The following is a 55,557-nucleotide window of genomic DNA, read 5'->3' on the forward strand; positions in this document are numbered from 1 at the left end:
GGGGGGGGGCCCCCGCGCCACGCGGGCCGCGGTGGCGCCCCGGGGCGGGGGGGGGCGGGGCCCCCCCCCCCCCGCCCCCCCGGGGGGGGGGGGGCCCCCCCCCCCCCCCCCGTCCGCGTCCTTCCCCTCCTGGCGGGGCCGCCCCCGCCGGGCCGGGACTACGCCCAGAGCTGCCCTTCCAGGCGCTCCTCGGCCTCCTCCAGGGAGCCCTCGTAGGCGCCGGTCGACAGGTACTTCCAGCCGCCGTCGGCCACCACGAACGCCACGTCGGCCCGCTCTCCCGCCTGGACCGCCTTGCGGGCCACGCCCAGGGCGGCGTGCAGGGCGGCGCCGGTGGACACCCCGGCGAAGATGCCCTCGGCCGCCAGCAACTCGCGGGTGCGGCGCAGGGCGTCGGCGGAGCCGACCGAGAAGCGCGTGGTCAGCACCGACTCGTCGTACAGCTCGGGGATGAAGCCCTCGTCCACGTTGCGCAGGCCGTACACCAGTTCGCCGTAACGCGGCTCGGCCGCCACGATCTGCACGCCCGGAACCTGCTCGCGCAGGAACCTGCCGACCCCCATCAGCGTGCCCGTCGTGCCGAGCCCGGCGACGAAGTGGGTGATGGTGGGCAGGTCCTCGAGGATCTCCGGCCCCGTCGACTCGTAGTGGGAACGCCAGTTGGCCGGATTGCCGTACTGGTAGAGCATCACCCACGACGGGTTGCGCTCGGCCAGCTCCTTGGCCCTGCGGACCGCCTCGTTGGAGCCGCCGGCCGCCGGGGAGGAGATGATCTCCGCGCCCCACATGCGCAGGAGCTGGCGGCGCTCCTCGGAGGTGTTCTCGGGCATCACGCAGATCAACTTGTAGCCCTTGAGCCTGGCCGACATGGCCAGCGAGATGCCGGTGTTGCCGCTGGTGGGCTCCAGGATCGTGCACCCCGGCGTGAGCAGGCCGTCCTTCTCCGCCTGCTGGATCATCCACAGCGCCGGCCGGTCCTTGATCGACCCGGTCGGGTTGCGGTCCTCCAGCTTGGCCCAGACCCGCACGTCGGGTGACGGCGACAGGCGGGGCAGGCCGACGAGCGGGGTGCGGCCGACCGAGTCGATCAGCGAGTCGAAACGCATGTCACCCGCCGGCGACAGCCGGGAGGACGGTCACCGTGTCGCCGTCGGACACGGGCGTCCCCAATCCGCCGAGGAAGCGCACGTCCTCGTCGTTGAGGTAGACGTTGACGAAGCGGCGCAGGGCGCCCTGGTCGACGAGGCGCTCTTTGATGCCGGGGTGGGCCGACTCAAGGTTGCTGATCAGCTCGTCGAGGGTGGCGCCCTCGGCGGTGACGGCCTTGGCGCCGCCGGTGTAGTTGCGCAGGATGGTCGGAATGCGAACCTCGATGGCCATCGCGGTGGGTCTCCTCAGATCTGGTCGTCGTCCCATCGGCGGCAACACCGATGGCTGGCTGCGGAATTCCAGCTCAGCGACAGTCGTAGACGACGACGGCCGGGGTGTGCGCGAAGAGGAAGCTCTGCACAGGCCGGACCATCATGGAACAAACCTTACCTCTTCCTCGGTGACGACTCCGTCGAGGATCCGGTAGGAGCGGAACTCCACCTCCACCTCGTCGCGCGTGGAGACGAGGACGTAGTGGGCGTTCGGCTCGGAGGCGTAGGAGATGTCGGTGCGCGACGGGTATGCCTCGGTGGCGGTGTGCGAGTGGTAGATCACCACGGGCTCCTCGTCACGGTCGTCCATCTCACGCCAGACGCGGAACTGCTCCATCGAGTCGAAGCGGTAGAAGGTGGGCGAGCGCTCGGCGTTGGCCATCGGGATGAACCGTTCGGGCACCCCGTCGCGTCCCGCGATCACGCCGCACGCCTCGTCGGGATGGTCGGCCCGGGCATGGGCGACGATCTTGTCCGCGAGTTCCTGGGAGATCTGGAGCATGGCCCGGAAGCTACCAGAGTGCCCGGACCAGGGTGTCCTGGAGGTAGGTCAGCCAGTCGTAGATGACGTAGGTCGGGTAGCGGGGGTCGTCCTCCGGCATGGCGGCGATCTCCTCGTGGATCTCCTCGGTCACCTCCAGCTTGGTGCCGAGCGCCAGCCGTATGTCGTTGAGCGCCCGCATCCAGGCCTGCGCCTGCTCCGTCGTCAGCTCGGTGCGCCCGGCGGCGGCCGTGTCGAGCATCGTGCGCGCGTCGGCCCGTTTGCCGTCGCGCAGCGTCGCCTCGGTGTAGCGGCGGAACTCGGACGCGTCCTGCGCGTCCTCGTAGGCCGAGGGGAACAACCGCGCCAGCACCGGGTCCGACGGAGCCCTGCCGTCGCCGATGCCCAGCGCGCGCTCCAGCGGGTCGTCGCCGGTCTCGCCCGGCTCCACCAGGCCGAGCAGCTCCGAGACGAGCGAGCGGAGGATCGCCACCTCCGCCGCCTCGAAGCGCGCGACGACGACGCCGTCACCCTTCGCCGAGAATCCCGAACTCACCCGCGCCGCCTCACTTGACCGAATCGGGCTGGAGCGTCGCCCACAGCCCGTAGGAGTGGAGGATCTGCACGTCGCGTTCCATCTCCTCGCGGGTGCCGCTGGACACGACGGCCTTGCCCTTGTGGTGGACGTCCATCATGAGCTTCTCCGCCTTCTCCCGCGTGTAGCCGAAGACGGTCTGGAACACGTACGTCACGTAGGACATGAGGTTGACCGGGTCGTTCCAGACGATCGTCACCCAAGGCAGATCGGGCCGGACGTCCGTAGACGGACGCTCGACGGCGATTGGAGCGGTGCTACCCACATCCCCCATCCTGCCCTACCTCCGCCGTAGTCTTCGAGTCGTGACAATGCCCATGAGCACTGCGTTGCTGACAGATCACTATGAGCTGACGATGTTGCAGGCGGCCCTGCGCAGCGGTGCCGCTCACAGACGCGCCGTTTTCGAGGTGTTCGCCCGTCACCTGCCGGGCGGCAGGCGTTACGGGGTCGTCGCCGGGACGGGGCGTGTCCTTGACGAGCTCGAACACTTCCGTTTTGGTGACGAGGAACTGACCTACCTGCGCGAGCACCGGGTCGTGGACGAGTCCACCCTCACCTTTCTCGCAGACTACCGATTTTCCGGAAATATCTGCGGATATGCGGAGGGCGAGGTCTACTTCCCCGCGTCCCCGATCATGGTGGTGGAGGGCACCTTCGCCGAGGCCGTGCTGCTGGAGACGCTCGTCCTGTCGATTCTCAACCACGACTGCGCCATCGCCTCGGCCGCCTCGCGCATGCGCAACGCGGCCGGCGGCCGTCCCCTCATCGAGATGGGCTCGCGCCGCACCCACGAGCGGGCCGCCGTGGCGGCCGCCCGCGCCGCCTACATCGCGGGTTTCGCCTCCACGTCCAACCTGATGGCCGGACGCGCGTACGGCGTCCCCACGGCGGGCACCGCCGCCCACGCCTTCACGCTGCTGCACGACTCCGAACGGACCGCGTTCGAGGCCCAGATCGCCTCGCTCGGCCCCGAGACGACACTGCTCGTAGACACCTACGACGTGCCCGAGGCGGTCCGCACGGCGGTCGAGCTGGCGGGCAACAAGCTCGGCGCGGTCCGCATCGACTCCGGCGACCTGGCGGCCGCCGCGCAGGACGTGCGTGAGCAGCTCGACGCCCTCGGCGCCTTCGACACCCGCATCGTGGTCACCTCCGACCTCGACGAGTACGCCATCGCCGCGCTCGCCGCCGCGCCGGTCGACGGCTACGGCGTCGGCACCTCCCTGGTGACCGGGTCCGGCGTGCCGACCGCCGCGCTGGTCTACAAGCTGGTGGCCCGCGAGACCGCTTCCGGAGACCTGGAGCCCGTCGCCAAGCGCTCCGTCGGCAAGCCGTCGCGCGGCGGCCGCAAGGACGCCTACCGCCTGCTCGACGAGCACGGCCGGGCCGAGACGGAGCTGATCACCACCTCCGGCGCGGCGCCGGAGGGCGGCGTCCCGCTGCTGCGCGAACTGGTGCGCGACGGAGAGATCACCGGCCGCGAGCCGCTCACCGACGCCCGCGACCGGCACGCCCGCGCCGTCGCGCTGCTCCCCCAGGAGGCGCTGCACCTGGGAAGGGGGTACGCGGCCATCCCGACGGAGTTCGCCTGACGTATCGTGATCCCATGGGCAGTGCGCTGATCATCGTCGACGTGCAGAACGACTTCTGCGAGGGCGGCAGCCTGGCCGTCGCGGGCGGCTCGGAAGTCGCGGCCGCGATCAGCCGCCACGTGGCCGCCCACGGCTACGACCACGTCGTGGCCACCCGCGACTACCACGTCGACCCGGGTGACCACTTCTCCGACCAGCCTGACTACGCGCGGAGCTGGCCGGCCCACTGCGTCGCCGGCACGCCGGGAGCCGACTTCCATCCGGCGCTCGACGTCGCCGCGGTCGAGGAGATCTTCAGCAAGGGCGCCCACGAGGCCGCCTACAGCGGGTTCGAGGGCACCTCGGGCGACGGCGTCTCCCTGGCCGCCTGGCTGCACGAGCGGCGGGTGCACGAGGTGGACGTGGTGGGCATCGCCACCGACTACTGCGTCCGGGCCACGGCGCTCGACGCCGTCAAGAACGGGCTGGCCGTCCGAGTGCTGCTCGACCTGACGGCGGGCGTGGCCCGCCACACGACCAACGCGGCGGTCGCCGAGCTCGACGCCGTCGGCGCCACCCTGCGCGGCGCCCCCACGGTCGGCTGACGCCCCGCCGCCCGTCAGCCCTCGTCGGCGGGCAGCACCGTGAAGGTGTCACCCCAGAGCGGCTTCATGGTCCGGAAGTGACGCTGGTCGAGCGTGAGCACCCGCGTCGTGCGATGCCGCGCCGCGACCAGCGCCACCGACGCATCGGTGAGCCCGATCTTCATGCCCGCGTACGTCTCGATGAGGTCCGCCGCCTCGCCCACGTCCTGGTGCGCGACAGGAATCAGGTTGTAGGCCCCGTCTCCCACCTGCTGCAGGAACGTCAGCTCGGCTCGCAGCCCGATCCGGGTGAGGAGCATGTAGTCCAGCTCCGCCAGGACGAACGGTGAGAGGAGTATCGGGCCGGTCTCCTTGGCCAACACCCGCTTGGCGGCGTCGTGCTCGGCGGCGGCCCTGTCGATCGCGGCGAGCGCGCCGCTGGTGTCGAGGACGAGTATCAGTCGCGCGCCTCGCGGCCGAAGCCCTCTTCGAGGATCTCGTCGGCACGACCGGCCAGGTGTGGATCGCCGCTGTCGAACAGCGGGAGCGTCGGGCGGGGGCGTTCGCCGATGAGCTCCTGGCTCACCACGCGCGTGATCGCCTCGCGCATGTAGTCGTCCTCGGTCATCCCGTGCCACCGCGCCGCCTCGGCGACCCGGTGCTTGATGTCCTCGGGCAGGTACAGGCTCACTTCAGGCACCTTTCCACGGTAACGCGGCGTCCCCGGGACGCCGCGTATCACTGTTGGTGAACGCCATGCAACACTCTGTCCATGTGATCGTCAACGGGCCTCCCGGCACTCCGAGGCAGAAGTAACACGGAGAGTCACAACTCTCCACCTGTATGCGAGGTCTTCTCATGCTTACCGTCTGCCTCGGCCTGGCCTGGCTGTCGCTCGGGCCGTTCGCGCTCTGGCTTCTCGTACGCGGCCGGGTCGCGGCGCGTACGGGCGCGGTCGTGGTGCTGGCCTTGCTGGAGGCGGCGACGGTGGTGTTGCCCGCGGAGCGGGAGCCGGGGGAGGTCGCGGCTCGGGAGAGCGCGCCCGGGCCGGAGGCGGCGTGTGTGGAGCGCGACCCGTCACCGGAGAGGGCGACGCTGAGCGAGCGCGGCGCGGCCCTGACACTGTCCTGGCAGGCCGTGCCCGGCGAGTGCCCGACGGCCGAGGTGGTGGTGCGTCACGACGGCAGGAGGCTGCGCGTCTGGCTGCATGAGAGCCCGGCGGACGCCGCGCGCGGGGGGACGCGGGTGCTGCCCGTGCGCGTGGACGGGGACGAGGCGTCGCTCCGGCTCCCTCTCGGCTCGCGGCCCGGTCGCGGCGGCTACGTCGCGGTGGACGGGCGCACCGGTCACCGCATCCCCGGCCCGCAGCCTGCGGGGCCGGGCCGGGACGCCGCCCCGCGGACCTGAAGGCGGTCAGGCGGTCAGGGCGTGGCGGACCGCGTCGTCGAAGTCGTCGTACACGTCGAACGCGTTGCGCAGCCCCGTGATGGACAGCACCCGGGACACCACCCCCTGCACACCGCCCAGCAGCAGCCGGGTGCCCCGCTTCTCGCACCGCTGGAGCACCGTGACCAGCTCGCTCATGCCCACGGAGTCGCAGAAGGCCACCTCGCGCAGATCCATGATCATGAACGGTGTGGCGGGCTCCTGCCAGACACGGCGCAGGTGCTCACGCAGGAGCGGCACCGCGTCGACGTCGAGCTCGCCCTCCAGCCGCATGATCAAGCAGTGCTGGAAGACTCCGGAGGTCACGACGAGCGCCGACTTGCCGGTGGCCCCGTAGGACATGGGTGCAGCCCCTCCGCGAAGCGAGATCCAGCCAAGGGCATTATCGCCGGTTCGGCCACCGGTTGACGAAAGGTCACAGGCTTGTGACCAGATGCGCGCCCGACCGCGACGTCAACGCCGCTGGGTGGCCCAGTGGCGGATCTTGTCGATGCGTTCCTGGATCTGCTCGGCGGTGGCCTGCGCGATCGGAGGTCCGCCGCAGGCCCGGCGCAGCTCCGAGTGGATGACACCGTGCGGCTGCCCGGTGCGGTGGTTCCAGGCGCCGACGAGGCCGTTGAGCTCGCGCCGCAGCTCGGCGATCCGCTCGTGCGGGGCCAGCCGCTCACCGGCGGGCTCCTCGACCTTCTTGCGCCGGGCCGCCTGCTGGTCGGACTGCCGCTTGCGCAGCAGGGTGGCGACCTGATCGGGTTCCAGCAGGCCGGGCAGGCCGAGGAAGTCCTCCTCTTCGGCCGACCCCACCTCGGCGCCGGTGCCGAACTCGCCGCCGTCGAACAGCACCCGGTCGAAGGTGGCCGTCGTCTCCATCGTCTCGAACGGCAGCTCGTCACCGACGACGTCGGGGTTGTCCTGCTTGCGGTTGGCCTGCTCCAGGAGGCTGTCGTCGAGCCCGTCCTCGGGCGGCCTGCGGTTGAGCACGTGGTCGCGCTCCACCTCCATCTCGTTGGCCAGGCCCATCAGGGTCGGCACCGAGGGGAGGAAGACCGAGGCCGTCTCGCCGCGCTTGCGCGCCCGCACGAACCGGCCCACGGCCTGGGCGAAGAACAGCGGCGTGGAGGTCGAGGTGGCGTAGACGCCCACGCACAGCCGCGGGATGTCGACGCCCTCCGACACCATGCGGACCGCGACCAGCCAGCGGTCCTGCGAGGCGGCGAACGCCTTGATCTTCTTCGACGCGCCCGGATCGTCGGACAGCACGACCGTGGCGCCCTCGCCGGTGATGTTGCGCAGGTGGCGGGCGTAGGCGCGGGCCGCCTCGTGGTCGGTCGCGATGACCAGGCCGCCGGCGTCGGGCACGCCGCGCCGCACCTCGGCCAGCCGGCGGTCGGCGGCCTGCATGACCTGGCGGATCCAGTCGCCCTTCGGGTCGAGCGCGGCGCGCCAGGCCTGGGAGAGCTGGTCCTTGGTGAGCGGGGTGCCGAGCGTGGCGGCGATCTCGTCGCCGGCGCGGGTGCGCCACTTCATCTCGCCGGAGTAGGCGAGGAAGATCACCGGACGGACCACGCCGTCGTCGAGCGCCGGCCCGTAGCCGTAGGAGTAGTCGGCGACGCTGCGCTTGAGGCCCTCGGCGTCCTCCTGGTAGCCGACGAACGGGATCGGGTTGTCGTCGGACCGGAACGGCGTGCCGGTGAGCTGAAGCCTGCGGGTGGCCGGCTCGAACGCCTCGCGGATGCCGTCGCCCCACGACTTGGCGTCGCCCGCGTGGTGGATCTCGTCGAAGATGACCAGGGTCTTGCGCGCCTCGGTGCGAGCCCGGTGCAGAGCCGGATGCATGGCGACCTGGGCGTAGGTGACCGCGACACCGGTGTAGTCGCGCGAGGTGGCGCCCTGGCTGTTGCGGAACTCGGGGTCGATGCCGATGCCGACCCGCGCGGCGGCGTCGGCCCACTGGCGCTTGAGGTGCTCCGTCGGGGTGACGATGGTGATCGCCCGGATCACCCCTCGGGCGAGCAGGTCGCTGGCGATGCGCAGGGCGTAGGTCGTCTTGCCCGCGCCCGGGGTCGCCACGGTGAGGAAGTCACGGGGCTCGCGCCTGGAATAGAGGTCGAACGCCTCCTGCTGCCACGCCCGCAGCTTGGGGGCGGTGCCCCAGGCGGCGCGGTCGGGATAGGAGGGCGACAGGTGGGATGCGGCGAACGTGCTCACCGCATCACCTCTGGGGTTCGTGTGCTTCGCTCTCTCACAGTGACCCTAGGGTAATCGGGGGCACCGACAAGACGTGCCGTGCAACGGCGATCCTGGCCAAGGTCATCCTTGCGTGCTATGGGCGGCTGGTGGCTTATCGCACGCTCGACAGCAGGGTGTCCAGCGCCTGTCTGCGTGCGGGTTCGTCCGGCTGGAGCAGGCCGACGACGAGCACGGCGCCGCCGTCGCGGGTGAGCAGGATCACTCGGAGGTAGGCGGGCCGGTTGACCACATCCTGGTATTCGGCGCGCAGGGCGCGGGAGTGGCCGCCGGGCACCTGCCGGTCGGCCACGACGGTGACGCGGTCGCCCTTGAGCAGCAGCCGCGAGTACAGCTCGGCCGCCTCCACCATGGACTCGCGCGTGGCGCCGCCGAACGGCCTGGCCATGACCAGCCCGCCCGCGCCGTCGGTGGCCGCCGTGGTGAACCCCGTGACCGGCGGCACCCGCTCGGCCCGCCATCCGGCGGGCAGCGGGATCGTCACCCTGGCCCGCGGGTCGTGCAGCCGCCCCGCCTGCGCGGGCGCCGCGGTGAGCCGCTGGACGGCCACGACGAGAGAGGCCACCGCGGCCACGGCCAGGACGACGGCCAGCAGGGCCCCGGCGACGCGCCGCGGGCCGCGCCCCCGAGCCTTCCTGGACAGGCCGGGGTCGGCGGGCGCGCCGTACAGGCGGGCGGAGGGCGGCAACGACTGCCAGGGCACCCTCGGCCCGCCGTCCTGGTCGAGCCCACGGCCGGAACCCCGGTCGAGGCCGCGGCCGAAGCCGCCGCGCAGGTCGTGGCCGGCGTCACGACTCCAGCGGTCACCGTCATGCCCGCGTTCGTGCCCGCTGTCCTGTCCGCGGTCGGAGGCGCGGTCGTGCAGGTCGAGGCCGTCGCCGGCGTCCCGGCCGAAGAGGCGGTCGTAGGCACGGCCGATGGTCCGGTCGAAGGCGCGGTCGAAGGTGCGGTCGGCGCCGCGCCGGGGCCGGGGGCTCCATGGTTCCTCCTCCGCCTCGTCGTCGTCCCACGCGCCTTCGGGGTCTCCCTGCCAGGAGCTGGGCCATCGGGCGTCGAGCTCGTCGTCCCCGCCCGATGCGGGCCAGGCCGTACCGGGGTGGCCGGGCGCGCCGGCGCCTGCGCTCGCGGCCGCCGCGTCGCCGCCTCCCGGCTGCTGGCCGGAACCGGTCCGCCCCGGCTGTGCGCCGCCGCCGTCGCCGGGCTCCTCGTCGCGGACGTTCCCGCCGGGGTCGGGCGGGGCGGCGGGGCGGGTGGGGCCGTAGGGCTGTCCCCGGCGGGGTCCCGGCTCGCGGCCCGTGCCGTAGGGAGGGGTACGGCGGTGCCTGGGGCCCGGGTGCGGCGGCCAGACGCGGTGATCGTCCTCCATGGCACCTCCTTGCCGCTGTCCTATCACTCCTCGCGGCGCTCATCCGGAGATCTGTGACGGCTGTGACGGCAGATGCGCAATCGCTCTCGCGACCCCGCCGGCGGCCTCGGAGGTGCTAGCGGACGCGCCGGGCGAGCAGTGCGGTGGCGAGCGCCACGGCGGCCATGAGGCAGCAGATGACGACGAAGCCGCGGGCGATCTGGCCGGGGCTGTGGCCGACGAGGTTGATCAGGGCGCCGCCGACGCCGACGGCCAGCCCGGAGCCGAGCATGTCCGTCACCGCGAGAGCGGCGCTGTTGGCGCCCTGCTCGTTGGCCGGTGACTGCCTGAGCGCGGTGACGCTGACCGTGGTCATGCCGAGACCCATGCCGAATCCGGCCACGATCCACGCCGGCACCGCGATCCAGCCGGTGATGCCGGGCAGCGCGGACAGCATCGCGACCAGGATGCCCGCCGTGACGCAGGCGGCGCCCAGCCGCATCCGCCGGTACGGCTCCGCGGCGCGCCGGCTCTGCAGGTAGGAGCCCGTGGACCAGCCGAGCGCGCCGGTGGTGAGCGCGATGCCGGCGGCCGTGGGGTCGAAGCCCTTGACGGACTGCAACGCCAGCGGGATGAACATGTTCACGCCGAAGAACCCGGCCGAGAACATGCCGCGCATCATGATGGTCGTGGGCAGTCCGCGGCGGAAGCGCAGGGCGCCGGGCGGGAGCAGCCGGATGAGCCCGTACAGCAGGAGGGCGCCGCCGGCGGCGACCGCGGCGGCGCTCGGGACGGGAGCGACGTGCAGCTTGTCCACCCCGTACAGCAGGGCTCCGCCGCCCACCGCCGCGGCGGCGGCGGCGGCCGTCATCGCGACCGGGCGGGAGCGCGGCCCGCTCGACGGCGTCGCCTCCTCGTCTTCGGGGCGGCGCTTGAGCGCGGGGACCAGCATGACGAGGGCCGGGATCACGAGTGGGATGATGCCGTAGAACACCCATCGCCAGCCCCACGCGTCGGCGACGAAGCCGGCCACGGCCGGGCCGACCATGGCGGGCACCACCCAGGCCGCCGACAGCGCCGCGAACGCCTTGGGGCGCACGTCCGCCGGGTAGACCCGGGCGATCATCACGTAGATGGCCACGATCGCGAAGCCGGCCCCGAGGCCCTGGACGGCCCGTGCCAGCAGGAACAGCTCCTTGCCCGTCGCCGCCCCGGCCAGCCCCATGCCGGCCGCGAAGAGCACCACGCCGACCAGGAAGGGGACCGGGTGGCCGCGCCGGTCGGCCCAGACCCCGGACACCACGTTGGCGAACAGGCTGGCGATGAGGAAGGCGGAGAAGCTCAGCCCGTACAGGTCCAGGGCCTGCAACTGCGCGGAGACCACCGGCATGACGACGCTGACGGACATGCCCTCGAAGGCGATCAACGTGACGACCAGCAGGATGCCGATGGTCGCCGCGCGGTAGGGGGCGCTGAGGATGCCGGGGGGCGCGTACGGAGTGTCGAGAGCCTTCGGTGCTGTCACTCCGACATCCTAGGGGCCCGCCGAAATCACTTCGCGGCGGCGGGGTCCGGGGCGCGGTCGCGGTAGACGACCCACATCTCGCGCATGCGCTCACCCTGGCCGCGGGTGAACTCCGACATGCAGCGGTCGTGGGCGTAGTCCATGAAGTTGTGCACGGGGTCGCGGCCCGCCTGCGGGCAGGTGTCCTTGCCGCCGCCGGGGCAGCCTCGGGAGGGACGGGCGGCCGGGGAGGTGTCGGCGATGCCGTCGCCCGGGCTCTGGCAGCCGTTCTCGAAGGTGTGGAACAGGCCGAGCCAGTGGCCGATCTCGTGGACGCCGGTGTAGCCGCGGTTGTAGTTGGCGAGCGCTCCTCCGGGCAGGGTGCGCCAGTCGATGACGACTCCGTCGAGCCGTGGGCTGTCGCGGTACCAGTAGGGGTAGGTGGAGAAGCCGAGCACCTGGCCGTCGAGTTGGGCGAGGTAGAGGTTGAGGGTCTCGGGGCCGCCCTTGCGCAGGGTGGTCTTCATGTCCTCCTCGTGCCCCATCGGGTCGGTGAACCAGCCGGCGTGGCGGACGACCTGGGCGCCGGCGAGGCGGAAGCCGACTCCGGTGGCGGCGCCGCCGAGGCTCCCGCCGTAGGCCGCCCGCAGGGTGCTGAGCTGGGCGGCCACGCTCGCCGTGGAGGCGCCGCCGGTGCCGTCGGTGAGGATGTGCACCCAGACGGGCACCGTGACGCCGGCGGGCGGTTCGCGGCCTTGCAGGCGTTTGTCCAGCTCGGCGAGGACCCGGCCGACGTCGTGCGGGTAGGGCGTTCGCGGCTCGGGGCCGAGCCGCAGGGCGTCGTGACGGGGGTGTCGTCCCGTCTCGGGACGGGGGTGGAGCGGCGTGGCGGGCCGGGATCGGCCGGGCGGTGCCGCGCAGCCGTCGCCCGCCGTCGCGGCGGCGTGGAGCTGGAGCGGCGGTGTGAGCCCGGCCGCGAGCAGGCATGCCAACGAGACGGCGGTGACGCGCCGGGCCATGCGGATCCCCCGTGACGGTCTGAGCGAGACTGACTACAGACCGTAACGCTCCTCGCGGGGATCACCCGGCAGCAACACTCACTGCTTGCCGTTGTCGCCCTCGCCGCCGCCCTTCGGCAGCCCGGCGTAGATCTCTTTGCACTCGGGGCAGACGGGATATTTCTTCGGGTCGCGGCTGGGCACCCAGACCTTGCCGCACAGGGCGCGGATCGGTGTGCCGGTCACCATGCTTTCGGTGATCTTGTGCCTGTCGGCGTAGTGCGAGAACCGCTCGTGGTCGCCGTCGCCGTGCGACGTCCGAGGCATGGTTTCCTGCTCGGGAAGGATCTTCGTGCTCACCCCACAGAGTCTATGCCCGCATCCGGGTGCACCCCGTAAGGCCCCGGACAGCCGTACGGCCCTCGTCCACGCGGGGCGAGGGCCGTACGGCCGGAACGGGGATCAGCCCACGTGGACGGGGGCGCCTTCGGTCTTGCGGCCGGCCTTGACGAACAGCGTGAGCACGGCGGTGAGCAGCGCGATGCCGGTGCTGACCAGGAAGGCCAGGTGCATGCCGTCCATGAAGGCGTTGTTCACGGCCGGGCCGACCATCGCCCTGAGCTGCTGCGGCGTGTCGGCCGGCAGTCCGCCGAACGCGGCGGCCTTCTCCAGCAGCGACAACTGCTCCGCCGGGATGGCCTGGGCCGCGGGGCCGAGGTAGCCGGGCAGCTTGCTGGAGATCTCGGCGGCCATGACGGCGCCGAGGATGGCGGTGCCGAGCGCGCCGCCGACCTGCATGGCCGACTGCTGCAGGCCGCCGGCGACGCCGCTGAGCTCGATGGGCGCGTTGCCGACGATGATCTCGGTGGCGCCGACGAAGACCGGCGACATGCCGAACGCGAGCAGCACGAACGGGATCGAGCTCTCGACGAACGAGGCGTCGATGGACAGTTGCGACATGAGGAACATCGAGCCGGCCGTGATCACCAAGCCGACCGCCATCGTGATCTTGGGGCCGATCTTGCCGATCAGCAGGCCGGCCAGCGGCGAGGCCACGATCATGCCCGCGCTCATCGGCAGCATGCGCAGGCCCGCGTCGAGCGGGCTCAGGCCGTGGACGCCCTGGAAGAAGAAGCCCAGGAAGAACATCGCGCCGAACATCGCGAAGGCGACCATCATCATGAGCACGGTGCCGATGGAGATGGACACGTTCCTGAACAGCGAGAGCGGCACCAGCGGCTGCCTGGCCTTGGACTGCCAGAAGACGAACGCGGCGATCAGCACGGCGAAGCCGGCCAGGAAGCCGATCGTCTGGCTGTCGCCCCAGCCCCACTCGGGGGCCTTGATGATCGACCAGACGAGGGCGAACATCGCGCCGGACAGCAGCACCACGCCGGGCCAGTCGATCCTGGAGAGCGTCTGCGCGCGGTTGTCCCTGATGATGAGCACGCCCATGAGCAGGGCGATGATGCCGACCGGGGCGTTGATGAAGAAGACGGACTCCCAGCTCACCTTCTCGACCAGCAGGCCGCCCACGATCGGCCCGGCGGCGCTGGACAGGCCGATGATGGCGCCCCACGCGCCCATCGCCTGGTTGAGCTTCTCACCAGGGAACGCGCTGCGCAGCAGCGCCAGGGCGGCCGGCTGGAGCAGCGCGCCGAACAGGCCCTGCAGCACGCGCAGCCCGATCAGGGCGCCCACCGGCGACAGGCCGGGGATCACGTCGGCCAGTTGCTGGCTGAGGCCGATGCCCACCGACGTCACCGCGAAGCCGCCGACGCCGATCAGGAACACCCGCTTGTGCCCGAACAGGTCGCCCAGCTTGCCGGCGGTGATGAGGAAGACCGCGAGCGCCAGCAGGTAGCCGCTGGTCACCCACTGCAGGTCGGACAGCGACGCGCCCAGATCCCGCTGGATGACCGGGTTGGCGATGCCGACCACGGTGCCGTCGAGCATCACCATGATGACGCCGAGGCTCACCGCCAGCAGCACCAGCCACGGATTGCCCCCGGACGGCGGTTGGGCCGGCTCCGGCGACGACGGCGCGTCGACCGTCTTCGGGTTGGCCATGGGTCCCCCTCAATGCATGCGCCCCACACCAGGGCATAGATCTCTGAAGTCGGGGGTAATCTATGGCAGTCAGTGACAGAATGACAAACGCTTTCAAAAGTCAGACTGTGACTTCTGACATACTGTGACAGGCAGCTTGCGAGGGAGTGACGTCTGTGGGTCTACGGGAAGCCAAGAAGGAAAAGACGCGGCTGGCGATCCTCGACGCCGCGCTCGACCTCTTCCTCGAACAAGGGTACGACTCGACCACCGTGGAGCAGATCGCGGGGTCGGTCGAGATCTCCCCGCGAACCTTCTTCCGCTACTTCGCCGGCAAGGACCACCTCGCGCTGTGGTTTCACGACCACGGCGAGGAGATCATGCTCGCCGCCCTGAAATCCCGCCCGGCGGACGAGCCCGCGTTCACCTCGCTGATGCACGGGTTGCGCGCGATGCTCAGCGACATGGAGTCCTCAACACCCGAGGACACCGCGAGATTCCTCAAACTGCGCCGCCTTTTCGACGAGCACCCGCACCTGGTGGGCCTCTCGGTCGCCAGAGGCGCCGCCACCGAGCGCCGGCTGGTCGCCGAGATCGCCGCGCGCAGGGGCGCCGACCCGGAGACCGACCGGTTCTGCCACCTCATCGTGGCGTTCGCGATGTCCACGATGCGGGTCGGCTTCGAGTGCCCGAAACCCGCCGTGGAGGACATCCGGGAGATCGCCGCACGCCTGGAGGAGACGATCGGCCTGGCCCACAGCCTGCTCCGCTCGGATCTGCACCGCTAGTGCAGCCGGTCCGCCTCGCGCAGCCGGTCCGCCTCGCGCAGCCGGGCCGGGCCGCGCGCGGTCAGTTCATGCTCGGGTCGTCGGGGCAGTTGGCCACGAACGCCAGCTCACCGCGCTGCCGCCGCAGCACGTGCCGCCAGAGCGAACCCGGGTCGGCGTGGAAGGTGTCGCCTGCCTCCGAGTCGACGACGTACCACGCGCCCTCGGCGATCTCGCTTTCCAGTTGTCCGGCCGTCCAGCCCGCGTAACCGGCGAAGATCCGCATCTGCGAGATCTCGTCCTGCAGGATCTCCGGCGGCGCGTCCAGGTCGACGGTGCCGAGCCGGGAAACCGCCGGCGTGCCCGCGTGTAGCCTGCGCCAGCCCAGCGGCTCCTCCCCGCTCGGCACGGCGGCGAGGGCAAGCGCGCTGTCGGTCTGCACGGGCCCGCCCTGGAACAGCACGGAGGGCCCGGTCACCAGGGGGTCCCACACCGGCAGCACCTGGGTGACCGAGATCTCGCTCGGGCGGTTGAGCACCACGCCCAGGGTGCCGCTCTCGCTGTCGTGTTCGAGGACCAGCACGACGCTACGCCGGAAGTTGGGGTCGTCGAGCAGCGGTGTGGCCACCAGCAAACCGCCGACGTAGATCGCTTCCGCCATACCTCCATGATGAGGGGTCAACCGCCCGTCTCGCTCCCCCGGTCCGGCGATGTCACGGTGCGCGACCGCCCCGTCCCTGTCCGATCACCGTCCGTCCACGAAGGCGCCGGCTCGGGCGGCGGCGAGGGTGCGCAGCGCGGCCCGCTGGGCGACGGCGGCGTCCACCGGTTCGCGCGTGACCAGCAACCGGTAGTAGAGCGGGGCGGAGACCGCCCTGATCACCTCCTCGCCGTCGGTGCCCGCGGGCAGTTCCCCGCGCTCCACCGCCCGGTCCACGACCTTCGCCCATTCCCGCACGCGTCGGCCGTAGAAGGAGCGCAGCGCGTCCGCGGCGCCGTCGTCGCAGGTGGCGGCCGCGATGACGGCCTGGAGCGTGGCGCCCAGGCGAGGGTCGGTCACGGCGGCCAGCACGCCCGCGGCGTTGGCCAGCAGGTCGCCCTCGACGGAACCCGTGTCCGCATGCGGGGAGGACTGGTCGGCCAGCTCGTTCATGAGGTCGGCCACCAGCCCGGCCGGGCTCCCCCAGCGCCGGTAGACGGTCGTCTTGCCCACGCCCGCCCGGGCCGCCACCTGGTCCATGGACAGGCGGTGGAACCCGCACGCCGCCAGCTCGTCCTGGGTCGCCGCCAGCACGGCCGCGCGCACCCGGGCCGTCCGTCCTCCCGGTCGCGCCATGCCAGCCAAACGGGACTCGTGTTCCATTAGCACTCCTCCGTGTGTTACCGTCACTCCCATCTTAAAGGAACTTCTGACCCATTAAGGAGTCTGTGACGTGACCACGATCGCAGAGCGCGCCCCCGCGCGGATGACCGGACGGCAACGACTGGTCCTCGTGCTGCTGCTGGGCTCCCAGTTCATGCTCGCCGTCGACTTCTCCATCCTGAACGTCGCCCTACCCGTGATCGGGGCCGGCCTCGGGTTCGCGCTGGCTGACCTGCAATGGGTGGCGACCGCGTTCGCCCTGACCGCCGCCGGGTTCACCCTGCTCGCGGGCCGGGTCGCGGACCTGTTCGGCCGGCGCAGGCTGTTCCTGGGCGGGATGGCGCTGCTCGGCCTGTCCTCCCTGGCGGGCGGGCTGGCGGACTCACCGTCCCTGCTGCTGGCCGCGCGGGTCGCCCAGGGGCTGGCCACCGCCGTCGTGACACCCGCCGGGCTGTCGCTGCTCACCACGTCGTTCGAGGAGGGGCCGCTGCGGGCGCGGGCGCTCGGACTGAACGGCGCGCTGATGTCGGCCGGATTCACCTCCGGCGCGGTCCTCGGCGGCCTGCTGACCGACCTGCTGAGCTGGCGGTGGGCCTTCTTCGTGAACGTGCCGGTGGCGCTGGCCGTCCTCGCCGCCGCCCCGGTGGTGCTCGCCGAGAGCCGGCCGGCGCACCGGCCGAGGATGGACGTGCCGGGCGCGGTGACCGTGACCGCGGGGCTGCTGGCGCTGGTGTTCGGGCTCAGCCGGGCGGGAGAGCACGGCTTCGCAGACCCGGTCGGGCTCGGGGCGCTGGCCGCGTCAGCGGTGCTGTTCGCGGTGTTCGCGGCCGTGGAACGGCGGGCGGAGTCGCCGCTGGTGCCGCTGCGGGTGCTGGCCCGGCCCAGTGTGAAGTGGGGCAACCTGGCCGGGCTGGTGGCCTTCGCGACGGAGACGTCGCTGGTCTTCCTCATGACCCTCTACCTGCAGAAGGTCCTCGGCTACACGGCGCTGGCGACCGGGCTGGCTTTCGGGGTGCTGGGGCTCGGAACGGTGCTCGGCGGCGTCGCCGCGCCCCGGGTGCTGGCCCGGATGGGCACGGGCCGGGCGCTGACGGCCGGCTTCGTCCTCCAGGCCGCGGCCACGGCGTCCCTGGCGCTCCTCGGCCCCGAACCGGGCTGGATCGGGCTCCTGCTGGCGGCCACGTTCGTGGGCGGCGTGGGCAACATGGTGGCGATCGTGGCCTTCATGGTGACGGCCACCTCCGGGCTGCCCGACTCCGAGCAGGGGCTCGCCACCGGGATCGCCACCATGACCCAGCAGGTCGGCATCACGATGGGCATCCCGCTCATGAGCGCCGTCGCCACGGCCGCCATGGGCACGGCAGCGGGCGCCGGCGCGACGGCCGGCCTGGACACGGACACCGTGCTGGTGGGTGTGACGGTGGCGGTCCTGGTCAACGCCGCGCTGACACTCGCCGCCGCCTTCATCCGGCCCCACCGCTGACTCGCCCCACCCTCCCCTCGGAACGACTCCGGCGCCGCCACCGGTACCGGAGCTGTTCCACGGAAGGCACGGCCCAGCACACGGAAGGCACGGCCCAGCGGACGGCGTGACAGCGGCCCGCCACCGCCCGGTCAGCGGGCGTCTTCCTGGAGGCCCTCAGCCCCGTGCGGCGGGTGGCGGCCCGCCCGGCCGTGCCGTGACGGATGGCCGGAGAACTACGCCTCGGTGAAGCCGCGCGCGCGACCGCCGGCGGACTCGCGGACGGCGGCGGCGACCGCGGTGGCGACGTCGGGGTGGAACACGCTCGGGATGATGTAGTTGGGGCCGAGCTCCTCCGGCGTGACGACGGCGGCCAGGGCGCCGGCGGCGGCCAGCAGCATCTCCTGCGAGACCTCCGTCGCCTGGGCGTCGAGCAGGCCGCGGAAGACGCCCGGGAACGCCAGCACGTTGTTGATCTGGTTGGGGTAGTCGGAACGGCCGGTGGCCACCACGGCCGCGTGCTCGCGGGCGTCGTCGGGTGAGACCTCGGGCTCGGGGTTGGCCAGCGCGAACACCACCGCGTCGGGCGCCATCGTGGCGATGTCGTCGCCCGACAGGATGCCCGGCGCCGAGACGCCCACGAACACGTCGGCGCCCTTGACCGCGCCACGCAGGTCGCCCGAGTAGCCCTCGGCGTTGGTGTGGTCGGCGATCCAGCGCAGCGACTCGTCGAGGTCGTCGCGCCCCTTGTGCACGGCGCCGAGGTAGTCGCAGACCACGACGTTGCGGGCGCCCGCGGCCAGCAGCAGCCGCAGCACGGCGTTGCCGGCCGCGCCCGCGCCCGCCATGGTGATCTTCACGTTCTCGATGGGCTTGCCGACCACACGCAGCGCGTTGGTGAGCGCGGCGAGCACGCAGATGGCGGTGCCGTGCTGGTCGTCGTGGAAGACCGGGATGTCGAGCAGCTCACGCAGCCGGCGCTCCACCTCGAAGCAGCGCGGCGCCGAGATGTCCTCCAGGTTGATGCCGCCGAAGCCGGGAGCGAGGAGCTGGACGGTGCGGACGATCTCGTCGACGTCCTGCGTGTCGAGGCAGATGGGCCAGGCGTCGATGCCCGCGAAGCGTTTGAACAGCGCGGCCTTGCCCTCCATCACCGGCAGCGCGGCCTCCGGCCCGATGTTGCCCAGGCCGAGCACGGCCGAGCCGTCGGTGACGACGGCGACCGTGTTGCGCTTGATCGTCAGCCGGCGCGCGTCCTCCTTGTTGCGGGCGATCGCCATCGACACGCGCGCCACACCCGGCGTGTAGGCCATGGACAGCTCGTCACGGTTGCGCAGCGGCACCTTCGACACCATCTCGATCTTGCCGCCGAGGTGCATGAGGAAGGTCCGGTCGGAGACCTTGTGGATGACGACGCCCTCGACCGCCTCCAACTGGTCGACGATCGCCTGGGCGTGGTCGGTGTCCCTGGCCGCGCAGGTGACGTCGATGCGCAGCTTCTCGTGGCCCGCGTTGGTGACGTCGAGGGCGGTGACCACACCCCCTGCCGTCTCTACGGCGTGGGTGAGCTGGCTGACGGCCTTGCCTCCGGCCGGCACCTCCAGCCGCACGGTGATGGAGTACGACACACTCGGGACGGTCGCCACGTCAATCGCTCCTTCGGGGGCTGACCAGGAAGTCCTCTTATGGTAGGGGGCGCCGGGTCAGTCCAGTGCCTCAGCCGCCGTGACGATGAGGTCCACGCAGGTCGGCACGGGAACGGTGGTGCTGTCGAGCACGAGGTGGTAGAGCCGCGGGTCGGCCGGGTCGACCCGGTAGAAGTGGCGCACGTAGGCGGCGCGGGCGCGGTCGGACTCCTCGATGACCTTGCGGGCCTCCCGCTCGCTCAGCTCGGCGAACGTGGCGGTCTGCCGCACCCTGCGCTGCAGCGGCGCGTCGAGCCGGACGTGCAGGGCGCCGGGATGGTCGGCGAGCACGACTGCGCCGGCCCGGCCCAGGAAGACGCCGCCCTGCGTGCGGGCCGTCTCCTGCAGGATGCGTTCGGTGCGGCGGACGAACTCCTCCGGCGGCAGCGGCATCGCGCCGGGAACGTACATGTCCACCCCGCCGAAGGTGACCGTCGGCAGCCGCAGCGCGCTGGACAGCAGCCTGCCGAGGCCGTGCTCGGCCCGGTCGTCGTGCGCCAGCGCCTCCTCCAGCGTGCAGCCGAGCTCCTGGGAGACGGCGCTGGGGATCGCCCGGTCGACGAACGGCACACCGAGGTGTGCGGCCACGGCCGGGCCGATGTGGCTGCCGGCCGTGCCGTACGTCGCCGAGATCGTGACGACCCGCATGCTCCCAGGTTAGAACAGCGCGCTCGCCAGCGCCCTACGCGCCTTGGCCAGGGACGGGTCGTCGCCCGGCAGCGTGTCGAACAGGCCGAGCAGATGACGCCTGGCCTTGTCGCGCTCGTCGCCCGAGGTGCGCTTGACCACGGCGACGACCCGCTCGAACGCCTCGTCGACGGCGCCCGACAGCAGCTGCAGGTCGGCCGCGAGCAGTTGGGCGTCGAGGTCGGCGGGGTCGGCCAGCCGGCGCTCCACGTCGGCCGGATCGACGCCTTCGGTGCGCTTGATGAGGTTGACGCCCGCGAGGCCCATCTTTGCGTCCTCGTCGCCCGGCGAGCGGGCGAGCAGCCGCTCGTAGGCGGCCGCGGCGGCGTCGAGGTCACCCTTGTCGATGGCCTGCTCGGCCGCCACCAGATCGGGGTCGGCCGGCGGCCCGGCGGGCCCTTCCTGCTCCGCGGCCTCCTGCGGCCTGGCAGCCGGATTGGCCTGGTAGAACTGCTCGACCGCGCCCATCAGCTCGTCGAGCCAGCGGCGCACCTCCTGCTCCGGCAGCACCTGCTGGAAGCCGGTGACGGCCTGACCCTGGAAGATCGCCAGCACGGTCGGCACCGCCTGCACCCGCAGCGCCTGGGCGATCTGCGGGCTGGCGTCCACGTTGACCCGGGCCAGGACGGCCCGGCCGCCCAGGTCGCCGACGACCTTCTCCAGAACGGGGCTGAGCTGGGCGCTGCCCGGAGCGCGCGGCGACCACAGGTCGAGCACCACGGGCACGGTCATCGACCGGTCGACGACGTCGCTCGTGAACGTCTCCTCGGTCACCTCGACCACCGCGGCCGCCGCCTGCGGCCCCGCGGTCTCGCGCCGGGCCTGCGCCTCCAGAGCCTGCTTACGCGCGCCCAGATCGATCGCTCCGTAGAGCGACCCGGGCCGTGAGAAGTCCGCCATGTTCTTCATCTTGCCGCATGCCGGGAGACGGGTACGCCACCGAGGTCACGGGCCCGCCCCCATGCCACTAAGCCCTCAGTGAATCCGGGGGCCCGCCGCGCCGTCCCGGTCGCCCGCCGCGCCGTCCCGGTCGCCTGCGGCGTCGTCGTCGTCGGAAGAGGGGACGTCCCAGTCGCCGGCGAAGTCGCCCGCCGCCACCCTGAGCGTGCGGAGCTGGCCGAACATCTGCCGCAGGTCGTCCTCGCCGTACATGCCGAGCCCGAAGTCGGCGGCCATCAGGTCGTCCGTGGCCCGCCGCACCACGTCGCGGCCCGCGTCGGTGATCTCCGCGAGCACGCCCCGCCCGTCGCGGGGGTTGCGCATCCGGCTGACCAGCCCTGATCTCTCCAGCCGGTCGACGGTGTTGGTGACGCTGGTCGGGTGCACCATGAGGCGTTCGCCGATCTTCCACAGCGGCAGCGAACCGGTTCTGCTGAAGGTCAACAGCACCAGCGCCTCGTACCTGGCGAAGGTCAAGTCGTACGGCTTCAGGAGCGCGTCCAGTTGCGACAGCAGGATCTGGTGCGCTCTCATGATCGAGGTGACGGCGGCCATCGCGGAAGAGGGTCCGAAGTGAACACGCCAGGTCTGCGCGGCGCGTTCGATGGGGTCGAACGGCAGATTGAGCGGCTTCGGCTGAGACACAGCGCTACGGTAGCGCGCCGCTCGTCCGGTTTCGCCAGGTTACTCTGAGCGATCAGATTCACTGCTTGGCCAAGAATGCGGACGTCAATCATCACGCTCCGTTATGGTTCTCGCATCGAATGGTGACGCGAACCCCAAGTCCACCGGCGGTGGGGACCTGCCCGGGCTTTCTGTCGTTCCGCGTCGCCAAGGGGGCACGGGGGTGCTTGATGCATGTCAACGGGAAGTCGCGTGCGTGAGCACGCGGGCGTTTCACGCGAAGAGCTGAAGCAGAGCGCGGCCGTGACGGTCGCCGTGCTGCTGGCGCTCGGCCTGGTCGCGGCGTGGAGCGTCCTGATACCGGGCGTGGACGCCTGGGAGAACATCGTGGCCGCGGTCATCGGCTCGCTCCGCCTGACGGGGCCCGTGGCCGCCGCCTTCGCCGCGTGGGTCGCCCTGCGCAAGCGCAGGGCGCTGCGCGGCCGGCCGTTGAGCGCCTGGCGCGCGCTCAAGGCGCCGCTGGCCATCGTGGTGGTGGTGCTGGGCTCGTTCGGCGCGACGGTGCTGGTGCTGGCCGTCAAGACGGTGCTCACCGAGCAGTCGGGGCGGCTGAGCCTGCCCGGTCTGGGGGTGGGCATGGCCGGGCTGGCCCTCTACTCGGTGATCGGCTGGGTCGCGGGCTGGCTCGCGCCCAGGGCGGTCACCCCGCCGCTGGCGGGGCTCGGCTGCTACGGGCTGTTCACCTGGCTCGCCGACGGCGAGGGCTGGGCCGACCGGCTGGCGCCCGGCACGGGCGAGCCGTACGACCTGTTCCAGGGGTTGAGCGGCGCGGCGTTCCTCGACCAGATCGTCTGGCTGCTCGGCGTCACCACGGCGCTGCTGCTGGGCTGGACGGCGATGGTCACCCGGCAGGCGCTGGTGCTGGCGTTCGCGCTGCTGGCCGTGCTGGCCGCGGGGGCCGGGGTGGCGCGGCTGCTGGCCGAGCCGAAGCCGGCCGCGGCGCAGGACATCGCCTACGCCTGCCAGGAGTGGCCGATCACGGTCTGCCTGCATCCCGGCATGCGCGCCGGGCTGACCGAGGTGGGGGCGTCGTTCACGAAGATCGCCTCCCGGCTGGCCGGCACGCCGGCCGCCTTCACGCGGGTGGAACAGCGGCCGCTGGACGACGAGCTGCGACCGTCCGCCGGACTGGCGCCGATCCACGTGCGCGACCTGTCGGCGGGCTTCGCCGACCAGGCGTCCTACGAGTACGTCGAGTCGCTGGCGGCGAGCTGCGCCGGCGCTCCAGCCGACGGCTACCGGGAGATCGTGATGGCCTGGCTGCGCGGCGAACCGCTGCCCGGCGGGCCGCTGCCGGAGCACCAGTACGCCGCCGCCTGGTTCTCGGGATTGAGCGAGCACCAGCGGCGTGAGTGGCTGCGCATGTTCTTCAGCGACTTCCAGTCGTGCGGGCTGTCGAGCAGTCACTTCGGCGGCGGCCCGGCCGGCGGCCCTGCCCCGGGCCCGCCCGCCGGCCCGGTCGGCTCTCCGGTCGGCTTCCCGGCCGGCTCACCGGCCGGCACGGTGCCCGGTGTGATGCCCGGTGCGGCTCCGGGCTCGGCTCCCGTGGCGGCGACGACGTCCACGACGCAGCAGGTCTATCCGGTCTATCCGGGGCCGGGCGACACGTCGTCGCCAGGTCGGGGACCGGACATGTCACCAAAACGCTGGCAATGATCATCCCCGGTCGGGTAGGCACCACTCTATGACGACTTCCCGTACGGCGCCCTCCCCGGTCACCCCGGGGCGGCGCCGCAGGTGGCGATATGTCGCCGGCCTCCTCGTGCTGGCGGTGTTGCTCGTGGTCGGCGGCCGGCTGGCCTGGACGTGGCTCGACCCGACGGCCGAGCGGACCATCGACCGCAGCCAGCCGGTGCTGCTGCAGTCGATCAAGGATTTGAGCAGGTTCGAGGCGGCCACGGGGAGCTTCCAGGTCGTGGTGGACCTGGAGAAGGACGCCGCCTTCCTGCCCGACGCCGTCAAGGGCAGCCGCACGCTGTTCGTCGGCGCGGGCAGCGTGGACGCCTACGTGGACTTCTCGAAGCTGGCGGCCGGCGCCGTGACGGTCAACGCCGAACGCACCGAGGCGACCATCCGCCTGCCTCGGGCGCAACTGGAGAAGCCCAACCTGGACAACCGGCGCTCCTACGTCTTCGCGCAGCAGCGCGGGCTGATCGACCGGGCGTCGGACTTCCTGTCGTCCTCGCCGGCCGATCAGAGGGAGCTGTACGTGCTGGCGGAGAAGAAGATCGCCGAGGCCGCCACGTCCAGCGACCTGCGCTCCCGGGCCGACGCCAACACCAAGGCCATGCTGGAGGGCCTGCTGAAGTCGCTCGGCTTCACCAAGGTGACCGTCCAGCTCAGCGACTCGCCGTGACGGACGCCCGGCTCACGGCACGGCCGGGCAGGCGCCGCCCGCCGTACGGAGCCGAGGGCCTCCAGAAGGACGCCCGCTGACCGGATGACGGCGGGCCGGCGTGTCAGGCCTCGGTCTCGGTCGGGACGCGGAGGAGGAGGGCGTCGCCCTGGCCGCCGCCGCCGCACAGGCCGGCGGCGCCCCAGCCGCCGCCGCGGCGGCGGAGCTCGTGGGCGAGGGTGAGCACGAGGCGGGCGCCGGAGGCGCCGATGGGGTGGCCGAGCGCGATGCCGCCGCCGTTGACGTTCACCTTGTCGAGCGGCACGTCGAGCTCCTTCGCCGACTGCAGCACCACGCTCGCGAACGCCTCGTTGATCTCGATCAGGTCGAGGTCACCGGTGGTCAGGCCCTGCTTGAGCAGCGCCTGCTTGATGGCGTTGGCCGGCTGCGACTGCAGGGAGGCGTCGGGGCCGGCGACGTTGCCGTGCCTGCCGATCTCGGCCAGCCACGGCAGGCCCAGCTCCTCGGCCTTGACCTTGGACATGACGACCACCGCGCAGGCGCCGTCGGAGATCTGCGAGGCGGACCCGGCCGTGATGGTGCCGTCGGCCGCGAACGCGGGCCGCAGCCTGGCCAGCGTGTCGACGGTGGTGTCGCCGCGCACGCCCTCGTCCTCCTTGACGACGACCGGCTCGCCGCGCCGCTGCGGGATCTCGACGGGCACGATCTCGTCCTCGAAGACGCCGTTCTTGGTGGCGGCGGCGGCGAGCTGGTGGGAGCGGGCCGACAGGGAGTCCTGCTCCTCGCGCCCGATGCCGAGGCGGGTGTTGTGGCGTTCGGTGGACTCTCCCATCGCGCACTGGTCGAACGCGCAGAACAGGCCGTCGTGCGCCATCGAGTCGACCACCTCGGAGCCGCCGTACTTGACGCCCTTGCGCAGGCCCGGCAGCAGGTGCGGCGCGTTGGTCATCGACTCCATGCCGCCGGCCACCACGACGTCGAACTCGCCCGCGCGGATGAGCTGGTCGGCCAGGGCGATGGCGTCGAGACCCGACAGGCAGACCTTGTTGATCGTGATCGACGGCACGGTCATCGGGATGCCGGCCCTGACGGCCGCCTGGCGGGACGGGATCTGGCCGGCGCCGGCCTGGAGCACCTGCCCCATGATCACGTACTCGACGTCCTCGGGTCGGACGCCGGCGCGCTCCAGGGCGGCCTTGATGGCGAGGCCGCCCAGTTCGACGGCGGACAGGCCGGACAGGGAGCCCAGCAGCTTGCCGATCGGCGTGCGTGCTCCGGCGACGATGACGGAACCAGACATGCGGCCTCCTGTGCGGGCGTGAGGTTCTTTGACACCATACCCACGGGTAGACAGGCGTTGGCTATGGAGGTGGGCCACACATGTTCATGCGCATCGACCACATCGGGATCGCGTGCCACGACCTGGAGGAGAAGATCGCGCTGTTCTCCTCGACGTTCGACCTGACCGTGGTCGCGCGCGAGGTGAACGAGGAGCAGGGCGTCAAGGAGGCCATGCTGCACATCGCCGACGGCGAGGGCGGCGGCTCCTACATCCAGCTGCTCGAACCGCTGTCCCCCGACTCGCCCGTGGGCAGGTTCCTGGCCAGACGCGGCGAGGGCGTGCACCACGTGGCCTTCGGCGTCCCGGACGTGGCGCAGGCGATGGCGGACATCGGCGGAAAAGGCGTGCGGTTGCTCGACGAACGGCCCCGGCACGGCTCCATGGGATCGCAGATCGCGTTTCTGCATCCCAAGGACGTGGGAGGAATGCTCACGGAGCTGGTGCAGGCGCCCAGGCCCTAGCAAACGCAAAATTCGTTCATATGTAACTAGTCGTGCAGAAACTTGGACGGGGCTTCAGAGTCGGCACCGGCGGAGTACGCTGGCTTTCCACCGGACATGGGAGCCTGCCGCGAGGCACAGGCTCCTGGCTCGGCTGCCCCGAACCCCCCGTCCGGCCCCGTGTAGCCGTCTCGACAACCCAGGATCGAGCCTCCATGCAGTCCGACATCGACGCACAACTCAACAACTTCTTCGAGGACGCCCCCGCACGCGAATTCGACGTGGTGCTTCGCGGTTATGACCGTCATCAGGTCCACGACCATCTGAAGCAACTCGACGCCGATCTGCGTCAGGCCCGCGAGCAGGTCAGCTCCCTGCAGCGCGATCTGTCCGACTCCCAGCGGCAGTTGCAGGAGCAGGAGCGCCCGACCTACTCAGGTCTCGGCGCCCGCATCGAGCAGTTGCTGCGGCTGGCCGAGGAGCAGGCCACGGAGCTCGTCCAGGCCGCCCGGTCCGAGGCCAACGAGATCAAGGCGGCCGCCAAGGTGGAGGCCGCCGACCTGCGCGCCGCCGCGGAGGCCGAGGCCGCCGAGAAGCGCGCGCAGGCCACCCGCGAGAGCGACGAGATGCGGACCACCGCCGAGCGCGAGGCCGACGAGATCCGCTCGACCGCCCGCCGCGAGGCCGACGAGCTGACCAGCACCACCGAGCGCGAGGTCGCCAAGCTGCGGGCCACCGCCGACCACGAGGTGGCCGAGAAGCGGGCCGACGCGGAGCGCGAGATCGCCAAGCTGCGCACGACCACCGAGCGCGAGGTGGCGCAGCTGCGCGCCTCGACCAAGCGTGAGCGCGACGAGGTGCTGACCACCGCCAAGCGCCAGGCCGACGAGATGCGGGCGCAGGCGCAGCGGGTGCTGGAGGAGTCCGAGGCCAAGCGGGCGCAGGACGAGGCGGAGTTCGAGATCCAGCTCGCGTCGCGGCGTGAGGAGGCGGAGCGCCAGGAGGCAGAGCGCCACGCCACCGCGCAGGCGGCCACCCAGAAGCTGGTCGCCGAGGCCGAGCAGCGCGCCGCCACGGCCGAGTCCCGGGCCACGAAGGCCACCCAGCAGGCCGAGCAGACCCGCCGCGAGGCCGACCTGCACGCCAAGCAGCTGGTCGCCAACGCCCGCAAGAGCTCGGAGACGATCGTCTCCGAGGCCAAGTCCAGCGCCGAGACGATCGTCACCGAGGCGAAGAACGAGGCCGAGCGCACCCGTACGGCGATGCAGCGTCAGGTCGACGAGCTCACCCGCCAGCGCGACAGCATCACCAGCCACCTGGCGCAGCTGCGGCAGCTCCTCGGTGGCGCCGCTCTGCCGGGCATGGAGCCCGAGCCCGCGGTGACCGCGGCCCCGCCGAAGCCGGCGCTCGCGGCGCCGGCGAGCGAGAAGCCCGCCGCGCCCGCGCCCGCCAAGCAGGAGGCCAAGGCGGACGACGACGCGGAGTGGTGGCAGGAGTAGCCCACGGCACGGGGGCTGAGTGACGGCTGAGGAGAGCCTGGCGACCTGATGGTCGCTAGGCTCTCTTTCTGTTGCCGGGCCCCGACGGTCCCGGCGGCGTAGGCCCCCGAGCTTGCAGGAGCGCCCGTGTCCGCAGACGTGACCTCCACCGCCCAGGACGACGCGGCCGCCTCCCCCGGTGGCGTCTCCGAGCCGGCGGACGAGCCCGGCGACCGTCCGGGCAGCCGGGCGGGCGGCCGGGCGCATGCCGCCGCGGGCGGCGGCACGGGCGGCGGGACAGGCGGCGGGACGCGGGCCGCCGCGGGCGGCCGGGGCGTGGGCGAGGCGCAGCCGTACGGGCTGCCCGGCAAGCCGCTGGCGCGTGGGCCGTTCCTGTTCGGGCTGGTCGGCGGGCTCGGGGTGCTGACGGCGATCGCGATCGCGCAGATGGTCGTCGCCTCGTTGAGCACGATCATCCTGGTGGTGGTGGCGATGTTCCTGGCCGTGGGGCTCAACCCGGCCGTGGAGGCGCTGCAGCGGCGCGGACTGGGCCGGCGCTGGGCCATCTCGATCGTGTTCGCCGGGGTGATCGTGGCGTTCGCGCTGTTCGGGCTGGCCGTGGTGCCGCCGCTGAGCCAGCAGGTCGCCGACTTCGTCGCGGCGGTGCCCGGCTATGTGACCGAACTGAGCCGGCATCCGACGCTGCGTCAGCTCGACGCCGAGTATCAGATCCTGCCGAAGCTGGCCTCGTTCGTCACCGGCACGCTCGGGCCGTCGCTGGCGTCCGGGGTGGTCGGCGCGGGGCTGGTGGTGCTCGACGGGTTGTTCACCACGGTGACGCTCCTCGTGCTGATGCTCTACTTCCTCGGCTCGCTGCACACGATCAAGGCGTATCTGCTCAAGCTCGTCCCGGCCTCCCGCCGGGAGCGGACCGGCGCGATCGCCGAGGAGATCCTCTCCGGCATCGGCGGATACGTGGCGGGCAACGTGCTGATCTCGGTCATCGCGGGGGTGGTGAGCTGGATCTTCCTGTCGATCCTGGGCGTGAGGTACGCGCTGGCGCTGGCCCTCGTGGTCGCCCTGACGGACCTCATCCCGCTGGTCGGCGCGACGATCGGCGCGGTGCTGGTGAGCGCGGTGGTGGCGTTGCAGTCGCTGCCCATGGGCCTCGCCTGCGCGATCTTCTTCGTCGTCTACCAGCAGGTGGAGAACTACCTGATCTACCCGCGCGTCATGAAGCGCTCGGTGGACGTGACGCCTGCGGTGACCGTCATCGCCGCCCTGTTCGGGGGTGCGCTGCTCGGCATCGTGGGCGCCCTGCTGGCCATTCCGGTCGCGGCCGCCATCTCGCTGATCATCCGCGAGGTGGTGCTGCCTCGCCAAGCTCTGTCCTGAGCCACTCCGCCACCGCGGCGTTGAACGCCTCCGGCTGCTCGACCGCGCTGAGATGACCGGCCTTCGGGATGACCTCCAGCCTGCCCTCGGGCACGGCCCGTGCCATCGCCTCGGCGTCGGCCGGGGTCGCCAGCTCGTCCTCCTCGCCCACGATGACGAGCAGCGGCACCTTGAGTCCGGCCAGTGTCTCGGACGAGTCGGGCCGGGCCGCCATCGCCCGCTGCGCCCAGGCCACCGCGCCGGCCGGCGCCGACTGGACCAGGCCCTTGACCCGGCCGAGCACCATGGCCCTGCGCTCCTTGGTCGTCGGCCCGATGAGCGCGGGCAGCACGTCGGTCAGCAGGACGTCACAGCCCTGTGCCAGCACGGCCCGCGCGATGCGCTCGCGGTTGTCGCGGGCGGGCTGCGGGTCGGGACCCGCCTTGGTGTCGGCGAGGAGCACGCCCTGGACGCGGTCGGGGTGGCGGCGGCAGAACGCCATCGTCACGTAGCCGCCCATCGACAGGCCGCCGATCACGGCTCGGTCGATGCCCTCGGCGTCGAGCAGCCTAGCGACGTCGTCGGCCATGAGGTCGAGGGACGGCTCGTCGTCGCCCAGCCGCGAGCCGCCGAAGCCGCGCAGGTCGGGCGTGATCACCCGGCACAGCGGGGACAGCCCTTCGCGCTGGGCCAGCCACATGGCGGACGAGAGCGGGAACGCGTGAAGCAGTACGACCGGGAGTCCGGTCCCGGCTGATCTCGTGTAGAGCTGCACGATCACACGGTAGACCGGTTCGGCCCGACAATCACTCCACGCGTATACCGATATACCCCCATAAAGACGTCCACTACGGGCGTTCGGCCTCCACGGAGGGGTCAGCCGGCGGCGATGGCGGTCTGGCCGCCGTCGATGAACATGACCTGTCCGGTCATGTAGGCCGACGCCTCGCTGGCCAGGAAGACGGCCGGGTTCGCCATCTCCTCCGGGGTGCCCCAGCGCTGCATGGGCACGCCGGTGAGCGTCGCCTTGCTGGCCGCCTCGTCCTCCCACAGGTTGCGGTTGAGGTCGGTGGCGGTCCAGCCGGGGCACAGGGCGTTGACGCGAACCCCGGCCCGCGCCCACTCCACGGCGAGAGTCCTGGTCAGCGCCACCAGGGCGGCCTTGGCCGCCGCGTACGGGGCCAGGAACGGCGCACCGAGCGCCGCCACGGACGCGATGTTGATCACCGAGCCGGCGCCCCGGTCGAGCAGGTGGGGGGCGGCCTCGTGACAGACCACCATGGCGGAGTCGAGATTCAGCCGCATCAGCTTGTCCCAGCCGGACAGTCTCAGGTCCTTGAACTCGACCATGAAGTTCGACCCGCCCGCGTTGTTCACCACGATGTCGAGGTGGCCGAGCCCGCCGATCGCGTCACGGACGGCGCCGGCGGCGGCGTCACGGTCGGTGAGGTCGGCGGGGACGACGACGGCCTGCCGGCCGACGGCCTCCACCTCCTTGGCCACCTCGGCCAGGGACTCGGCGGAGCGGGACGTGAGCGCCACGTCGGCCCCTGCCCGGGCATAGGCGAGCGCGATGGCCCGCCCGATCCCCTTCGACGCCCCGGTGACCAGAGCCTTCTTCCCGCTGAGATCGAACGCGCCCACGCTGCCTCCTCCGTCTGGAACCGAACAACATTCTATGGAGGGGTCACCCCCGGATGCCAAGCCGCCGGGTGGTGGAAAGCCGGAGACCGGCGCGGCCGGGAAGGCCCACACCGGTCTCCGGGTGGGACGGCGGCCCGGGCCGCCGTCCCAGACGAACGGTCAGAGAGTCGCAGGGTCAGAGGATCGAAGGGTCAGGGCTCGAAGGGGGACAAGGATCGGGCCGGAGGATCGGAAGGGTTGACGGGTTGACGGGTTGGAGGGTCAGAAGAAGAAGCCGAAGAAGTCGCCCAGCCCGTCGGCCTGGTCGATCCATCGCGTGACCCGGGCGCCCGTCTCGGCCGCCGCCCCCAGCTTGCGCTGCGGTGGCTCCACTTCCCACGGCTTGTACCTCTGCATCTGGACGTGCCCCGCCCCGTTGGGCTGCACCGGGCTGGGCGGCGGGTGCCCGTCGGGGTACATCCGTCCGTTGCGGTACACGGTGACCGACCTGGTCTGCTGGACCTGGCCGTTGAGGTTGTACACCTGACCGTTCCGGACCGGTGCGCGGGTCGCCTTCGGTGGTGACTGCCGCTGGTTCGACCGGTGGCTCGTGGGCCGTTGGGCGGGCCGCTGCCGCTGGTAGCGGGCCGGTGGCCGGCTCACCCGCCGGCCCTGCAGCCGCAGCCGCGCCCTGTTCTTCATCGCCTGGCGGGCCCGCTGGCGGTGCAGCTTGGCGGCCCGGCGCTCGCGGGCCTTGGCCGCTGCCTTGCGCTTGGCCTCCTCCGCCTTCTTCCTGGCCTCCGCCGCCTTCTTCCGCTTGGCCAGGTTCTGGGCCTTGCGCTTGGCCTCCGCGGCGAGGCGCCTGCGCTCCGCGGCGGCCTTGCGCCGCTTGGCCAGTTCGGCCATCCGCCTCTTCATCGCCGCGATGGCCCGCCGCCTGGCCTGCGCGATGAGCGCCCGCCTGGCCGCCGCCTGGGCCAGCTTCCTGGCGATGGCCCGCGCCGCGATCCGCGCCGCGATGCCGACGACGAACCAGACGAGCTGCCCGTCCGCGTCGCTCATCGTGACCGGGCTGTTGCCGGCGTAGGCGTAGCCGTTGAGCTGCTGCGGGTCCACCTCGTCGATGACGGGGTCGACCGACAGGAAGCGCCCGTGCCGCGGGTCGTACTCGCGTGCGCCCAGGTGGACGAGCCCGGTCGGGTCCTTCGTGCCGCCGACGAACCCGCGCTGGCCCGGCCACCACTCCGGTGGCGAGCCGCGGTCCTCACCGAACGGCATGGACCTGCGGACGGCGAGGTCGCCGGTCGCGGCCTTGACCGCGGCCTGCGCCGTGCCCTGGTGGTCGGCGGCCAGGAAGTACACCTGGTCGTCGTGGGTGCGGACCGCCACCGGCTGCTCGCCCATGGTGTAGTAGCGGGTGGCCTCGACCGCGTCCTTGGCGTGGTCGAGCCGCAGTTCCATGTCGTCGATGTAGAGGGTGGTGTCCACCGGCGTCCTGCGCAGCAGCCGCTCACCGTCGGCGTCGTACAGGAACGAGGTGGTCTTGCCCGCCTCGGTCACCGACGCCAGGTTGCCTTCGGCGTCCCAGACGAGGGCCTGGTCGGCGGTGCCGATCTTGCGGCGGATCGTGTTGCCGGCCTCGTCGTAGGCGAACGTGTCGGCCCCGGCGGACAGCAGGGCGTGCGGCTGCTTCTCGCCGGCCTTGGGATAGGTGTAGTCGCGGACGGTCTCCTGCCGCCCGCCGAACGCGTGCCGGGTCTCCTTCGTCCGGTTGCCGGTGGGGTCGTAGCCGTAGCTGACCGCGTACGGGGCCACGCCGCCGATCTTGTCGGACTGCGGCGTGCCGCTCGCGCAGTCGTCGGTGGCCGTCCACGCCGAGGTGAGGCGGCGCAGGTGGTCGTAGGTGAAGCACTGGGTGTCGCGGGCCTGGCCACCCGGTGTGTCGGCGATCTTGGTGATGTTGCCGGCGGCGTCGTAGGTGTAGTTGAGGTCCAGGTCCGTCGCCGGCGCGCCGTCCCGGTCGAGCCGGGTCCGGACCAGCCGGCGGGTGACCTCGTCGTGGGTGTAGGTGAGCCAGGTCTTCTTGCCGCCCGTGCTCAGCTCGTGCTGGAGCGTCTCACCCATCTTGGAGTAGCGGGTCGCGGTGACGTACGGGGACAGGCCCGTGACCTTGGTCGGCTGGCTGAGCCCGTCGTAGGTGTAGACGACCGACTCCTCCGCCAGCCCGCCGCCGGCCGGGAAGCTGACCGACTGGACCTGGCCGTCCACGGTGTAGCGGGTGTTGAGCACGTACGAGCCGGCGAGCTTGCCCTCCCGGGCGGGGACGGTGACGGTCTGCCGCAGCGTGCGGTAGTCGGCGTCGATCGCGTTGATCTCGGCCTTGTACGCCTGGCCGGCCACGTACCGGATGCTGGCGTGCTGGTGTCCCTTGGCGAGCTGGTCGTACTTCCACTCGGCGAGCAGCGGGCCGGTGACGGACCCCTCCCGCATCTCGGTCTTGCGGCCCAGCGCGTCGTAGACGTAGGCCAGCGTCTTGCCCCGGGCGTCGGTGGTGGTGACGATCTCGTCGGCATCGTTGTAGGTGAAGGTGGTGACGCCCTTGTCCGGGTCCTCCGTCCTGATCTCCCGGCCGCGCGCGTCGTAGTGGTAGCGCCACACGTTGCCCGCGTGGTCGGTCACCGTGGACAGCCGGCCGGCCTGGTCGTAGGTGTACTTGGTGGACTCGTACTCGCCGGTGGGGGTGGCCGCCTTGTACTGCCGCAGCTCGACGAGGCGGTCCTCGGCGTCGGCGATGCGGGTGGTGGCGAAGCCGCCGGGCGGCGCGGTGATGTGCACCCGGTCGCCCTTGTGCGCGGTGGTGACCCGCCACTTCTCGGCGCCCTTGGCCTTGAGGACCTGGGCGGTGACCTCACCGGTGCCGTCGTAGACGACCGCCACCTGGCTGGGCACGTCGGTGTCGGCCACGCCGAGCAACTCGGTGGACGGCTGCCCTGGGCTGAAGTAGCCGCCGTTGCGCTTGGTCACCTCGCCGACGGAGTTGTAGAAGGTGTCGGTGATGGTGCGCCCGTCACGCAGCGCGGGGTCCTGCGCCTGGTCGTCGTGCGGCGCGGGCTCCTGCGTCTGGCGGGGCCGCATCAGGCCGTCGAACAGGTCGTGGCTGACGACGTAGCCGCCGTCGGCCCGCAGCGTCCTGCTGGTGACGACGCCGGGGCCGTCGTCACGGGTCAGGTAGGAGTACTCGGTGCTGGGCGACTGGCCGGCCGCCTTGCTCCGGTCGCTCTGCCACACCTTGGTCAGCCGGCCCAGCGCGTCGTACTCCATGTCGGTGCGCTTGCCGTTGGCGTCGATCTCGGCGATCGGCTCCCCCCAGGCCGGTTCGAGGAACGTGCGCTCCTCGTGGCCGAGCGGGTTGACCTCCTTGACCTCCACCGCCGGGGCGCCCGCCGCCGGGCTGTAGGTCGTGGTGACCTTGGTGCCCGCGGCGTCGGTCTCGCTCGTCATGCGCCCGTAGGCGTCGTACGTGCGAACCGAGTCGGTGAGGGTGGCGCCGTCGCCGGTCGCCTCCTGCACCGTGGTGACGTCACCCTTGACCGGCGCCTGCCCGTACGGCCTGCCGTCGTACTGCGTGCGCTCGTCGGAGATCACGTCGTCGGCGGCCAGCTTGGCCAGCCCGGTGCCGCAGCCGGTGGCGACCTTCTGGACCCGGCTGGTGAAGTCCAGCAGCCACGCGGCGCCGTTGCGGACGTAGGTGTAGCGGGTGCACTGGTCGTCGTCGGCGGTGGACAGGTCGCCCTTCTCCTCGACCTGGGTGAGCGCGCCGTACTCGTCGTAGGCGCGTTCCTCGCCGGTGCGCTGCCAGGCGCCGCCCTCCAGGGCGGTCCGGGTGACCATGGACTTGGGTTCGACGATGTGCGCCGTCTTGGTGACGCCGCCCTGGGTGGACTCCGCGGTCTTGCGCGACCACGGCGCCTCCAGCGTCGCCGTGACGACCGGTCCGCCGTCGCCGTTGTAGAGGATCTCCTCACGCTCGAAGCCGGCCAGGTGGTCGTGGTCGTCGAGCTTGCCGCCCTCGCTGTCCACGACCTGCACGCTGCGCTTGGACCCGTCGGCCAGGCGGTCGCCGTGCATGCCGCGGAAGAACCTGAACTCCGTCAGCTCCCGCTTGCCGTCCTGCCCGTCGCCCTCGCGGACGCGGACCCGGCCGAAGCCGCGCCAGTCGGACCAGGTGCGGTGCTCGGGCTTGACGAGGACGTTCTCGGCGTAGCGCCAGGCGGCGCCGTCCAGGTACTCGTAGTCGGTCACCACCGGCGGCGATCCGGCGACCCGGTCCACCTCCACGGTCTGCTTGACCACGTACTTGTGGAACCAGTCGGTGACCTCGCCCTCGTTCACGGGCGCCCACCGCTGCGGGAAGCACAGCCGCTGGTTGCGGTCGGCGGCCGGCACGTCGCCCGGCTTGCAGTCGGCCGGGGCGTAGTTGACGCGGATCTCACCGCCTGAGCCGTTGCCCACGGTCTGGACCCGCCACTTCACCAGCGGCGCGCGGCCCTCGTTGGCGTCCACCCGGTTGGGCAGTTGGACGCCGGTGAAGGTGACCTTCGGCAGCGACAGGGTGCCGCCGACGTGGCCGGTCTGCTGGATCGACTGGAGCCAGAGCGAGGGGCTGAGCCCGTCACCCGTCGCCGGGAAGGAGTGCGACAGGGTCCAGGAGTCCACCGCGCAGTACGGCTGGCCGGAGCACTTCGCCGGGTCGGTGTTGACGATCTGCGTGGTGACCTTCGCCAGCCGCTTGCGGGTGAAGAACGTCGGCGACAGGCGGTTGGTGCACTTCTCCCCCGCGTTGCAGACCTGGTCGAAGGGCACGTCGGGCCAGTGGCTCGCCGTCTCCTTCTTGAGCTGGTCCGCCGCGCAGGTGACGGCGCCGCCGGGCACGCACCGCTCGGCCACGTCGAACACCACGCGGGCCGCGGGCGTCCGGGCGAACAGCTCACCCTGCAGGTAGCCGTAGTCGATACGGGCGAGATATCCGCCGCGCACGTACTCGGTGCCCTGCTCGGGCTTGGAGTCCCGGCCGTAGAAGTTCTTCTCGACGCCGTACCAGTAGGTGGTGGCGTTGCCGTGCGGGTCCACCACCAGGTCGAGGTTCCAGCGGTAGGCCTGCTGGCACCAGGCCTTGGTCCGGTCGCTGTTGTAGCAGGGCTCGCCGCTGTTGTTGCCGAACACCGGCACCGTCCAGGTGGACCGGGTCTCGGCCTTGCCGGTCACCCACCCGGGCAGGCGGTTCAGGCCGAAGGTGTGCTGGGTGCCGTCGTCGGAGGTGACCCGCCAGTACTCGCCGTCGTTGTCGCCGTTGACGGCTCCCTTGAGGTATTCGATGCGGGTGCCGTCGTCGTGCTTGGGCCGCCACTGCTTCGTCGTGGCGTCCTTGATCAGCTCGACGGCGGAGCCGCCCAGGGACAGGGTGGCGTTCTCGTGGTCCCAGCACAGGTCGCCGGTCTTCTTGCCGTCCAGCATGCACGCCTTGTAGCGGCGCTCGATGTAGCCGCCGGGGCTGAGGTCGAAGCCCTCGCCGGCCCAGGACGGCTGGTTGTTGGTGGAGGCGGTCCGGCCGTCCACGCTCTGCGAGGAGTAGCCGAGCGCCAGCTCCGGTTCCTCGCCGCCCAGCGCGGGCGGGGTGCGCAGCTCCTGGCTCCAGGTGAAGTCACCCGACTGGGTGCCGACGCTCCAGCTCGCCGAGGGGGCGAGCGGGGTGGCCGCGTGGTCGCCCGTCGGCCCGGAGGCCGCGGCCTGCAGCGCGTACAGGCCGGAGGTCTCGACCTCGGCCGTCACCGTGCCGGCTTCGGCGTCGTTGCGCGAGGTGACGGGCTCGGGCTGCGGGCAGTCCGCCGCGCCGGTCAGCGCGCAGTCGGGCAGCTTGACCATGCGCAGCCGGGCGCCGTAGTCGCCGCCGAACGCGTGCCGGAAGCCTGAGTAGTCGACCTCGACGCTCGTTCTGCCGCCGCTCCTCGCCGCGACGCCCTGGCCGGGGGACACCCGCATCGCGATGCCGAACACCCCGGCCTGCTGCACCTGGGCGGGATCGAGCAGCTCGACGCGGACGGGGGCGGGGTCGGCCGCCGCCTTGTCCCCTGCCTTGTCCCCTGCCTTGTCCTCTGCCGTGTCCTGTTTCGCGGCCTCCTGTTTCGCCACGCCCTTCGGGTGGGCCAGCCGGACGGGGAAGTCGGCGTCGAGGGTGCGGGCCTGCGCGGCGTCGCCGCCGAGCTCTGCCGTGCGGGCCTTCGGCCAGGTCACCCCCGGTGGCGCCTGCCACGCCAGCTTCTGTGCCGGGTCGGCCTGTCTGGCCAGGACGGGGACCTTCTTGCCGCGTACCGGGGGTTCCTTCTGCACGGCCGGGGCCGGGCGCGGCGCGGCGGCGGCCGGTGGGACCGGGGCGAGGGGCGCCACCACCACGACGGCCAGCGCGACGGCCAGCCGGCGGGGCCACGGCGACTCGCGCACGGCTCCCTGTAAACGATTCCAGTAGGTGTCCGGGAGATCTAACTCGGAGGGCTGCTCCATCGATCGACCCAATCTCTGGGGGGTGGGGGTTCCTTACTGGGCGGCGAGCTGAGAGATCTGCTCGGCGCTGAGGACACCGTCGTAGGTGCGGACGTCGTCGACGGTGCCCGGCCAGTGACCGGTGAGGACACCGGCGTTCTTGGTACGGCCCAGGTGCAGCGGGCCGGTGGCGTTCCACGCGCTGGCGTGGCTGGTGACGGTGGTCTCGGAGAGCCTGCCGTTGACGTACACGCGCAGCTCACCGCGCACCGCGTCGTAGACCCCGGCCAGGTGGGTCCACTCCATCGGCACGGGGACCGCGTCGGAGCGGGTGCGGACCACGGCTGCGGTGTCGGTGTCGGCCGCGGCCATGCCCAGCACCCACCTGGTCTGAGCCTTGTCGTAACCGAGCTGGAACCCGGCCGCCCGGCTGCCCGTCTGGGAGACGGCGGTGGCGTCGCGGCCCGGGAGGTAGTCGAGCTGCGTCCACAGGGCCACCGTGAATCCGGACTTGGTGTTGACCGCCGGCGAGCCGGTCTGCGCGTGGCCGGTGGCGCCGTCGAGGGCGAGGGCGCCGTCCAGCCAGCCCTCGCTCCACGAGGCGCCGCCCGCGACGGCCGCGGGGGTGCCCTTGCCGGAGGAGTCGGCCGCGGCGGTGCCCGTCTCCTCGTCCAGCTTCCAGTGGCCGACCAGGGTGGCGGCGCTGTTGACCAGGTCCGCCACCTCGTCGCCGAACATGGCGCGGCCGTAGACGCGCACGTCGTCCACGTCGCCCGGCCAGAACCCGGCGGAGGCCCCGCCGGCCTTGGACCGGCCGATCGTGAAGGGGCCGGTCGCGTCCCACGGCTGGGTGTACGGGACCGTCGCCTCCGGGCGGCCGTTGACGTACAGGGTCAGCTCCCCCGCCGCCGCGTCGTACACGCCGGTCAGGTGGGTCCACTCGCCGGATCTCGGGGCACTGGTGGACACGGCGCGTACGGCCGTCGCCCCGTCGGCGTCCGCGGTGGGCCGCGACAGCACCCAGCGGTTGTCGGCCTTGGCGTACTGCAGGGCGAAGCCGGCGGCGCGGACGCCGTCCTGGCCGACCGCGGTGACGTCGGCGGTCGCGGCGCCCAGCCGCACCCAGGCGGAGACGGTGAAGTTCCGGTCGGTGCGCACCGCGGGCTCCGTGGTGGCGGCGTGCGCCCCCGCGCCGTCCAGCCGCAGGGCCTGGCCGGTGCGGCCGGCGGTCCAGGCGGCGGCGCCGTGCAGGGTGACCTGCCGGTCGCCGCCGTGGTCGGTGCCCACGCCGCCCTGGCCGTCGTCGAGGGTCCAGTGGCCGTCGGGCGGCGTGCCGGAGTTGACGTTGAAGACGTAGCTGCGGATGGGCCCCTGGTGCCCGGCGCGGTCCCTGCTGCGCACCGACAGGACGTTCGGGCCGTCGTGGCGGGGCGTGAGCCGGATCGTGGCGGTGCCGTCCGCCTGGGCGGCGACCTCGGTCTTCGGTGCGCTGTCGAGCCCGTACAGGTATCCGGTGACGTCGGTGACGCCGTTGGGGGCGAAGGTGAACGAGCCGGTCCGGCCGAGGCCGTCGTTCCAGCCGGTCTCGCCGTACTCGGCCGAGGTGACGACCGGCTCCTTGCCGGGGGCGGAGGCGTCGACGCTCGCCTCGCACCAGGGGCTCCACGCGCTGTTGGCCTTGCCGTCCTCGGCGCGCACCCGCCACCGGATCAGGGCGCCGTCGGCGAAGGCGCCCGCCGGGACGGTCGCGGAGAAGGCGCTGCCGTTGCTCTGCACGGGTGTCAGCCACTCGCCGACCTTGGCGCCGGCGCTGTTCCACCACTCGAACCGGCCGCGGACCGCGTTGTCGGCGTCGCGCAGCCGCGCGCCGAGGGCCGGCCGGGGCGTGGCGATGACCGGACGCTGGTCGCCCGCCAAACACGAGCCGCCCGGGTCGGCCCACACGTCGGCGGCCACGGGGGCGGCGGGCAGCGAGTTGTACTCGATGACCAGGCTGGGGTTGTTCTTGAACTTCTTCCAGCCGTAGTTGTCCTTCTCGTTCGAGGCGCGCAGCCCGATCGTCATGGTGGGCCAGTTCTTGGCGGCGGCGTCGACGGCCTGGCTGGTGACGTCGAACTCCACCCCGCCGGGCAGGCAGGCCGAGCCCCAGCCCTTGGCGACGTTCACCGTGGACAGGTGTTTCACCCAGGTGGGCTGCTTGTTCCAGGTGGTGCTCTTGCTGATGGGGTTCGTCGACCACGCCTCGACCGGCCGCTTGGTGCAGGAGTAGGACCACGTCTCGTAGGTCCGCAGCGTGGCCTTGATGATCTGCTTGCCGTGGATGGTGGCGCCGGTGTTCATCGTGAAGAACGACCGGTTGGTCTGCCCGGAGACGTGGCCGGCCCGGGCGACGTCGTTGGCGTTGAGGAAGTTGGAGTTGGGGTTGTTGCTCCAGACGGACGTCCACGAGCCGCGCGCCGCCGAGAAGAACGGGTCGAGGTAGACGGGGAACGTGGTGTCCGGGTCCTCCATCATGTCGCGGTCGGGCTTGAGCACCATGGTCCGGCCGTCGAGCCGCACGCCCATCGCCGTGTTGCGGCCGTCGGCGGGCGACGAGGCGTCCGCGGGGGGCGAGGCGTCCGCGGGAGGCGCGGCCTGCCCGGCCTTGAGCGTCCGGGCGTCCGAACCGCCGGAGGAGTCCCACATCAGCGGGGTGGACGCGGTGAAGACGGTGCCGCCGTCACGGTCGACGGCTTCCAGGTTGCCCGCCTTGTCGGACTTCATGGTCAGGGCGGTGGTCGAGATCGGGTAGGTCAGCTCCGACAGGGCGGGGTTCGCGGCGGCCTCACGGGTCTTGACCACCAGGACGTGGGAGAAGCCGTCCACGTCGGCGCGCACCCGGAGGTCCACGCCGGGCAGCACCTCGGGGTAGACGGCGGTGTCGCCGTCCAGCGCCGGCTTCGGCAGCGGGCCGCGCCAGCCGAGCTCCAGTCTCTTGCCGCCGCGGTTCATCCGCGCCAGCGGCCCGGGGCCGCCGCCGGAGAAGCTGAGGCCGACGGCCGTGGCGACGGGGGCGATCGACCCGTCGGGCCGCTGGGTGAGCGTCGCGTCCACGGCCACCCATCGGCCGTCCTGGCGCACGCGCACCGGCCGGGCGTGCTGCTCCAGGACGAGGGTGCCGTCGGGCCGGGCGGTCACCTGCCGCGTCTCCGACCGCAGGGCCTCCACCTCGACCGGCTTCCCGCCGCGCCGGGCGGCCGTGAGCGCGGCCGCCTCCTCGGGATCATCGCTCAGCCGGACGCCGGCGGCGTCCTGGACCGCCGGCACACGCTGTGGCGCGGCGGCTCCCTGTCCGACCTCGGCCTCGGCGGAGGGGTGGCCGAGAGATGTCACCACCACCGCGCCTGCCAGCACTACCACGACCAGCCCACGACCTACGCGCATCCGCCCACGCCCTTGCCGAGGCGGGATGCCGCGCGGGGTCACCCCCGCCCGGCATCGCCACGATCTTCAGTTGACGATCGGATTGTCATTCAGCGAGCGGCGCTCGTCCAGATCTTGGTGACACATTTCATCAGAATTGCATTCGAAACTGGAGAAAATCGTCAGAGGTGGGCGGGGAGCGGGTGCGCGGCCGGGTTGACCCGCCTGACGATCTCGTCCAGCACGATGCGCACGTACGGCTCGCCCACCCACAGGTGTTTGGCGCCCTCGACCCCGATGACCTCGGCCTGCGGCACCCGGGCGAAGCGGGCACGGGCGTCGTCGGGCTTGAGGTAGTCGTCGAACTCCGGCACGAGCACCACCAGCGGGCGGCCGAACCTCGCCCAGGCGTCGAGGTCGTCGTCGGTGGCCCGGTGCAGCGGCGGCGAGAGCAGGATGGCGCCCTCCACGAGCGGGTCGTGCGCCCACTTCAGCGCCAGCTCGGTGCCGAACGACCAACCGACCACCCACACCCGCGGCAGGTCGTGGAACTCGGCGTACTCCAGCGCCGCCGCCACGTCGAACCGCTCGCCCTGCCCGCCGTCGAAAGCGCCCTGCGAGGTGCCCCGTTCGGAGGACGTGCCGCGGGTGTTGAAACGCAGCACGGCGAGGTCGGCGAGGGCGGGCAGCCGGTTGGCGGCCTTCTTGTAGACGTGGCTGTCCATGAAGCCGCCGTGGGTGGGCAGGGGGTGCAGCGTGACCAGCGTGGCCACCGGCGGCCGCTCAGCGGGCAGGGCCAGCTCCCCCACCAGGGTCAGGCCGTCACCGGTGTGCAGTTCGATCGGCTCACGCCTGGCCGGCAGCACGGTCGCCGCGCGAATCTCCACCTTGGTCCTCTTTCGTGATGGGGGTTGCCGGGCCTTCCGGCAGCGTCAGTAGCGGCTGCGCCCCGGGCCGCGGTCCAGTCTCTTGCGCCAGCAGGCCGTGTGCCAGTGGCGCCGCTCGTCGTCGCCGCCCGCCCAGTTGGGCCAGCTCACCAGGTGCGGCTGGCCGCCGGGGATCTCCTGGTCGCATCCGGGACAGCGGTAGTTCTTGGCCGAGGAGCCGCCGGCCAGCGCACGCACCTTCCACTCCCCGTCGGGCCACTCCTCGACCCGGTCCATACCCCGGGGGAAGCCGACGGGACGCGAGTCGTCCCTGCGGCGGGCACGGCGCGGGCTCATGGCCGGGGGAAGCCGGTCAGGCCGGCCGCGACCAGATGGTCGAGCAGCGGCGCCGGGGCGTAGGAGGGCTCGCGGTATTCGGCGTAGAGGGCTCGCAGCCCGTCGCGCACGCGGTCGAGCCCGACGCTCTCCATCGTCTCGACCGGCCCGGCCGGGTAGCCGCAGCCCAGCCGCATGGCCGCGTCGACGTCGCCGATCGAGGCATAGCCCGCCTCGATCATCCGGACGGCGTCGTTGAGGTAGGGGTAGAGCAGCGCGTCGACGACGAACCCGGCCCGGTCGCGGCACGGCACCGGCGTGCGCCCGATGACCTTCATCAGGTCGCGGGCCGCCGCGACCGCCGCGGGCGAGGTGAGAGCCGTGGCGGCCACCTCGGCCACCCGCTCGCCGACGAGGTGGACGCCCACCATGACGTCGGGGCGCGGCAGCCGTACGGCGTGCTCGACCACGGGCCGGTCGGCCAGCCGCAGCACCACGTCCGGGTCGTCGGACGTCTTGAACCCGGCCTGCGCCAGCCGCTCGGCGACCGCGCCGGCCCCCTCCCCCTCGACCCGGTAGGTGACGACCGAGGCCCGGCCGGCCTCGGGGCGCACCACCCGCTCACCGTGGAAGCCGCGTCCGGACTTGCGGCCGAGCAGACCGGCGGTGACCAGCTCGCGCAGCAGCGGCGCGGGCGCGTGCCGGCGGTCGCGGGTCTCGTCGAACAGCACGCACATCACCTCGTAGGCGGTGTCGAGCCCGATGAGGTCGAGCAGCGCGAAGGGCCCCATGGGCAGCCCCGCGCCGAGCGTCATCGCCGCCTCGATGTCGTCGCGCGCCGCCACGCCGTTCTCCAGCAGCACGGCGGCGTGGTTGAGGTACGGCAGGAGCAGCCGGTTGACCACGAACCCGGCGCGGTCCCCCACGGTCACGGGCGTCTTGCCCAGCCGCCGCGCCAGCCCGGCGATCTCCTCGACGACGCCGGGCTCGGTCACCACCGTGCCCACGACCTCGACGAGCCGCATCACGGGGGCCGGGTTGAAGAAGTGCATCCCGACCACCCTGCCTGGCCGGCCCGTCGCGGCGGCGACCGCGGTGACCGACAGCGAGGAGGTGTTGGTGGCGAGGACGGCCTGCGGCTTGCAGATGCGGTCGAGGTCCTCGAACAGCGACACCTTGGCGTCGAGGATCTCGGGGATCGCCTCCACCACCAGGTCGGCGTCGCTCAGGTCGTCGCGCGAGGTGGTCAGCGTGACCCGCCGGAGGATCTCCTCGCGCTCGGCCTCGATCAGCCGCCCGCGGTCGACCGCCCGGCCGGTGGACCTCTCCAGGTGCCCGCGTCCGCGAGCGAGCGCCTCGGCGTCGGCCTCCACGCCGATCACCCGCAGCCCCGCCCGCGCGAAGACCTCCGCGATGCCGGCCCCCATCGTGCCGAGGCCGACGACTCCCACCCTCTCGAACGCCATGCGTCCAGTTTTCCAGAGCCGCTAAGGTGGACCGTCATGCGGTTGGTCATCGCGCGATGCAGCGTGGATTACGTCGGTCGGCTCACGGCACACCTGCCGATGGCGCCGAGGCTGGTGCTCATCAAGGCCGACGGCAGCGTGTCGATCCACGCCGACGACCGCGCCTTCAAGCCGCTCAACTGGATGAACCCGCCGTGCAAGCTGAAGGAGGACGGCGAGACCTGGACGGTCACCCACGGCAAGACGGGCGAGAAGCTCGTCCTGACGATGGCGGAGATCCTCCACGACTCCCGTCACGAGCTGGGCGTCGACCCGGGCCTGATCAAGGACGGCGTCGAGGCGCATCTGCAGGAGCTGCTCGCCGAGCACATCACCACGCTGGGCGACGGCTACACCCTGATCCGGCGCGAGTACATGACGGCGATCGGCCCGGTCGACATCCTGTGCCGCGACGCGGCCGGCGCGACCGTCGCGGTCGAGATCAAGCGGCGCGGCGAGATCGACGGGGTCGAGCAGCTCACCCGCTACCTGGAGCTGCTCAACCGCGACCCGCTGCTCGCCCCGGTCCGTGGCGTCTTCGCCGCCCAGGAGATCAAGCCGCAGGCCCGTGTGCTGGCGGGCGACCGCGGCATCGACTGCGTGACGCTCGACTACGACGCGCTGCGCGGCATCGAGCCGGAGAATCCGACCCTCTTCTGAGGGCGCCGCGACCGCCGCGTCGGCCCGTTCCACGACGCCCCTCGCCCTCCCGGACGTACGGCGCGCGGCCCGGTTCACGCGCCCGGAGGATTGAGCCGCCGGTCAGGATTGTCACGTTCTTGCACGGTGGATGTAAGAGGTAATCTTTTCGCCCTTTCCCAGGAGCCGATCATCCGTCCATAATTGTGTGCTTTGGGGGCCACGATCATGTTGGACGGGTGGATTGTGAACCGGTCTTACCGGGGAATGTCGGCCGAGCAAAGGCTGGCGGACAGACGCGAGCGGCTGATGACGGCCGCCTACACGCTATACGCGAAGCCAGGTTTCGCGGCGACGACGATCGAAAGGCTGTGCTCGGAGGCGCGGATCTCCAACCGCGCCTTCTACGAGTGTTTCGGGGGACGCGAGGAACTGCTCCAGGCGCTGCACGAGCGGTGCGTGGACGAGAGCCTGGCCCAGGTGACCAAGGCCCTGCAGGAGGCGCCGAACACGCTCGACGGGCGGGTGGAGGCGGGCATCCGGGCGTACGTCGAGTTCGCCACGGCCGACTGGCGGCGGGCCCGCATCATGCATCTTGAGGTGCGCAGGTCGGGAGATGTCCTCACGACCTCGCGCCAGCGGGCCGTGGAGTCCTTCGCCCGGCTCGTCGAAGAGGCGTCCGCTGATTTTCCGGCTCGCGCCGCGCCCTCGCGGCGGCTGGTCGCGCTCGGGGCCATTGGAGCGCTACAAGAGTTGCTCATCGAATGGCTGCTGTCGGAGGATCCGCCGGAGTTGGACGAACTGGTCGATGTAGCCACCCACATCTTCAGGCGGTCACTCGGCGCTACCTGAGGACATACGCCACCCGGATAAAGAACCCGGCATTAATCGGTATTTTCGGCTGGATTTGATTACGGCCTCCGCGGAGGCCCCGAGCGCGTAGGTGATTGAAGCATCAACGATGGAACGTGGCCGAAAACAGCCGTGGCATCACGCCACGGCCACTTCCTCCGCCTCCACGTGCAGCACCCGGTTGAGCCGCGTCACCGCCAGGATCCGCATGACCCGCGGCGGAACCCGCCGCAGCACGAGGCGGCGCTCGGCGGCGATCGCCCGCCGGTGCGTGCCCACGAGCACGCCCAGGCCGGTGGCGTCGATCACCTCCAGCCGGGAGACGTCCAGGATCAGGTCGCCCTCACCCGAGTCGACCGCGTCGTGCAGCTGTGACCGCGTCCCGGCCGACGTGCCGGCATCCAGCCGGGCGCCGATCTGCACCACCTGGGCTTTCGGATTGCCCCGGACGCGCATGTCACCTCCTCACCTCACACCGGCGCGCACCCGCGCGGTGTCGTCACGCATGCCCACGGCAGTGGGCGTGGGGTGGCCCCCGATACTCCCCCACTACCCACGAATCGGCAGTGACACGACAGCGTTGAGCACGAAGTGCCCCTCTCCCGTCGGATGGGCGCTCAGCTTGCCGCCGACGGCCGCCAGCCGCTCAGCCAGCCCCGACAGGCCGCTGCCCAGGTCGGCCGCCTGACGGCGCACCACGCCGTCGTTGCGCACCAGCAGCTCGGCCTCCTCGGTGGTGAAGCGGAGCGTGATGTCGCAGAACGTGGCCGAGCTGTGCTTGAGCACGTTGGTCACCGCCTCCCGTACGGCGTAGGCGAACACCGGCCCCACCACGGCGGGCAGGTCGCGGTGCGGCAGGCGCAGCTCGCACCGCACCCCGGCCGCCTCCAGCACGCTGCGGACGCTCTCCAGCTCCGCCGGCAGGTCCAGCTCGCGGTAGCCGCGCACGGCCTGCCGCAGCTCGCGCAGCGCCTTGCGGGTCAGCGTGTTCACCTCGGTCATCTCGGCCCTGGCCGCCGAGGCGTCCGCGTCCGACAGCCGTACGGCCAGCTCGGTCTTGACGGCGATCGCGGAGAGCTGGTGGCCGACGAGGTCGTGCAGGTCGCGGGCGAAGCGCAGCCGCTCCTCGGCGACCGCCAGCCTGGCGTGCGCCTCCCGCCCCTCGTGCGCCTGTACGGCGAGCCGGTAGATCCACACCCAGAGCCGGTTGGACGGCGGGAAGCTCGCGCACATGATCCCGTACATCACCACCATGAAAGGGATGGAGATCACGGGGTCGGCCTCGCCGTCGAACGACAGGCGGTGGCCGGCCAGGACGTTGGCGGTGCCGATGCCGACGGCCACCACGTACGTCCCCAGGGAGATCAGCACGGCCCGCCAGAGCGGCACCCCCACCGTCGCGACCGACAGCCACGCCATCAGGACCAGGCCCCAGGCGAGCGGGTCGCCCCCGCCGACGGACGCGGCGAACACGGCGAGAGCCCCGGCCACCGCCACGTCCCGGGTGGCGTACCGGGACTCCAGAGCCGCGTCGAGCACCCGCAGGTAGAACCGGCTGAAGACGACCACGGCGGCCAGGGCCGGGCCGACGCGCCACCACTGCGCCCGGCCCTGGCCGATCTCTCCGAGAAGCTGCAGGGCCAGCGAGAACCACACCAGCCCCAGGAAGGAGATCAGCACCCACCGGCACAGCCGTCGCGCCCGCGTGATCGCATCCATCGAGCTCCCGCTACCGCGCCCGCAGCACTTCGACCAGCCTGACCCTGGCCCCGGTACGCAGCACGGCGCGCTCGTACACCTTCGCCCCGAACGCCAGCACCGCCCCCACGGCCCCGGCCATGAGCACCATCGACAGCCCGACCTCCCACAGCGGCACCTCGGCCGCGGCCATCCGCACCGGCATGACCATCGACGAGAACGGCGGGATCAGCGACATGACCGTGGCCAGCGTGCCGGTCGGCTCCGAGGTCGCGTAGAACGCGATGAAGTACGACACCATGATGAGCATCGTCAGTGGCGACATCACGTTGCCCACCTCCTCCTGCCGCGACACCAGCGAGGCGAACGCCGCCGACAGGGTGGCGAAGAACGCGTAGCCCAGCACGAACCAGACCAGCACCCCGGCCACGATGCCCGGCGTGCCGGGCGGGAAGTCCACCGCCACGCCCGAGACGAACGACGCGCCGATGCCGACCACGAGGATCGTCCCGAGGTTGATCAGGCCGAGCACGCCCAGTCCGATGATTTTGCCGCCGAGAAGCTGCCACGGGCGGATCGAGGTGAGCAGGATCTCCACGATCCGGCTGCCCTTCTCCTCCACCACGCCCATGGCCACCATCATGGCCTGTCCGATGATCAGCATGAAGAGGACCAGCGTCAGCACCACGGCGATCCCGGTGCGCGCCTCCTGGTAGCGGGTGTCGGCGCCGACCGACTGCATCTGCAGCGGCTCGATCCGCACGCCGGAGGCGCCCAGCTTGGCCTCCCGGTGCGTGCTCTGCAGCAGCACGCCCAGCTCCGACTCGATCTTGCCGTCGGTGAGCACCTTCGTGCCGTCGACGAGCACCGCGTCCACGTCGCCGTCGAGCAGCGCCCGCGTGGCCGCCGCCTCGTCCGGGAACGCCCGCCACTCGATCTTCGCGTCCGGCGCCGCGGCCTGCACGGGAAGTTGCTGCGAGTGGACCGTGCCGAGAGTGTACTCGTCCGGGCCGCCCATGAGCTTGGGCGCGAACGCCACGGCGCCCACCAGCACGGCCGTGATGAGCAGGCCGATGACGAACGCCTTCGTCCGGATCTGGGTGGTGATCTCCCGGCGCGCCACCAGCATCAGCGTGTTCACGCCACAGCCTCCTTGAAGATCTCGGTGAGGGTCGGCTGCTCGTAGCCGAAATGCTCGACCTGGCCGGCCTTCAGGGCGCGACGCAGGATCTCCTGGTCGTCCCCGGCGGTGACGGCCAGCTCGTGCCGGTCGCCCCTGACGACGATCTCGCCGGGCAGGCCGTCGGCCCAGCCGGGCGCCGCGTCGCGCACCACGACCCGCAGCTTGCGCCCCTCAGCGGCCCGCAGGTCGCCGACCGCGCCCGAGGCGACCATCCGGCCGGACGAGACGATGCCGACCGAGTCGCACAGCCGCTCCACCAGGTCGAGCTGATGGCTGGAGAAGATCACCGGCACCCCGCCGCGGCAGCGTTCCTGCAGCGCCGTGGCCAGCGTGTCGACCGCGATCGGGTCGAGGCCCGAGAACGGCTCGTCCAGGATCAGCACCTCCGGGTCGTGCACCAGCGCCACCGCGAGCTGCACCCGCTGCTGGTTGCCCAGCGACAGCGACTCGACGGCGTCGCCCCTGCGCTCGCCCAGGCCGAGCCGCTCGATCAGGTCGTCCGTGGCCTTCAGCGCCGCTGCCTGGTCCAGGCCGTGCAGGCGCCCGAAGTACTCGATCTGCTCGGCCACGCGCATCTTCTGGTAGAGCCCGCGCTCCTCCGGCATGTAACCGAACCGGCGCCGGTCCGCGTACGTCAGCGGCCTGCCGCTCCAGGTGACCGAACCCGCGTCGGCCTGCAGCACACCCATCACGATCCGCATGGTCGTCGTCTTGCCCGCGCCGTTCGCGCCGACGAACCCGTACATCTCGCCCTGCCGGACGGTGAAGCCGATGCCGTCCAGAGCGAGCTTGCCCTCCGGCGACTCGGGACCACCCGCGAAACGCTTGCGCAGCCCGCTGATCTCGAGCATCAGATCCTCTCCTTCGTCATGGGTCCATCCTCGGGCCGGCCGGATCCGCCTGGTAGTCGCCGGAATCACCACCCCGGCGTGCGCCCTGAGTCCGTTCCGGATGACATTTGTCACTACGCTGAACGCATGACGCGCCAGGACAAGGACAAGCCGGTCGTGCTCTCCCGCATCTACACCCGCGCCGGCGACGACGGCACGACGACGCTCGGCGACATGAGCCGCACCCACAAGACCGACACCCGGCTGGCCGCCTACGCCGACGTCGAGGAGGCCAACGCCCACCTCGGGCTCGCCCTGTCGCACGGCACCCTGCCCGCCGAGCTGGCCGAGGTGCTGACGCGGGTGCAGAACGAGCTGTTCGACGTGGGGGCCGACCTGTGCACCCCGGTGGTGGCCGACCCGGAGTTCCCGCCGCTGCGGGTGGAGCAGCCGTACGTCGACCGGCTGGAGGAGCAGTGCGACCGGTTCAACGCCGACCTGAAGCCGCTGCGGAGCTTCATCCTGCCGGGCGGCGACCCGGCGACGGCCGCGCTGCACGTGGCCAGGGTGACGGTCCGCCGCGCCGAACGCTCGACCTGGGCGGCCCTGCGTGACCACGACGACATGAACCCGCTGACGGCCACCTATCTCAACCGGCTGTCGGACCTGCTGTTCATCGCCTGCCGGGTGGCCCACGCGGGCGGGGAGATCCTGTGGCGCCCCGGAGGCACCCGCTAGCTCACCGCTAACCCGGACAGGTCAGGCGACGTCCAGGTAGGCGCTCGGCGGCGCGGCCTCCAGCCAGGCGAGGAAGCCGGTGAGCGCGTCGGCGCTCATCGCGAGGGAGAGGTCGCGCGTCGTCCCGCCGCAGTCGATCGCGTAGAGCCCGCCGTCCAGCTCGCGCCGTGACGAAACGACGAGGCCGCGCCTCGCGATCGCGTGGCGCGGCCTCAGTCGCACACCTATGAGCGGGATCCAGTGAAGCTCCCCGTCGGCGTAGCGGGCTACCCCGCTGCGCCACCCCCGGTCGCGTACGCGCAGCCGACAGGGGACGCTGCCCCGTGATCGGGACAGGACGAAGCCCCGCAGCACCACCAGGGCGGCGGCCAGCAGCACACAGATGAGAATCGTCGCTGCCACCGCCATGCCGCCCCCTTGGCTCGTTACCGTCAGACCTCTTCGCCTGCCGCACGCAGCCGGGCCCTGGCTCGCTTGGCCTCGACCGCCGCGTCGGCGTCCTCCTGGTTGGCCTCGATCGAGGCCTGAGCGCGATCGAGAGCGTCACGGGCGGCCGCCACGTCGACCTCCGAGCCCAGCTCGGCCACCTCCGCGAGCACCGACACCTCGTCGTCGGCCACGGAGATGAACCCGCCGTGCACCGCGGCGACGAGGTCGCCCTCACCCTCGCGCTTCACGCGCAGCACGCCACCCTCGACGAGGACGCCGAGAACGGGTGCGTGTTGCGGCATAATACCGATCTCGCCGTCCACGGTCTTGGCAATCACCATGTCGGCCTCGCCCGACCAGATCTCACGCTCGGGTGAGACAACCCCTACGCGTAGCTTCGCCACTTGTGTAGGTTCCTTTCCGATCAGGTGATGGCACGGCCGGCAGCCGTGCCATCACCGTATCCGCGGGCGCGCAAAGCTCGCCCTCCAGTCCGGGCGAATTAGCGCTCGAGTTCCTTGGCCTTGGCGATGGCCTGGTCGATGCCGCCGACCATGAAGAACGCCTGCTCGGGCAGGTGGTCGTACTCGCCGGCGCACAGGCCCTTGAAGGAGGCGATGGTCTCGTCGAGCGGGACGGTCTCGCCCGGCTGGCCGGTGAAGGCCTCGGCCGCGTACATCGGGTGCGACAGGAAGCGCTCGATGCGGCGGGCCCGCTGGACGGTGACCTTGTCCTCCTCGGAGAGCTCGTCGATGCCGAGGATGGCGATGATGTCCTGCAGCTCGCGGTACTTCTGCAGGATCCGCTTGGTCTCCTGGGCAACCCGGTAGTGCTCCTCGCCCACGATCTGCGGGTCGAGGATCCGGGAGGAGGAGTCGAGCGGGTCCACCGCCGGGTAGATGCCCTTCTCCGAGATCGGCCGGGACAGCACGGTCTGCGCGTCGAGGTGCGCGAACGCGTTGTGCGGGGCCGGGTCGGTGATGTCGTCGGCGGGCACGTAGATCGCCTGCATGGAGGTGATCGAGTGACCGCGCGTCGAGGTGATGCGCTCCTGGAGGACACCCATCTCGTCGGCCAGCGTCGGCTGGTAACCCACGGCGGACGGCATACGGCCGAGCAGCGTGGAGACCTCGGAACCGGCCTGCGTGAAGCGGAAGATGTTGTCGATGAAGAGCAGCACGTCCTGCTTCTGGACGTCGCGGAAGTACTCGGCCATCGTCAGCGCCGACAGGGCGACCCGCAGACGGGTGCCCGGCGGCTCGTCCATCTGGCCGAACACCAGCGCGGTGTCCTTGAGGACGTCGGCCTCCTCCATCTCCAGCCAGAGGTCGTTGCCCTCACGGGTGCGCTCACCCACACCGGCGAAGCACGAGGTGCCACCGAAGTTACGGGCGACCCGGCGGATCATCTCCTGGATCAGGACGGTCTTGCCGACGCCGGCGCCGCCGAACAGACCGATCTTCCCACCCTGCACGTACGGGGTGAGCAGGTCGATGACCTTGATGCCGGTGACGAGCAGCTCGGTGCGCGACTCAAGCTGGTCGAAGGCCGGCGACGGCCGGTGGATGCCCCAGCGCTCGTTGATCTGGAGCGAGGAGGTGGGCACGTCGAGCGTCTCGCCCAGCGCGTTCCACACGTGGCCCTTGACGACGTCGCCGACCGGCACCGAGATCGGCGCCCCGGTGTCGGTGACCGCCTGGCCGCGGACCAGGCCGTCGGTGGGCTGCATGGAGATGGCCCGGACGAGGTTGTCGCCCAGGTGCTGGGCGACCTCCAGGGTCAGGGTCTTGGTCTCGCCGCCGAGGGTCACCTCGACCTTGAGCGCGTTATAGATCTCGGGCATCGCCTCGACGGGGAACTCCACGTCGACGACGGCGCCGGTGACGCGCGCCACGCGGCCTGTGCCTGCCGCGGCGCTTTCTACAGTCTCAACAGCCTCTGCAGTCATTTCACTCTTTCCCCGCTGCGGCGTCAGCCAGCGCGTTGGCGCCACCGACGATCTCGCTGATTTCCTGGGTGATCTCTGCCTGGCGAGCCTGGTTCATCTGCTGGGTCAGCACCCGCATCAGCTCGTTGGCGTTGTCGGTCGCGGACTTCATCGCGCGCCGCCGCGCGGCCTCCTCGGAGGCCGCCGACTGCAGCAGCGCCGTGAAGATGCGTGACTCCACGTACCGCGGCAGCAGCGACTCGAGCACGTCGCCGGCGGTCGGCTCGAACTCGAAGTACGGCGGGATCACGGTCGACTCGCTGGCCTCGGTCTCCTCGACCTCCAGCGGCAGGATCCGGCGGACCACGACGTTCTGCGAGAGCATCGAGACGAACTCGGTCGACACGATGTGGATCTCGTCGATGCCGTTGTCGTCCTTGAACGACTGGATCAGCGTGTCGGCGATCTCCTTGGCGTCGGCGTAGGCGGGCTTCCGGGAGAAGCCCACCCAGCTGCCGCCCATCTCCCGCTGGCGGAAGGAGTGCCAGGTGACACCCTTGCGCCCGGTGACGAACGGCACCACGGACAGGCCACGACCCTCCAGCAGCCCGCGCAGGGCCTCGGCCTCGCGCAGCACGTTGGCGTTGAAGCCGCCGCAGAAGCCGCTGTCGCTGGTGACGACGAGCACGCCCGCCCTGGCGGGGTTCTCCTTCGCCACGGTGAGCGGATGGTCGACGCTCGCCGCGTTGCTGACGACGCCGGTGACGGCGCGAATGATCTCACGCTCGTACGGCAGCGCCGCCTGCATCCGCTGCTGCGCCCGCACGATCCGTGAGGAGGCGATGAGCTCCTGGGCGCGCGTGATCTTGGCGGTCGACTTGACCGAGTTGATCCGCCGCCGCAGCAGCCTTAGCTGGGCACCCATGTCCTACTTCTTCTCCGCCGCGCGGACGACCTTCTTGATCTTCTCCTGGCCGACCTCGTCGGCGCCGAGCGGCGCCACCGGCTCGTCCTTGACGAGCAGCTCACCGGAGGAGGTGGTGAAGCCCTTCTTGAACTCCGTGATGGCGTCCTTGAGGGCGGTCACCGTGTCGTCGGACAGCTCCTTGGTCTCGCGGATGGCGTCGAAGACGCCCTTGTGCGAACTCTGCAGGTAGTCGAGGAACTCACCCTCGAACCGGCGGATGTCCTCGGTCGGCACCTCGTCCAGCTCACCGGTGGTGCCGGACCACACCGACACGACCTGCTTCTCGACGGGGAACGGGGAGTACTGCGGCTGCTTGAGCAGCTCGACCAGGCGCTGGCCACGCTCCAGCTGGGCGCGGGAGGCGGCGTCGAGGTCGGAGGCGAACGCGGCGAACGCCTCAAGGTCACGGAACTGCGACAGCGACAGCTTGAGCGTGCCCGCCACCTTGCGCATCGCCTTGACCTGCGCCGAACCACCGACTCGGGAGACGGAGATACCGACGTTGATGGCCGGCCGGACACCGGCGTTGAACAGGTCGGTCTCCAGGAAGCACTGACCGTCGGTGATGGAGATGACGTTGGTCGGGATGAACGCCGACACGTCGTTGCCCTTGGTCTCGATGATCGGCAGACCGGTCATCGAACCGCCGCCCATGTCGGCTGACAGCTTCGCGCAGCGCTCCAGCAGACGCGAGTGGAGGTAGAACACGTCGCCCGGGAACGCCTCACGGCCCGGCGGGCGGCGCAGCAGCAGCGACACGGACCGGTAGGCGTCGGCCTGCTTGGTCAGGTCGTCGAAGACGATGAGGACGTGCTTGCCCTGGTACATCCAGTGCTGGCCGATGGCCGAGCCGGTGTAGGGGGCGATGTACTTGTAACCGGCCGGGTCGGAGGCCGGGGCGGCGACGATGGTCGTGTACTCCATCGCGCCCGCCTCCTCCAGGCGGGCCTTGACCTGCGCGATCGTCGAGCCCTTCTGGCCGACCGCGACGTAGACGCAGCGGACCTGCTTGGTCGGGTCGCCGGTGGCCCAGTTGTCGCGCTGGTTGAGGATGGTGTCCACGGCGATCGCGGTCTTGCCCGTGCCGCGGTCACCGATGATCAGCTGGCGCTGGCCGCGGCCGATCGGCGTCATGGCGTCGATCGCCTTGATGCCGGTCTGCAGCGGCTCCTTCACCGGCTGGCGCTGGACGACCGAGGGGGCCTGCAGCTCAAGGGCGCGCACGCCCTCGGTCTCGATCGCACCCTTGCCGTCGAGCGGGTTGCCCAGCGGGTCGACCACGCGGCCGAGGAAGCCGTCGCCGACCGGCACGGACAGGACCTCGCCCGTCCGGCGGACCGTCTGGCCCTCCTCGATCTTGCTGAAGTCGCCCAGGATGACGACACCGATCTCACGGGTGTCGAGGTTCAGGGCCAGACCGCGCGTGCCGTCCTCGAACTCGAGCAGCTCGTTCGCCATCGCCGAGGGAAGGCCGGAGACATGGGCGATGCCGTCGCCACAGTCGACGACGGTCCCGATCTCCTCGCGCGCGGCGCCTTCCGGTTCGTACGCCTGGACGAAGCGCTCAAGCGCGTCCCGGATCTCGTCCGGCCGGATCGTAAGCTCCGCCATCTCTACTCTGTCTCCCTCTTCGCCTAGCCGGCCAACCGGCGGCGGACTTCTTCGATTCGTCCCACAATGGTGGTGTCGATGATCTCGTCGCCGATGCGGACCGAGAAGCCACCGAGCACTCGCGGATCCACCTCGACGTTCAGGTGCACGTCGCGGCCGTAGGAGGTGCGCAACCAGGTCGCCAGGCGCTGCTTCTGCTGTTCGGTCAGCTCGACGGCGCTGCGCACCACCGCGACATAGCGCTGGCGCTGCTGCGCCACGAGCTGCCCGAACACCTCCAGGCCCGTCTCCAGGCTACGTCCTCGCGGATGTACTGCCACCTGCGAGATGAGGCGCAGGCTGGTCACGGCCGCCCGGTTGCCGAGCAGGTCGCGCAGCAACTGCCGCTTGCCCTCCTCGGGGGCCGCCTCGTCCGACAGCGCGCGGCGCAGGGCCGGGTTGGCGGCGATGACGCGGCTGAAGCGGAAGAGCTCGTCCTCCACCTCGTCGAGCGTGCCCTGCCCTTCGGCCTCGGCGGCCGCGGCGACGACGCCGAGCCGTTCGAGGACGTCGGCGAGGTCGCCGGCGCGCGACCACCGGGCCGACACCGCGGCCTCGGTGGTGGCGATCGCGGCCTCGCCGACCTTGCCACCGAGCAGCGCGCGCGCGGTCCGGGCCTTCTGCTCGGCGGGCCGAGCGGGGTCGGACAGGGCGCGGCGCAGGCCGTGCTCACGGTCGAGCAGGTCCGCGATCGCGAACAGCTCGTCGGAGAGCGTGCCGAGGTCGGCGCTTCCCGCAACCGCGTTGAAGCGCTCCTCGACCTCCACCAGCGAGCTTCTGCTCAGCCCTCTCATTAGCGCACCGCCTGCGCGCTGGAGCTCTCGAGCTCGTCGAGGAACCGGTCGACGGTGCGACGCTGCCTGGCCTCGTCCTCCAGGGACTCGCCGACGATGCGGCTGGCCAGGTCCGTGGACAGGCGTCCGATCTCCGCGCGGAGCTGGGCGAACGCCTGCTGCCGGTCCGCCTCGATCTGGACGTGCGCTGCCTCGATGAGGCGGCGGGCCTCGGCCTGCGCCTCCTCGCGGAGCTCCGCCTTGATCTGGGCGGCCTGCTCGCGGGCCTCCTCGCGCAGCCGGGCAGCCTCCTGCCGGGCCTCGGCCAGCTGGTCACGGTACTGCTGCTGCAGCGCCTGCGCCTCGGCCTGGGCCTCCTCCGCCCTCTTGATGCCGCCCTCGATGGCGTCGGTGCGCTCGGCCAGCGTCTTCTGGATACGCGGGACGAGCATCCTGCCGACGACGAAGAAGACGACGAGGAACGAGAAGATACCGACGATGAGCTCGTAGTCGTGCGGGAGGAGGGGGTTGGCGCCCCCCTCCGCCGCGAGGAGCGTAGCTGCCATGGTCATGGGTGCAGCCTTTCGTCAGGGATTCTTCTGGTCTTTAGAGGTTCGCGAAGATGAACGGCGCGACCAGACCGATGAGGGCGAGGGCCTCGGTGAGGACGAAGCCGAGGAGCATGTTCTGACGGATCAGGCCGTAAGCCTCGGGCTGGCGCGCGATGGCCTGCACGCCCTGACCGAAGATGATGCCCACGCCGATGCCGGGGCCGATGGCGGCG

53 protein-coding genes (1 of these 53 cut by a window edge) are annotated in these 55,557 nt (G+C 71.6%); 13 read left to right on the forward strand and 40 right to left on the reverse strand.

Translation table 11 applies throughout. The features are described from left to right. Positions 1-158: 158 nt before the first annotated feature. The 5 genes from ACGF0J_RS31390 to clpS form a co-directional block, all read right to left on the reverse strand. Positions 159-1,106 (reverse strand): PLP-dependent cysteine synthase family protein, encoded by a 948-nt coding sequence (locus tag ACGF0J_RS31390; RefSeq protein WP_393151615.1) that lies wholly within the window; start codon positions 1,104-1,106, stop codon positions 159-161. 1 nt (position 1,107) lies between these two features. Next, entirely contained in the window at positions 1,108-1,380 is a 273-nt protein-coding gene (locus ACGF0J_RS31395) for a MoaD/ThiS family protein (protein WP_101784151.1), read from the reverse strand. 141 nt (positions 1,381-1,521) lie between these two features. Then, positions 1,522-1,923 carry a Mov34/MPN/PAD-1 family protein gene (locus ACGF0J_RS31400; RefSeq protein WP_393151617.1) on the reverse strand — a complete coding sequence of 134 codons (402 nt, stop codon included), beginning with the start codon at positions 1,921-1,923 and terminating at the stop codon, positions 1,522-1,524. 10 nt (positions 1,924-1,933) lie between these two features. Beyond that, a complete protein-coding gene (locus tag ACGF0J_RS31405; RefSeq protein ID WP_393151619.1) occupies positions 1,934-2,458 on the reverse strand; it encodes a DUF2017 domain-containing protein in 525 nt (174 codons plus the stop codon). A gap of 10 nt (positions 2,459-2,468) precedes the next feature. After that, on the reverse strand, positions 2,469-2,771 hold the full coding sequence (gene clpS, locus ACGF0J_RS31410) for an ATP-dependent Clp protease adapter ClpS (RefSeq protein ID WP_185089642.1): 303 nt from the start codon (positions 2,769-2,771) through the stop codon (positions 2,469-2,471). Positions 2,772-2,808: 37 nt separating this feature from the next. On the opposite strand from clpS, the gene ACGF0J_RS31415 reads away from it, so the two are divergent. Together ACGF0J_RS31415 and ACGF0J_RS31420 are read left to right on the forward strand one after the other, a co-directional pair. Continuing rightward, positions 2,809-4,092 (forward strand): nicotinate phosphoribosyltransferase, encoded by a 1,284-nt coding sequence (locus ACGF0J_RS31415; protein WP_393151748.1) that lies wholly within the window; start codon positions 2,809-2,811, stop codon positions 4,090-4,092. A 14-nt stretch (positions 4,093-4,106) separates the two neighbouring features. Next, a complete protein-coding gene (locus ACGF0J_RS31420) occupies positions 4,107-4,676 on the forward strand; it encodes an isochorismatase family protein (protein WP_393151621.1) in 570 nt (189 codons plus the stop codon). Between the two features lie 14 nt (positions 4,677-4,690). On the opposite strand, the gene ACGF0J_RS31425 is transcribed toward ACGF0J_RS31420, so the two are convergent. Next, the gene (locus ACGF0J_RS31425) at positions 4,691-5,116 is read right to left on the reverse strand and encodes a PIN domain-containing protein (RefSeq protein ID WP_393151750.1); all 426 of its coding nucleotides are present in this window, start codon (positions 5,114-5,116) and stop codon (positions 4,691-4,693) included. After that, positions 5,113-5,355, reverse strand: coding sequence for a CopG family transcriptional regulator (locus tag ACGF0J_RS31430; protein ID WP_393151754.1), 243 nt, complete (start codon positions 5,353-5,355; stop codon positions 5,113-5,115). The genes ACGF0J_RS31425 and ACGF0J_RS31430 overlap by 4 nt, the downstream gene beginning before the upstream one ends. A gap of 158 nt (positions 5,356-5,513) precedes the next feature. Between ACGF0J_RS31430 and ACGF0J_RS31435 the strand changes: the two genes are divergently transcribed. Then, complete coding sequence (locus ACGF0J_RS31435; protein WP_393151623.1) at positions 5,514-6,062, forward strand: hypothetical protein; 549 nt, start codon at positions 5,514-5,516, stop codon at positions 6,060-6,062. A 6-nt stretch (positions 6,063-6,068) separates the two neighbouring features. Here the strand turns inward: ACGF0J_RS31435 and ACGF0J_RS31440 are convergent, their stop codons facing one another. The 7 genes from ACGF0J_RS31440 to ACGF0J_RS31470 all read right to left on the reverse strand — a co-directional run bounded on the left by ACGF0J_RS31440 (position 6,069) and on the right by ACGF0J_RS31470 (position 14,262). Then, positions 6,069-6,443, reverse strand: a complete 375-nt coding sequence (locus tag ACGF0J_RS31440) for an STAS domain-containing protein (RefSeq protein WP_393151625.1) — start codon at positions 6,441-6,443, stop codon at positions 6,069-6,071. A 111-nt stretch (positions 6,444-6,554) separates the two neighbouring features. Next, positions 6,555-8,306: a DEAD/DEAH box helicase gene (locus ACGF0J_RS31445; RefSeq protein WP_393151627.1), complete on the reverse strand. Its 1,752-nt coding sequence runs from the start codon at positions 8,304-8,306 to the stop codon at positions 6,555-6,557. 133 nt (positions 8,307-8,439) lie between these two features. Then, entirely contained in the window at positions 8,440-9,711 is a 1,272-nt protein-coding gene (locus ACGF0J_RS31450) for a hypothetical protein (RefSeq protein ID WP_393151629.1), read from the reverse strand. A 115-nt stretch (positions 9,712-9,826) separates the two neighbouring features. Next, on the reverse strand, positions 9,827-11,215 hold the full coding sequence (locus ACGF0J_RS31455) for an MFS transporter (protein ID WP_393151631.1): 1,389 nt from the start codon (positions 11,213-11,215) through the stop codon (positions 9,827-9,829). 26 nt (positions 11,216-11,241) lie between these two features. Beyond that, the gene (locus ACGF0J_RS31460) at positions 11,242-12,213 is read right to left on the reverse strand and encodes a zinc metalloprotease (protein WP_393151633.1); all 972 of its coding nucleotides are present in this window, start codon (positions 12,211-12,213) and stop codon (positions 11,242-11,244) included. 78 nt (positions 12,214-12,291) lie between these two features. Further along, entirely contained in the window at positions 12,292-12,552 is a 261-nt protein-coding gene (locus ACGF0J_RS31465; RefSeq protein WP_393151635.1) for a DUF3039 domain-containing protein, read from the reverse strand. 102 nt (positions 12,553-12,654) lie between these two features. Next, entirely contained in the window at positions 12,655-14,262 is a 1,608-nt protein-coding gene (locus ACGF0J_RS31470) for a DHA2 family efflux MFS transporter permease subunit (protein ID WP_393151637.1), read from the reverse strand. Between the two features lie 155 nt (positions 14,263-14,417). Between ACGF0J_RS31470 and ACGF0J_RS31475 the strand changes: the two genes are divergently transcribed. Further along, the gene (locus tag ACGF0J_RS31475; protein ID WP_393151639.1) at positions 14,418-15,029 is read left to right on the forward strand and encodes a TetR family transcriptional regulator; all 612 of its coding nucleotides are present in this window, start codon (positions 14,418-14,420) and stop codon (positions 15,027-15,029) included. Between the two features lie 61 nt (positions 15,030-15,090). Here ACGF0J_RS31475 and ACGF0J_RS31480 read toward each other — a convergent pair whose 3' ends face one another. Beyond that, positions 15,091-15,669, reverse strand: a complete 579-nt coding sequence (locus ACGF0J_RS31480) for a YqgE/AlgH family protein (protein ID WP_393151641.1) — start codon at positions 15,667-15,669, stop codon at positions 15,091-15,093. An 84-nt stretch (positions 15,670-15,753) separates the two neighbouring features. Next, complete coding sequence (locus ACGF0J_RS31485) at positions 15,754-16,344, reverse strand: TetR/AcrR family transcriptional regulator (RefSeq protein ID WP_393151643.1); 591 nt, start codon at positions 16,342-16,344, stop codon at positions 15,754-15,756. Between the two features lie 97 nt (positions 16,345-16,441). Between ACGF0J_RS31485 and ACGF0J_RS31490 the strand changes: the two genes are divergently transcribed. Further along, positions 16,442-17,854: an MFS transporter gene (locus ACGF0J_RS31490; RefSeq protein WP_393151645.1), complete on the forward strand. Its 1,413-nt coding sequence runs from the start codon at positions 16,442-16,444 to the stop codon at positions 17,852-17,854. Positions 17,855-18,069: 215 nt separating this feature from the next. On the opposite strand, the gene ACGF0J_RS31495 is transcribed toward ACGF0J_RS31490, so the two are convergent. The 4 genes from ACGF0J_RS31495 to ACGF0J_RS31510 all read right to left on the reverse strand — a co-directional run bounded on the left by ACGF0J_RS31495 (position 18,070) and on the right by ACGF0J_RS31510 (position 21,789). Continuing rightward, positions 18,070-19,479 carry an NAD-dependent malic enzyme gene (locus tag ACGF0J_RS31495; RefSeq protein WP_393151647.1) on the reverse strand — a complete coding sequence of 470 codons (1,410 nt, stop codon included), beginning with the start codon at positions 19,477-19,479 and terminating at the stop codon, positions 18,070-18,072. A 57-nt stretch (positions 19,480-19,536) separates the two neighbouring features. Continuing rightward, the gene (locus tag ACGF0J_RS31500; protein WP_393151649.1) at positions 19,537-20,166 is read right to left on the reverse strand and encodes an AAA family ATPase; all 630 of its coding nucleotides are present in this window, start codon (positions 20,164-20,166) and stop codon (positions 19,537-19,539) included. A 9-nt stretch (positions 20,167-20,175) separates the two neighbouring features. Next, on the reverse strand, positions 20,176-21,105 hold the full coding sequence (locus tag ACGF0J_RS31505) for a tetratricopeptide repeat protein (protein ID WP_393151651.1): 930 nt from the start codon (positions 21,103-21,105) through the stop codon (positions 20,176-20,178). Between the two features lie 75 nt (positions 21,106-21,180). Further along, entirely contained in the window at positions 21,181-21,789 is a 609-nt protein-coding gene (locus ACGF0J_RS31510) for a MarR family winged helix-turn-helix transcriptional regulator (protein WP_393151653.1), read from the reverse strand. A gap of 231 nt (positions 21,790-22,020) precedes the next feature. Between ACGF0J_RS31510 and ACGF0J_RS31515 the strand changes: the two genes are divergently transcribed. Together ACGF0J_RS31515 and ACGF0J_RS31520 are read left to right on the forward strand one after the other, a co-directional pair. After that, complete coding sequence (locus ACGF0J_RS31515; protein WP_393151655.1) at positions 22,021-23,484, forward strand: hypothetical protein; 1,464 nt, start codon at positions 22,021-22,023, stop codon at positions 23,482-23,484. A gap of 28 nt (positions 23,485-23,512) precedes the next feature. Further along, complete coding sequence (locus ACGF0J_RS31520) at positions 23,513-24,184, forward strand: DUF4230 domain-containing protein (protein ID WP_393151657.1); 672 nt, start codon at positions 23,513-23,515, stop codon at positions 24,182-24,184. A gap of 103 nt (positions 24,185-24,287) precedes the next feature. On the opposite strand, the gene ACGF0J_RS31525 is transcribed toward ACGF0J_RS31520, so the two are convergent. Beyond that, positions 24,288-25,484 (reverse strand): acetyl-CoA C-acetyltransferase, encoded by a 1,197-nt coding sequence (locus tag ACGF0J_RS31525; RefSeq protein WP_393151659.1) that lies wholly within the window; start codon positions 25,482-25,484, stop codon positions 24,288-24,290. Between the two features lie 80 nt (positions 25,485-25,564). Between ACGF0J_RS31525 and mce the strand changes: the two genes are divergently transcribed. The 3 genes from mce (at position 25,565) to ACGF0J_RS31540 (ending at position 28,839) form a co-directional block, all read left to right on the forward strand. Beyond that, on the forward strand, positions 25,565-25,987 hold the full coding sequence (gene mce / locus ACGF0J_RS31530) for a methylmalonyl-CoA epimerase (protein WP_393151661.1): 423 nt from the start codon (positions 25,565-25,567) through the stop codon (positions 25,985-25,987). A 194-nt stretch (positions 25,988-26,181) separates the two neighbouring features. After that, entirely contained in the window at positions 26,182-27,465 is a 1,284-nt protein-coding gene (locus tag ACGF0J_RS31535) for a DivIVA domain-containing protein (protein ID WP_393151663.1), read from the forward strand. A gap of 126 nt (positions 27,466-27,591) precedes the next feature. Next, on the forward strand, positions 27,592-28,839 hold the full coding sequence (locus ACGF0J_RS31540) for an AI-2E family transporter (protein WP_393151665.1): 1,248 nt from the start codon (positions 27,592-27,594) through the stop codon (positions 28,837-28,839). Here ACGF0J_RS31540 and ACGF0J_RS31545 read toward each other — a convergent pair. From ACGF0J_RS31545 to ACGF0J_RS31575, 7 genes are all read right to left on the reverse strand, one after another. Beyond that, on the reverse strand, positions 28,799-29,593 hold the full coding sequence (locus tag ACGF0J_RS31545) for an alpha/beta fold hydrolase (RefSeq protein WP_393151667.1): 795 nt from the start codon (positions 29,591-29,593) through the stop codon (positions 28,799-28,801). The genes ACGF0J_RS31540 and ACGF0J_RS31545 overlap by 41 nt on opposite strands. A 101-nt stretch (positions 29,594-29,694) precedes the next feature. Then, a complete protein-coding gene (locus ACGF0J_RS31550) occupies positions 29,695-30,462 on the reverse strand; it encodes an SDR family NAD(P)-dependent oxidoreductase (protein WP_393151669.1) in 768 nt (255 codons plus the stop codon). Positions 30,463-30,723: 261 nt separating this feature from the next. After that, complete coding sequence (locus ACGF0J_RS31555) at positions 30,724-36,939, reverse strand: RHS repeat-associated core domain-containing protein (RefSeq protein ID WP_393151671.1); 6,216 nt, start codon at positions 36,937-36,939, stop codon at positions 30,724-30,726. A gap of 93 nt (positions 36,940-37,032) precedes the next feature. Continuing rightward, positions 37,033-40,401, reverse strand: coding sequence for a LamG-like jellyroll fold domain-containing protein (locus ACGF0J_RS31560; protein ID WP_393151673.1), 3,369 nt, complete (start codon positions 40,399-40,401; stop codon positions 37,033-37,035). A gap of 161 nt (positions 40,402-40,562) precedes the next feature. Next, complete coding sequence (locus ACGF0J_RS31565) at positions 40,563-41,267, reverse strand: alpha/beta hydrolase (protein ID WP_393151675.1); 705 nt, start codon at positions 41,265-41,267, stop codon at positions 40,563-40,565. A 45-nt stretch (positions 41,268-41,312) separates the two neighbouring features. After that, on the reverse strand, positions 41,313-41,603 hold the full coding sequence (locus tag ACGF0J_RS31570) for an ATP/GTP-binding protein (RefSeq protein ID WP_393151677.1): 291 nt from the start codon (positions 41,601-41,603) through the stop codon (positions 41,313-41,315). Beyond that, on the reverse strand, positions 41,600-43,048 hold the full coding sequence (locus tag ACGF0J_RS31575; protein ID WP_393151679.1) for a 3-hydroxyacyl-CoA dehydrogenase family protein: 1,449 nt from the start codon (positions 43,046-43,048) through the stop codon (positions 41,600-41,602). Before ACGF0J_RS31575 ends, ACGF0J_RS31570 begins: the two co-directional genes overlap by 4 nt. Before the next feature lie 36 nt (positions 43,049-43,084). On the opposite strand from ACGF0J_RS31575, the gene nucS reads away from it, so the two are divergent. Together nucS and ACGF0J_RS31585 are read left to right on the forward strand one after the other, a co-directional pair. Further along, positions 43,085-43,747 carry an endonuclease NucS gene (gene nucS, locus ACGF0J_RS31580; protein ID WP_393151680.1) on the forward strand — a complete coding sequence of 221 codons (663 nt, stop codon included), beginning with the start codon at positions 43,085-43,087 and terminating at the stop codon, positions 43,745-43,747. Between the two features lie 246 nt (positions 43,748-43,993). Next, the gene (locus tag ACGF0J_RS31585) at positions 43,994-44,578 is read left to right on the forward strand and encodes a TetR/AcrR family transcriptional regulator (protein WP_393151682.1); all 585 of its coding nucleotides are present in this window, start codon (positions 43,994-43,996) and stop codon (positions 44,576-44,578) included. A gap of 138 nt (positions 44,579-44,716) precedes the next feature. On the opposite strand, the gene ACGF0J_RS31590 is transcribed toward ACGF0J_RS31585, so the two are convergent. The 4 genes from ACGF0J_RS31590 to ACGF0J_RS31605 all read right to left on the reverse strand — a co-directional run bounded on the left by ACGF0J_RS31590 (position 44,717) and on the right by ACGF0J_RS31605 (position 48,310). Continuing rightward, entirely contained in the window at positions 44,717-45,034 is a 318-nt protein-coding gene (locus tag ACGF0J_RS31590) for an STAS domain-containing protein (protein ID WP_393151684.1), read from the reverse strand. Between the two features lie 93 nt (positions 45,035-45,127). Continuing rightward, entirely contained in the window at positions 45,128-46,297 is a 1,170-nt protein-coding gene (locus ACGF0J_RS31595; RefSeq protein WP_393151686.1) for a histidine kinase, read from the reverse strand. A gap of 10 nt (positions 46,298-46,307) precedes the next feature. Then, on the reverse strand, positions 46,308-47,417 hold the full coding sequence (locus ACGF0J_RS31600; protein WP_393151688.1) for an ABC transporter permease: 1,110 nt from the start codon (positions 47,415-47,417) through the stop codon (positions 46,308-46,310). After that, positions 47,414-48,310, reverse strand: coding sequence for an ABC transporter ATP-binding protein (locus ACGF0J_RS31605; protein WP_393151690.1), 897 nt, complete (start codon positions 48,308-48,310; stop codon positions 47,414-47,416). The genes ACGF0J_RS31600 and ACGF0J_RS31605 overlap by 4 nt, the downstream gene beginning before the upstream one ends. Before the next feature lie 126 nt (positions 48,311-48,436). Here ACGF0J_RS31605 and ACGF0J_RS31610 point away from each other — a divergent pair, with 126 nt between their 5' ends. Then, positions 48,437-49,027 carry a cob(I)yrinic acid a,c-diamide adenosyltransferase gene (locus ACGF0J_RS31610; RefSeq protein ID WP_393151692.1) on the forward strand — a complete coding sequence of 197 codons (591 nt, stop codon included), beginning with the start codon at positions 48,437-48,439 and terminating at the stop codon, positions 49,025-49,027. A gap of 21 nt (positions 49,028-49,048) precedes the next feature. Here the strand turns inward: ACGF0J_RS31610 and ACGF0J_RS31615 are convergent, their stop codons facing one another. The 8 genes from ACGF0J_RS31615 to atpE all read right to left on the reverse strand — a co-directional run. Beyond that, positions 49,049-49,435 carry a DUF2550 domain-containing protein gene (locus ACGF0J_RS31615; RefSeq protein WP_393151694.1) on the reverse strand — a complete coding sequence of 129 codons (387 nt, stop codon included), beginning with the start codon at positions 49,433-49,435 and terminating at the stop codon, positions 49,049-49,051. Between the two features lie 23 nt (positions 49,436-49,458). After that, the gene (locus ACGF0J_RS31620) at positions 49,459-49,860 is read right to left on the reverse strand and encodes a F0F1 ATP synthase subunit epsilon (protein ID WP_101784110.1); all 402 of its coding nucleotides are present in this window, start codon (positions 49,858-49,860) and stop codon (positions 49,459-49,461) included. A 98-nt stretch (positions 49,861-49,958) separates the two neighbouring features. After that, positions 49,959-51,404, reverse strand: coding sequence for a F0F1 ATP synthase subunit beta (gene atpD / locus ACGF0J_RS31625; RefSeq protein WP_393151696.1), 1,446 nt, complete (start codon positions 51,402-51,404; stop codon positions 49,959-49,961). Position 51,405: 1 nt separating this feature from the next. Next, the gene (locus ACGF0J_RS31630; RefSeq protein ID WP_393151698.1) at positions 51,406-52,308 is read right to left on the reverse strand and encodes a F0F1 ATP synthase subunit gamma; all 903 of its coding nucleotides are present in this window, start codon (positions 52,306-52,308) and stop codon (positions 51,406-51,408) included. A gap of 3 nt (positions 52,309-52,311) precedes the next feature. Continuing rightward, positions 52,312-53,961 carry a F0F1 ATP synthase subunit alpha gene (gene atpA, locus ACGF0J_RS31635; RefSeq protein ID WP_393151700.1) on the reverse strand — a complete coding sequence of 550 codons (1,650 nt, stop codon included), beginning with the start codon at positions 53,959-53,961 and terminating at the stop codon, positions 52,312-52,314. 23 nt (positions 53,962-53,984) lie between these two features. Beyond that, positions 53,985-54,794 (reverse strand): F0F1 ATP synthase subunit delta, encoded by an 810-nt coding sequence (locus tag ACGF0J_RS31640; RefSeq protein ID WP_393151702.1) that lies wholly within the window; start codon positions 54,792-54,794, stop codon positions 53,985-53,987. Beyond that, positions 54,794-55,345 (reverse strand): F0F1 ATP synthase subunit B, encoded by a 552-nt coding sequence (locus ACGF0J_RS31645; protein WP_393151704.1) that lies wholly within the window; start codon positions 55,343-55,345, stop codon positions 54,794-54,796. The genes ACGF0J_RS31640 and ACGF0J_RS31645 overlap by 1 nt, the downstream gene beginning before the upstream one ends. A 34-nt stretch (positions 55,346-55,379) precedes the next feature. Next, on the reverse strand, positions 55,380-55,557 hold the 3' portion of the coding sequence (gene atpE, locus ACGF0J_RS31650) for an ATP synthase F0 subunit C (RefSeq protein ID WP_101784104.1). Its footprint extends 53 nt past the window's final position; the window shows 178 of its 231 coding nt (coding positions 54-231); its start codon lies beyond the right edge, outside the window; it ends in the stop codon at positions 55,380-55,382.

Origin of the sequence: Nonomuraea sp. NPDC047897, assembly GCF_043204415.1 — a bacterium.
GTDB lineage: Bacteria > Actinomycetota > Actinomycetes > Streptosporangiales > Streptosporangiaceae > Nonomuraea.

Excerpts from the sequence above, each read along its gene's own strand:
- ACGF0J_RS31400 (WP_393151617.1), bottom strand. The coding sequence starts at position 1,923 with ATGCTCCAGATCTCCCAGGAACTCGCGGACAAGATCGTCGCCCATGCC.
- ACGF0J_RS31460 (WP_393151633.1), bottom strand. The coding sequence starts at position 12,213 with ATGGCCCGGCGCGTCACCGCCGTCTCGTTGGCATGCCTGCTCGCGGCC.
- ACGF0J_RS31645 (WP_393151704.1), bottom strand. The coding sequence starts at position 55,345 with ATGACCATGGCAGCTACGCTCCTCGCGGCGGAGGGGGGCGCCAACCCC.
- ACGF0J_RS31575 (WP_393151679.1), bottom strand. The coding sequence starts at position 43,048 with ATGGCGTTCGAGAGGGTGGGAGTCGTCGGCCTCGGCACGATGGGGGCC.
- ACGF0J_RS31595 (WP_393151686.1), bottom strand. The coding sequence starts at position 46,297 with ATGGATGCGATCACGCGGGCGCGACGGCTGTGCCGGTGGGTGCTGATC.
- mce (WP_393151661.1), top strand. The coding sequence starts at position 25,565 with ATGTTCATGCGCATCGACCACATCGGGATCGCGTGCCACGACCTGGAG.
- ACGF0J_RS31395 (WP_101784151.1), bottom strand. The coding sequence starts at position 1,380 with ATGGCCATCGAGGTTCGCATTCCGACCATCCTGCGCAACTACACCGGC.
- ACGF0J_RS31535 (WP_393151663.1), top strand. The coding sequence starts at position 26,182 with ATGCAGTCCGACATCGACGCACAACTCAACAACTTCTTCGAGGACGCC.
- ACGF0J_RS31610 (WP_393151692.1), top strand. The coding sequence starts at position 48,437 with ATGACGCGCCAGGACAAGGACAAGCCGGTCGTGCTCTCCCGCATCTAC.
- ACGF0J_RS31390 (WP_393151615.1), bottom strand. The coding sequence starts at position 1,106 with ATGCGTTTCGACTCGCTGATCGACTCGGTCGGCCGCACCCCGCTCGTC.
- ACGF0J_RS31560 (WP_393151673.1), bottom strand. The coding sequence starts at position 40,401 with ATGCGCGTAGGTCGTGGGCTGGTCGTGGTAGTGCTGGCAGGCGCGGTG.
- ACGF0J_RS31440 (WP_393151625.1), bottom strand. The coding sequence starts at position 6,443 with ATGTCCTACGGGGCCACCGGCAAGTCGGCGCTCGTCGTGACCTCCGGA.
- ACGF0J_RS31420 (WP_393151621.1), top strand. The coding sequence starts at position 4,107 with ATGGGCAGTGCGCTGATCATCGTCGACGTGCAGAACGACTTCTGCGAG.
- ACGF0J_RS31570 (WP_393151677.1), bottom strand. The coding sequence starts at position 41,603 with ATGAGCCCGCGCCGTGCCCGCCGCAGGGACGACTCGCGTCCCGTCGGC.
- clpS (WP_185089642.1), bottom strand. The coding sequence starts at position 2,771 with ATGGGGGATGTGGGTAGCACCGCTCCAATCGCCGTCGAGCGTCCGTCT.
- ACGF0J_RS31480 (WP_393151641.1), bottom strand. The coding sequence starts at position 15,669 with ATGGCGGAAGCGATCTACGTCGGCGGTTTGCTGGTGGCCACACCGCTG.
- ACGF0J_RS31630 (WP_393151698.1), bottom strand. The coding sequence starts at position 52,308 with ATGGGTGCCCAGCTAAGGCTGCTGCGGCGGCGGATCAACTCGGTCAAG.
- ACGF0J_RS31590 (WP_393151684.1), bottom strand. The coding sequence starts at position 45,034 with ATGCGCGTCCGGGGCAATCCGAAAGCCCAGGTGGTGCAGATCGGCGCC.
- ACGF0J_RS31615 (WP_393151694.1), bottom strand. The coding sequence starts at position 49,435 with ATGGCGGTGGCAGCGACGATTCTCATCTGTGTGCTGCTGGCCGCCGCC.
- ACGF0J_RS31500 (WP_393151649.1), bottom strand. The coding sequence starts at position 20,166 with ATGCGGGTCGTCACGATCTCGGCGACGTACGGCACGGCCGGCAGCCAC.
- ACGF0J_RS31640 (WP_393151702.1), bottom strand. The coding sequence starts at position 54,794 with ATGAGAGGGCTGAGCAGAAGCTCGCTGGTGGAGGTCGAGGAGCGCTTC.
- ACGF0J_RS31605 (WP_393151690.1), bottom strand. The coding sequence starts at position 48,310 with ATGCTCGAGATCAGCGGGCTGCGCAAGCGTTTCGCGGGTGGTCCCGAG.
- atpA (WP_393151700.1), bottom strand. The coding sequence starts at position 53,961 with ATGGCGGAGCTTACGATCCGGCCGGACGAGATCCGGGACGCGCTTGAG.
- ACGF0J_RS31505 (WP_393151651.1), bottom strand. The coding sequence starts at position 21,105 with ATGGCGGACTTCTCACGGCCCGGGTCGCTCTACGGAGCGATCGATCTG.
- ACGF0J_RS31435 (WP_393151623.1), top strand. The coding sequence starts at position 5,514 with ATGCTTACCGTCTGCCTCGGCCTGGCCTGGCTGTCGCTCGGGCCGTTC.
- ACGF0J_RS31585 (WP_393151682.1), top strand. The coding sequence starts at position 43,994 with ATGTCGGCCGAGCAAAGGCTGGCGGACAGACGCGAGCGGCTGATGACG.
- ACGF0J_RS31450 (WP_393151629.1), bottom strand. The coding sequence starts at position 9,711 with ATGGAGGACGATCACCGCGTCTGGCCGCCGCACCCGGGCCCCAGGCAC.
- ACGF0J_RS31525 (WP_393151659.1), bottom strand. The coding sequence starts at position 25,484 with ATGTCTGGTTCCGTCATCGTCGCCGGAGCACGCACGCCGATCGGCAAG.
- ACGF0J_RS31520 (WP_393151657.1), top strand. The coding sequence starts at position 23,513 with ATGACGACTTCCCGTACGGCGCCCTCCCCGGTCACCCCGGGGCGGCGC.
- ACGF0J_RS31470 (WP_393151637.1), bottom strand. The coding sequence starts at position 14,262 with ATGGCCAACCCGAAGACGGTCGACGCGCCGTCGTCGCCGGAGCCGGCC.
- ACGF0J_RS31485 (WP_393151643.1), bottom strand. The coding sequence starts at position 16,344 with ATGGCGCGACCGGGAGGACGGACGGCCCGGGTGCGCGCGGCCGTGCTG.
- atpD (WP_393151696.1), bottom strand. The coding sequence starts at position 51,404 with ATGACTGCAGAGGCTGTTGAGACTGTAGAAAGCGCCGCGGCAGGCACA.
- ACGF0J_RS31415 (WP_393151748.1), top strand. The coding sequence starts at position 2,809 with ATGCCCATGAGCACTGCGTTGCTGACAGATCACTATGAGCTGACGATG.
- nucS (WP_393151680.1), top strand. The coding sequence starts at position 43,085 with ATGCGGTTGGTCATCGCGCGATGCAGCGTGGATTACGTCGGTCGGCTC.